This is a genomic window from Acinetobacter sp. AKBS16, from assembly GCF_002899995.1.
Taxonomy (GTDB): Bacteria; Pseudomonadota; Gammaproteobacteria; order Pseudomonadales; family Moraxellaceae; genus Acinetobacter; species Acinetobacter baumannii.
On the sequence record NZ_POYH01000018.1, the window covers coordinates 1 to 57671 of the forward strand.

General features: G+C 37.5%; 52 protein-coding genes and 2 pseudogenes. 13 read left to right on the forward strand and 41 right to left on the reverse strand.

The window, feature by feature from the left end; genetic code table 11:
* Positions 1 to 589: phage late control D family protein (locus tag C1642_RS02560; RefSeq protein ID WP_228153823.1), on the reverse strand; the 589-nt coding region annotated here is incomplete at its 3' end.
* Between the two features lie 260 nt (positions 590 to 849).
* Between C1642_RS02560 and C1642_RS02565 the strand changes: the two genes are divergently transcribed.
* Complete coding sequence (locus tag C1642_RS02565; protein WP_103235863.1) at positions 850 to 1542, forward strand: tetratricopeptide repeat protein; 693 nt, start codon at positions 850 to 852, stop codon at positions 1540 to 1542.
* 11 nt (positions 1543 to 1553) lie between these two features.
* Here the strand turns inward: C1642_RS02565 and C1642_RS02570 are convergent, their stop codons facing one another.
* Complete coding sequence (locus tag C1642_RS02570; RefSeq protein WP_000735642.1) at positions 1554 to 2027, reverse strand: DUF4844 domain-containing protein; 474 nt, start codon at positions 2025 to 2027, stop codon at positions 1554 to 1556.
* 670 nt (positions 2028 to 2697) lie between these two features.
* On the opposite strand from C1642_RS02570, the gene C1642_RS02575 reads away from it, so the two are divergent.
* Together C1642_RS02575 and C1642_RS02580 are read left to right on the forward strand one after the other, a co-directional pair.
* Positions 2698 to 2982 (forward strand): hypothetical protein, encoded by a 285-nt coding sequence (locus C1642_RS02575; protein WP_103235864.1) that lies wholly within the window; start codon positions 2698 to 2700, stop codon positions 2980 to 2982.
* Positions 2983 to 3174: 192 nt separating this feature from the next.
* A complete protein-coding gene (locus C1642_RS02580) occupies positions 3175 to 3519 on the forward strand; it encodes a hypothetical protein (protein WP_103235865.1) in 345 nt (114 codons plus the stop codon).
* Positions 3520 to 3759: 240 nt separating this feature from the next.
* Here the strand turns inward: C1642_RS02580 and C1642_RS02585 are convergent, their stop codons facing one another.
* The 10 genes and pseudogenes from C1642_RS02585 to C1642_RS02625 all read right to left on the reverse strand — a co-directional run bounded on the left by C1642_RS02585 (position 3760) and on the right by C1642_RS02625 (position 13489).
* Complete coding sequence (locus C1642_RS02585; RefSeq protein WP_000447804.1) at positions 3760 to 4335, reverse strand: DUF4126 domain-containing protein; 576 nt, start codon at positions 4333 to 4335, stop codon at positions 3760 to 3762.
* Positions 4336 to 4458: 123 nt separating this feature from the next.
* Positions 4459 to 4593, reverse strand: a complete 135-nt coding sequence (locus tag C1642_RS19025) for a zinc ribbon-containing protein (RefSeq protein ID WP_001983336.1) — start codon at positions 4591 to 4593, stop codon at positions 4459 to 4461.
* 348 nt (positions 4594 to 4941) lie between these two features.
* A complete protein-coding gene (locus C1642_RS02595) occupies positions 4942 to 6735 on the reverse strand; it encodes a hypothetical protein (RefSeq protein WP_103235866.1) in 1794 nt (597 codons plus the stop codon).
* Between the two features lie 92 nt (positions 6736 to 6827).
* Positions 6828 to 6905: pseudogene (locus tag C1642_RS20165) on the reverse strand (hypothetical protein); the annotation flags it as partial.
* A 122-nt stretch (positions 6906 to 7027) separates the two neighbouring features.
* On the reverse strand, positions 7028 to 7504 hold the full coding sequence (locus C1642_RS02600) for a hypothetical protein (RefSeq protein ID WP_103235867.1): 477 nt from the start codon (positions 7502 to 7504) through the stop codon (positions 7028 to 7030).
* A 79-nt stretch (positions 7505 to 7583) separates the two neighbouring features.
* Positions 7584 to 7802, reverse strand: a complete 219-nt coding sequence (locus tag C1642_RS02605) for a hypothetical protein (RefSeq protein ID WP_103235868.1) — start codon at positions 7800 to 7802, stop codon at positions 7584 to 7586.
* A gap of 76 nt (positions 7803 to 7878) precedes the next feature.
* On the reverse strand, positions 7879 to 10485 hold the full coding sequence (acnD, locus tag C1642_RS02610) for a Fe/S-dependent 2-methylisocitrate dehydratase AcnD (RefSeq protein ID WP_103235869.1): 2607 nt from the start codon (positions 10483 to 10485) through the stop codon (positions 7879 to 7881).
* Positions 10485 to 11642: a 2-methylcitrate synthase gene (gene prpC / locus C1642_RS02615; RefSeq protein WP_000097514.1), complete on the reverse strand. Its 1158-nt coding sequence runs from the start codon at positions 11640 to 11642 to the stop codon at positions 10485 to 10487. Before prpC ends, acnD begins: the two co-directional genes overlap by 1 nt.
* Positions 11643 to 11901: 259 nt before the next feature.
* Entirely contained in the window at positions 11902 to 12786 is an 885-nt protein-coding gene (gene prpB / locus C1642_RS02620; RefSeq protein ID WP_001118924.1) for a methylisocitrate lyase, read from the reverse strand.
* The gene (locus tag C1642_RS02625; RefSeq protein WP_001153627.1) at positions 12779 to 13489 is read right to left on the reverse strand and encodes a GntR family transcriptional regulator; all 711 of its coding nucleotides are present in this window, start codon (positions 13487 to 13489) and stop codon (positions 12779 to 12781) included. The genes prpB and C1642_RS02625 overlap by 8 nt, the downstream gene beginning before the upstream one ends.
* 45 nt (positions 13490 to 13534) lie before the next feature.
* On the opposite strand from C1642_RS02625, the gene C1642_RS02630 reads away from it, so the two are divergent.
* Positions 13535 to 13669 carry a hypothetical protein gene (locus tag C1642_RS02630; RefSeq protein ID WP_081405538.1) on the forward strand — a complete coding sequence of 45 codons (135 nt, stop codon included), beginning with the start codon at positions 13535 to 13537 and terminating at the stop codon, positions 13667 to 13669.
* Between the two features lie 335 nt (positions 13670 to 14004).
* The gene (locus C1642_RS02635) at positions 14005 to 15219 is read left to right on the forward strand and encodes an aromatic amino acid transaminase (protein WP_103235870.1); all 1215 of its coding nucleotides are present in this window, start codon (positions 14005 to 14007) and stop codon (positions 15217 to 15219) included.
* A gap of 48 nt (positions 15220 to 15267) precedes the next feature.
* Here the strand turns inward: C1642_RS02635 and dld are convergent, their stop codons facing one another.
* The 4 genes and pseudogenes from dld to lldP all read right to left on the reverse strand — a co-directional run bounded on the left by dld (position 15268) and on the right by lldP (position 20887).
* On the reverse strand, positions 15268 to 16974 hold the full coding sequence (gene dld / locus C1642_RS02640; RefSeq protein ID WP_213064245.1) for a D-lactate dehydrogenase: 1707 nt from the start codon (positions 16972 to 16974) through the stop codon (positions 15268 to 15270).
* A gap of 326 nt (positions 16975 to 17300) precedes the next feature.
* Positions 17301 to 18451, reverse strand: a pseudogene (lldD, locus tag C1642_RS02645) (FMN-dependent L-lactate dehydrogenase LldD).
* Complete coding sequence (gene lldR / locus C1642_RS02650) at positions 18448 to 19200, reverse strand: transcriptional regulator LldR (RefSeq protein ID WP_103235872.1); 753 nt, start codon at positions 19198 to 19200, stop codon at positions 18448 to 18450. The pseudogene lldD and the gene lldR overlap by 4 nt, the downstream one beginning before the upstream one ends.
* A 19-nt stretch (positions 19201 to 19219) precedes the next feature.
* Positions 19220 to 20887 carry an L-lactate permease gene (lldP, locus tag C1642_RS02655; RefSeq protein ID WP_011857993.1) on the reverse strand — a complete coding sequence of 556 codons (1668 nt, stop codon included), beginning with the start codon at positions 20885 to 20887 and terminating at the stop codon, positions 19220 to 19222.
* Positions 20888 to 21253: 366 nt separating this feature from the next.
* Between lldP and C1642_RS02660 the strand changes: the two genes are divergently transcribed.
* A complete protein-coding gene (locus C1642_RS02660) occupies positions 21254 to 22624 on the forward strand; it encodes a phosphomannomutase CpsG (RefSeq protein ID WP_103235873.1) in 1371 nt (456 codons plus the stop codon).
* 26 nt (positions 22625 to 22650) lie between these two features.
* Here the strand turns inward: C1642_RS02660 and C1642_RS02665 are convergent, their stop codons facing one another.
* The 18 genes from C1642_RS02665 to tviB form a co-directional block, all read right to left on the reverse strand.
* The gene (locus C1642_RS02665; RefSeq protein WP_103235881.1) at positions 22651 to 24312 is read right to left on the reverse strand and encodes an LTA synthase family protein; all 1662 of its coding nucleotides are present in this window, start codon (positions 24310 to 24312) and stop codon (positions 22651 to 22653) included.
* Between the two features lie 315 nt (positions 24313 to 24627).
* The gene (gene galE / locus C1642_RS02670) at positions 24628 to 25647 is read right to left on the reverse strand and encodes a UDP-glucose 4-epimerase GalE (protein ID WP_001062909.1); all 1020 of its coding nucleotides are present in this window, start codon (positions 25645 to 25647) and stop codon (positions 24628 to 24630) included.
* A complete protein-coding gene (gene pgi, locus C1642_RS02675) occupies positions 25640 to 27310 on the reverse strand; it encodes a glucose-6-phosphate isomerase (protein WP_103235874.1) in 1671 nt (556 codons plus the stop codon). Before pgi ends, galE begins: the two co-directional genes overlap by 8 nt.
* Entirely contained in the window at positions 27307 to 28569 is a 1263-nt protein-coding gene (locus tag C1642_RS02680; RefSeq protein ID WP_000686132.1) for a nucleotide sugar dehydrogenase, read from the reverse strand. Before C1642_RS02680 ends, pgi begins: the two co-directional genes overlap by 4 nt.
* A gap of 115 nt (positions 28570 to 28684) precedes the next feature.
* Complete coding sequence (galU, locus tag C1642_RS02685) at positions 28685 to 29560, reverse strand: UTP--glucose-1-phosphate uridylyltransferase GalU (protein ID WP_046879570.1); 876 nt, start codon at positions 29558 to 29560, stop codon at positions 28685 to 28687.
* A 24-nt stretch (positions 29561 to 29584) separates the two neighbouring features.
* On the reverse strand, positions 29585 to 30205 hold the full coding sequence (locus C1642_RS02690; RefSeq protein ID WP_015011143.1) for a sugar transferase: 621 nt from the start codon (positions 30203 to 30205) through the stop codon (positions 29585 to 29587).
* Between the two features lie 12 nt (positions 30206 to 30217).
* Complete coding sequence (locus C1642_RS02695) at positions 30218 to 31045, reverse strand: glycosyltransferase (RefSeq protein WP_046879569.1); 828 nt, start codon at positions 31043 to 31045, stop codon at positions 30218 to 30220.
* 6 nt (positions 31046 to 31051) lie between these two features.
* On the reverse strand, positions 31052 to 32086 hold the full coding sequence (locus tag C1642_RS02700) for a glycosyltransferase family 4 protein (protein WP_046879568.1): 1035 nt from the start codon (positions 32084 to 32086) through the stop codon (positions 31052 to 31054).
* Positions 32087 to 32089: 3 nt separating this feature from the next.
* Entirely contained in the window at positions 32090 to 33031 is a 942-nt protein-coding gene (locus C1642_RS02705) for a glycosyltransferase family 2 protein (RefSeq protein WP_046879567.1), read from the reverse strand.
* A gap of 45 nt (positions 33032 to 33076) precedes the next feature.
* Positions 33077 to 33898, reverse strand: coding sequence for a hypothetical protein (locus C1642_RS02710; RefSeq protein ID WP_146035311.1), 822 nt, complete (start codon positions 33896 to 33898; stop codon positions 33077 to 33079).
* A 335-nt stretch (positions 33899 to 34233) separates the two neighbouring features.
* Positions 34234 to 35328: a glycosyltransferase gene (locus tag C1642_RS02715; RefSeq protein WP_046879565.1), complete on the reverse strand. Its 1095-nt coding sequence runs from the start codon at positions 35326 to 35328 to the stop codon at positions 34234 to 34236.
* Positions 35328 to 36170, reverse strand: a complete 843-nt coding sequence (locus C1642_RS02720; protein ID WP_046879564.1) for a glycosyltransferase family 2 protein — start codon at positions 36168 to 36170, stop codon at positions 35328 to 35330. The genes C1642_RS02715 and C1642_RS02720 overlap by 1 nt, the downstream gene beginning before the upstream one ends.
* On the reverse strand, positions 36167 to 37426 hold the full coding sequence (locus C1642_RS02725; RefSeq protein ID WP_046879563.1) for an O-antigen translocase: 1260 nt from the start codon (positions 37424 to 37426) through the stop codon (positions 36167 to 36169). The genes C1642_RS02720 and C1642_RS02725 overlap by 4 nt, the downstream gene beginning before the upstream one ends.
* A gap of 1 nt (position 37427) precedes the next feature.
* Positions 37428 to 38543 (reverse strand): DegT/DnrJ/EryC1/StrS family aminotransferase, encoded by a 1116-nt coding sequence (locus C1642_RS02730; RefSeq protein WP_046879562.1) that lies wholly within the window; start codon positions 38541 to 38543, stop codon positions 37428 to 37430.
* Complete coding sequence (locus C1642_RS02735) at positions 38543 to 39397, reverse strand: WxcM-like domain-containing protein (RefSeq protein ID WP_079400927.1); 855 nt, start codon at positions 39395 to 39397, stop codon at positions 38543 to 38545. The genes C1642_RS02730 and C1642_RS02735 overlap by 1 nt, the downstream gene beginning before the upstream one ends.
* A 1-nt stretch (position 39398) precedes the next feature.
* Positions 39399 to 40271, reverse strand: a complete 873-nt coding sequence (rfbA, locus tag C1642_RS02740; RefSeq protein ID WP_039249217.1) for a glucose-1-phosphate thymidylyltransferase RfbA — start codon at positions 40269 to 40271, stop codon at positions 39399 to 39401.
* Positions 40271 to 41329, reverse strand: a complete 1059-nt coding sequence (gene rfbB / locus C1642_RS02745; protein WP_038808683.1) for a dTDP-glucose 4,6-dehydratase — start codon at positions 41327 to 41329, stop codon at positions 40271 to 40273. The genes rfbA and rfbB overlap by 1 nt, the downstream gene beginning before the upstream one ends.
* A 29-nt stretch (positions 41330 to 41358) precedes the next feature.
* Positions 41359 to 42636 carry a Vi polysaccharide biosynthesis UDP-N-acetylglucosamine C-6 dehydrogenase TviB gene (tviB, locus tag C1642_RS02750; RefSeq protein ID WP_032061779.1) on the reverse strand — a complete coding sequence of 426 codons (1278 nt, stop codon included), beginning with the start codon at positions 42634 to 42636 and terminating at the stop codon, positions 41359 to 41361.
* Positions 42637 to 42798: 162 nt separating this feature from the next.
* On the opposite strand from tviB, the gene C1642_RS02755 reads away from it, so the two are divergent.
* From C1642_RS02755 to C1642_RS02775, 5 genes are all read left to right on the forward strand, one after another.
* Positions 42799 to 43941: a polysaccharide biosynthesis/export family protein gene (locus tag C1642_RS02755; RefSeq protein WP_001190670.1), complete on the forward strand. Its 1143-nt coding sequence runs from the start codon at positions 42799 to 42801 to the stop codon at positions 43939 to 43941.
* 1 nt (position 43942) lies between these two features.
* A complete protein-coding gene (locus C1642_RS02760) occupies positions 43943 to 44371 on the forward strand; it encodes a low molecular weight protein-tyrosine-phosphatase (protein ID WP_001176901.1) in 429 nt (142 codons plus the stop codon).
* A gap of 21 nt (positions 44372 to 44392) precedes the next feature.
* Positions 44393 to 46588 (forward strand): polysaccharide biosynthesis tyrosine autokinase, encoded by a 2196-nt coding sequence (locus tag C1642_RS02765; RefSeq protein WP_046879561.1) that lies wholly within the window; start codon positions 44393 to 44395, stop codon positions 46586 to 46588.
* A gap of 192 nt (positions 46589 to 46780) precedes the next feature.
* The gene (locus C1642_RS02770) at positions 46781 to 47503 is read left to right on the forward strand and encodes an FKBP-type peptidyl-prolyl cis-trans isomerase (RefSeq protein WP_000030404.1); all 723 of its coding nucleotides are present in this window, start codon (positions 46781 to 46783) and stop codon (positions 47501 to 47503) included.
* Positions 47504 to 47553: 50 nt separating this feature from the next.
* Complete coding sequence (locus tag C1642_RS02775) at positions 47554 to 48249, forward strand: FKBP-type peptidyl-prolyl cis-trans isomerase (RefSeq protein WP_000724220.1); 696 nt, start codon at positions 47554 to 47556, stop codon at positions 48247 to 48249.
* A 45-nt stretch (positions 48250 to 48294) separates the two neighbouring features.
* Here C1642_RS02775 and murJ read toward each other — a convergent pair whose 3' ends face one another.
* Both murJ and ampD read right to left on the reverse strand, forming a co-directional pair.
* On the reverse strand, positions 48295 to 49845 hold the full coding sequence (gene murJ / locus C1642_RS02780) for a murein biosynthesis integral membrane protein MurJ (RefSeq protein ID WP_014465999.1): 1551 nt from the start codon (positions 49843 to 49845) through the stop codon (positions 48295 to 48297).
* Between the two features lie 72 nt (positions 49846 to 49917).
* Positions 49918 to 50487: a 1,6-anhydro-N-acetylmuramyl-L-alanine amidase AmpD gene (ampD, locus tag C1642_RS02785; RefSeq protein ID WP_000810013.1), complete on the reverse strand. Its 570-nt coding sequence runs from the start codon at positions 50485 to 50487 to the stop codon at positions 49918 to 49920.
* Positions 50488 to 50658: 171 nt separating this feature from the next.
* Between ampD and nadC the strand changes: the two genes are divergently transcribed.
* Positions 50659 to 51504, forward strand: a complete 846-nt coding sequence (nadC, locus tag C1642_RS02790) for a carboxylating nicotinate-nucleotide diphosphorylase (protein WP_032009685.1) — start codon at positions 50659 to 50661, stop codon at positions 51502 to 51504.
* Here the strand turns inward: nadC and C1642_RS02795 are convergent.
* Together C1642_RS02795 and C1642_RS02800 are read right to left on the reverse strand one after the other, a co-directional pair.
* Positions 51501 to 51668 (reverse strand): hypothetical protein, encoded by a 168-nt coding sequence (locus C1642_RS02795; protein ID WP_000938939.1) that lies wholly within the window; start codon positions 51666 to 51668, stop codon positions 51501 to 51503. The genes nadC and C1642_RS02795 overlap by 4 nt on opposite strands.
* Positions 51669 to 52112: 444 nt before the next feature.
* Positions 52113 to 54281 (reverse strand): phosphocholine-specific phospholipase C, encoded by a 2169-nt coding sequence (locus C1642_RS02800; protein WP_103235876.1) that lies wholly within the window; start codon positions 54279 to 54281, stop codon positions 52113 to 52115.
* Between the two features lie 40 nt (positions 54282 to 54321).
* Between C1642_RS02800 and C1642_RS18935 the strand changes: the two genes are divergently transcribed.
* Positions 54322 to 54459: a hypothetical protein gene (locus tag C1642_RS18935; RefSeq protein WP_001176439.1), complete on the forward strand. Its 138-nt coding sequence runs from the start codon at positions 54322 to 54324 to the stop codon at positions 54457 to 54459.
* Positions 54460 to 54570: 111 nt separating this feature from the next.
* Here C1642_RS18935 and rph read toward each other — a convergent pair whose 3' ends face one another.
* From rph to C1642_RS02820, 3 genes are all read right to left on the reverse strand, one after another.
* On the reverse strand, positions 54571 to 55287 hold the full coding sequence (gene rph / locus C1642_RS02810; RefSeq protein WP_001217232.1) for a ribonuclease PH: 717 nt from the start codon (positions 55285 to 55287) through the stop codon (positions 54571 to 54573).
* A 158-nt stretch (positions 55288 to 55445) separates the two neighbouring features.
* A complete protein-coding gene (locus tag C1642_RS02815; RefSeq protein WP_103235882.1) occupies positions 55446 to 56588 on the reverse strand; it encodes a fatty acid desaturase family protein in 1143 nt (380 codons plus the stop codon).
* A gap of 30 nt (positions 56589 to 56618) precedes the next feature.
* Entirely contained in the window at positions 56619 to 57644 is a 1026-nt protein-coding gene (locus C1642_RS02820) for a ferredoxin reductase (protein ID WP_000994532.1), read from the reverse strand.
* Between the last annotated feature and the right edge of the window lie 27 nt (positions 57645 to 57671).

The window sequence follows — 57671 nt, forward strand, 5'->3', positions numbered from 1 at the left end:
GTGACTCATCGACCAGCCAGTTAATACCTTCACTACGCCACAAACGGGTTAAAAAGTCATAATCGCTTTCGTTTGACTGCATCACAAATGGACGCACATCGTAGTCTTTAGTTAAGCCAGATGTATCGAGCGTTATACTTGAGGCAAATAACGGGCTTTTCCCCTGCCATTCCTTAAATAGAATTTCACTAATATCGCGCACGCTTTTATTCATAAACACGCGGCTATTACGGCGCTTATGCCAGAGTGCAGTTGGGTCTTTTAAAGTTAAATTATAAATAGTGAGTGAGCCGTCGCTTTGCCCTTGGCTGGCTTCGGTAATAATACCTGTCGTTCTAAAAAACTGGCCTGTATCGGTGACCTGATCGACGGCAACCTGACAGCCAATAAACTGTTTTAATGCAATATGGGCGTTTGTCGACAGACACAATAACTCAGCAACGCTGCCCTGATTAAGCGTATGTTCGCCTTCAATACGTTGTAAGAAGACTTGCTGATTTAAAGACTGATTTGAGAATTGGATATGAACAGCACGATTTTGTGAAACAAGGCCTAAACGTTCCAATATACTCGACACACTCATCTGCATTTTTATTATCAATCAAACTTATATTTAAGCCGTATTTTAATTAAAAAAAGACTAATCTGTCTATCTATACTCATTTTCAAAATGTAACTAGTCTAAATATGCAGTTTTACGTTAATTTCTTATTAAATAGGTATTTAAACCGTAAAATTCGATCATTTTAAAGTAATATAAATCATGGAGATATTATTAAATTTTTCAAATAAAAATCAAACATATAGCAAGAAATTAAATTTTAAGATTAATAAAATTCAGGATGAGATATGAAAATAAAAAAGTCTGCTTTTTATATATTTACCATGATTTTTTCGCTTCATTCTTCAGCATTTGCTGAGCCGAGTGTTGCTGATGTTCAATATCGTGCACAGCAAGGACAACCGATTGCGCAATATCATCTTGGCATCATGCTTTTAACTGGTGAACAAGGTGTCGTTAAAAACTATGAACAAGCTTTTAAATGGTTAACTGCTGCTGACCAAAATGGAAGCGTGGGGGCAAAATATAGTTTAGGAATGATGTATTTCACGGGTACAGGCGTGGAAAAAGACATGAAACGCGCTTTTGAATATTTTGCTAAAGCTGCGGATAAGGGCCATGCCAAAGCGCAATATAACTTAGGGGTGTTATATGACAGAGGTGAAGGAACTGCGCAAAATTATGAGCAGGCTTTTGAATGGTATAGTCGTGCTGCAGAGCAAGGCTATCCGCCCGCAGAATATAATTTAGCTCATCTATATAAAAAAGGTCACGGCGTCGCTCAAAGCGATGAGCAAGCCCTTAAGTGGTACACCAAAGCGGCTGAGCACAATGAAAGCGATGCCCAGTACAACTTGGCCCAGATGTATTTAAATGGTGAAGGCACGCCGAAAAACCTACAACTGGCAAAGAAATGGTTCCAGCAAGCTGCCGATGCAGGCGATGTTGATGCGAAAGAAATGCTTAAAAGTTTAGATTGAAAAATCAAAACTTAATGTTTGTCTTGCTCCAATAACTTACTAATTTCTTCACCGTATACCCATTTATTTAAAATACCTTCTGAACTTTCTAAACCTACAATATCTAGAAAACTTTCAAATGTAGTTGCCACTTGTTCTCGATCTTCTGTATCCAACTTGTCAGGATCGATTTGACTAATTCCATTAGCAAGAACTTGTAAAAGTTCTGCCTTGGTTGGCTCATTCTTTTGTTGATAAAGTGCAATAAAAGCTTGTGCAGTATCAGCCACTTTTTGATTCAAACTCATACGTAATGCAGAATTTTGAACACCTGTATATAGCTGACCATCTCCCGCAAAATGATCTTGAGCTTTAAACTTTTCTAATTGTTGAATAACAATAGAGTTAGAATTTTGAATACTCATTTCTGTTTTATTCTCAGTTTTTTGGGCACAACCAACTTGTGAACTTAAGACAGCCATGACTAGAACCAAAAGCTTTTTCATAGTTTTATTACTTTTATATTTATCTGCTTCAAATATAAACCAAATTAATTATAATTTTCTATATCTATGAAGTTTTATTTTTATTCTTTATTTTTTCTAATTAAATATAAATATTAACTCTATTATTTTAAAAACATATTTAGTTTTATTATTAAATCAAAAATATTTTAAATATTAAATTGACGTATTTAAAATCACCTATTATTCCGTTGCTGGCCTACATTGCCAGACGGTTTTGACAGACCGTAACTCGTAGCGAATTGTAGTTCTACTATAATTCGTTAGACCCTTGCGTCCCCTTTCTTTGCGGTAGGACGGGAGGGGGACGCCCCGCGCGTGCTGGTTCTACGAGTCCAGTCTGTCAACCCCCTTTCGTTCTACCACCCTAAATTAATTCGCGGTAATTCGGTGGTAGAACTCCATTTTTTAAGGAGTTGACTATGCCATTTTTCAAACTCATTTTCTCTCTTATTTAACTATTTTATTAATTTAAAATTTGGGTTTTTACGCCCTATTTTTTAAATTTATAGATTATTTTTATTTTAAAATTTTAATTATTTTATTTTTCTGTATGTGTAGGAGGATTAATTATTACCTGAAAAATTATTTTAATTTTTAAACTGATTATATTTTTATTCTACTCATAGATATAAATCATTATGAGAATAATATGACAATTTATAAACCTTTTTTGGCTTTAAGTTTTGTTCTAGTGAGCTTGGGTATTTCAGGCTGTAACCTCCACACTCAGCAAGAGTTTGAAAAAATTTGCCTATCGGGTGGGCATAGCAAGACCAGTTGCGAATGTATTTACCAGCGACTTGAACAAACCTACTCTCCAAAGCTCATGCAGCGTCTAGAACATGTCAGTTTGCAAAGTCCTGTTCTCCCACGGGACTTTGCCCCTACTTTTTTCAGCGTCATACAGCGGTGTGACAAAAGTAGTCTGGGCTAAGCGTTGGCTTAGCGCTTTATCTCTGTGTTGCAATGGTTTATTACTTTAAATCAGCGCAAAAAATTAAAGTCTGTTGTGGCACAGAGGCCTAAGTTTTTTGATTTGCCGATCTAGCATTTTGAAAAATCAGATCAATTTTATAACCAATCAAGTTATGCTGTGCTTACATTCAACTTTTGAACATTTATTAGAATGAATTACACATGGGATGAATTTGAGCAAAGACTTATCACATATAGAGATGCATGGATTGATCTGGCAAGAATTTTAGATGCGTATGAACATCAAATAAAAGAACTTCTTCAACAAATTCAATTATTAACTTATGAAGATTCTTTGCCTGTATTTAATCAGTTATATGAAATACAAGATCATTTAGCTACTGCCAAGTTTCGCTATGACCTCGACTTAAATGAAGCTTTAGATATATTCGTTTATCATTTCGATAGAGATGACAAAGCGCTGATAAGCCAATATTGGTACAAAAAATTCAAGCAAAACAAAGATATTCTTTGGCCTTTACCCCCAGATGAATAGTAGCTTGTACGTTTTAACCTACAAACTTTTAAGGTTTTTGCGGATTGGCGATGCCCTACTTTTTTCCTAATATGAAGTCATACAGGAACAGGATGTTCCGGAACATAAAACAACAATAATACGTTCAAGCACCAGGAGCGTGAGATACGACAGGAGTCATATCTAATCACCAAATACAAGAAAGCCCGACAGGATGTCGGGCTTTTTTTATAGCTATTTAAAAATAATATTTACACTCACCTATAGCGGGGTATGCGCCTGTTCTTGCTTTTTATGGCGAATCCAACGCACCACCCAAATAACCGCAATCAGCACCACTATTGCAACAAGCGCAGGCACCAGCATAGCTGAAACCGAAAGTAAGATTGCACCAATCCATTCACCTGTCGCAACGACAAAATTACCCAAACCACCTGTGGTTGCAGTTGAAACACCACGTGCAGCGACGGTACTCATTTGCACCACACCTGCCGTGCCACCACCGACAATAATGGCTGCTGCCCAACTGGCAAACTGAGACATTTCTCCACTACTGACCGCCATTGTCGCTAACGTACCCGCGATCATCGCCGCAGGGGTTGCGACTGTGTCTAAGGCATTATCGACCCACGGGATATAGTAAGCTGCGACTTCACACACCGTTGCCACACCTAAAGCCAAACACACCGATGGCAGAGCTAACCACTCAAAGCCTTTTGATGGCTCAAACCAGCCCATCATGGTGGCGATGCTCATGACCAATAGCGGTACAAACACGCGAAAACCGCAGGCAGCGCTCAGGCCCACACCAATACATAAACCCAATATTGTTTCCATAACGGTTTCCTTCTTTATGCCCATCACGGGTCTTGTTATGTAAGTCTTATTTTTAAATTAACAAAAAGCCCCATCGGGTGACAGGGCTTTTTGTTAAATGCGAACGCAAATATTATTTCATTCTTAACGTTTAAATTGCGTGCAGTAGCATTTCGTGCAAGGTGGTAAAGGGTCGGTATTAATTTCTAAAAACACTCTATGTCCGCACTGAGCACAGAAATAGAAGCCTGTTCCGGGTTTTTCGCCAGCTGTTACCATGATTACATTCCTATAATCGTATATATATTAAACAGGAATATAACCCACTTAAAGTGAATGTCAATTGTCCATTTCGCCCAATGATGATGGCATAAATGCAAAAAATGTTATTTGTACGATTTATCTTACACAGATTTAGGGATTTAGCGGATTGGCTGTCCCCTGCTTTTTTTCTAATATGAACTCATACAGGAACAGGATGTTCCGGAACATAAAACAACAATAATAGGTTCATGCATCAGGATCGTGAGATACGACAGGAGTCATATCTAGCAACCAAATACGAAAAAGCCCGACAGGATGTCGGGCTTTTTTATGGTTTATTGATTATCAGTAATTAGTTAATATTTATGCAGCACAATAGATCATTGGAATAACATTAGCTTCTTTTGCGGCATGAGAAAATGAAGACAAAATCCATATTAATTGGATTATATGTCCCTTAACTTTTACTCCTTTCTTTAATTGGTTAAATTCTTTTTCTATATCGCCTTTTGAAAGAAAGCTACAACTTAAAATACACTTTCTATGTAATTTATGATTTTTTAATAAAATTTCTAAATCATTCTCAAAAGTAGGAGTAATTTTCCGAATTCTATCAATTTTTGTTTGAACGCCGCCCCCTAAGTATTGTTTACTTAAAGAAGTTTGAACTTTTTTTAATAATTGATCTTTTAAAAAAAACATATTACCTAAGTTTTTTATACCTTGCCCCACCACATCATGTAAGTTACTAGCAGATGTAGATACTTTTCCATGTTTTGAGTGGATAAAAGTTATACTTGAATCAACCAAATTAAATGTTATGTGATCAGCCCATTCATCACCCAAATCATCACAAAAAATGCACTCGTCATTTGAATGTAGGTCTTCTACAAATCCAAACATTGAATCAATATCAAAATTCGTATGGGTATCTTTAAAGCTCCCTTTTTCTGAAATAATTGTTTCGATATTTTTTTGAGGATACAGGAGTTCAAGTATACTATCTAATTCAGAAATCCCAGATCTATCTTCAAAGCAATTATTCATAAAATACATATGCTTTGGATCATCAAACGTTACACTAAATAAACCTTTTCTGTTTATATAAGTTATAAGATTTTCTAACTTATTATTTTCTTCAACTTTTATTTTTCTTAATAAACTTTTAGAGTTAAGTGATAATGTATTTTTATTAACTTTTAATTTTGAGGTATTTTCAAAACCAACAATTTCTAAAGAAGAGTTTATTTCAAAAACTTTCTCAAGTTCACTAAATACTTTAGATTGAAAACTATTTGGTAAATCTATAATTTTTTTAGTACGTTTTTTCTTATTAGCATTTACCTCTATTTTCACTAACTCATATTTAAGTTTTAAACTACCATTTAAAAAATTATCAACAATCTGGCATATATCAATTAGTAATGCAGAGGGTTGTGAATTAGTCAGTACCTCTTTCAGTTGAACCTTTTTGGCAAATAAAGATAAAAAATCATTTTGGCTTGCTGTTTTTAAAAGAAGTATTTGTTGATTAGCCCACTCTACAATTTCATCAACACTTTGCCTAGCTGATGATTCAACTATTCTACCTGTACTTGAAATAGATTTTATATTTCCACCATCTCTCACTTTTATTTGAGAAGGAATTGAACGACCTGCTGCATATGTTGATAAAGTTCCCTTGAGGTTTGCTGCTTCAAAAGAGCGATTACGTACTGCTTTATCAGATACGGTCATATTTCTGAGAGACATTTTTTGAAATTCAACATTATTTCCTAATAATTTACTTAAATCCTGAGTCTCTATTAATTCAAATTTATCTTTTAATATATGTGTGAAATTCGCACAACTTTTACTCATCACAACTAAATAATCATCTAATTCTATTAAAATGATAAAAGCAAATATTCTATCTTCAATATTATCATCATCAAAAAAATAGACTGGTTTAGCCGTTGGAAAAACCTTAACTGTTAACTTATATTCAATATTTTCAGTTGTAATTTTTATATCTCGAAAAACCTCAAGTATAAAATCTGAACCTTGCTCTTGGTTTGATGTAGCTTCATTCAAAACATCAGAAATAACACTTTCATCCAGACAATTATTTATCTTATAAAATTGTACATTCTTAGTTAATTCTAATCTTTCAGGCATATTTATTCCTTAATTTTATAATAAAACCCTATCATTAAAATAGAGGTTTTTTTAAACAATATCAATATTGTTTAACTAAAGTATTAAGTTCCTTAGCCTTCTAAAAAGTCTTGCGAAAAACGCTGTAATACACCACCTGCTTTATATCCAGAGACTTCTTCTGTATCTAAATACATTCAAGTATTAGGATCTTGAGACATGACAGGAGTCATATCTAGTATCCAAATATAAAAAGCCCGACGGGATATCGGGCTTTTTGTATTTCTCATAAATACTTATTATATTAATAGTTTTACCATACTTTAAGTCCACTATATTGATTAAAAAGCACTAGAATAAAAAAAATCATCGTAAAAAAGAAACAATAATTATTACAGATAATCTTAAATCCATTTTTTCTGAAATTGAAATACCTATTTTCAATTTCCACTAACTTATTCAAGGCATTATTTTTATCATCCGCTGACAAATTACTTCGCTCAACCTCATTTTTATAATATGAAAACAAATCCTTAAATGTTTTACCTCCGCCCTCTTCTGATAATTCGGCTGCCTCTTTCCATAACTTAGAAGTTGAAATATAGTAAAAAAAGAAAAGAACTATTCCTATTAATGCTAATATCTTTATAGAATTTTGCTCATTAGGTATACCTATCCAACCCATTATTGAAAGAAACAACCATATACTATGTTCATTTAACTTTACAAAATAATCTCTTACAGCCTTATTTAATAACTCAATTTTTTCAAAAATATTTTCAACAGACATATTTGTACTTAGCCCAAAAATTAAACTTAATATTAAAAACTCTTAACCTGAATATTTTTATCGAATTCTAATAATTAAATTATTCATATAAAGTTTTAGCGTATCTCATAATATAAGAATTTAGACCATCTCCATTTCTAGCCAGTTGTTTCATATCTTCAACTCGGCTAGCGCCTGCACTTCGATAACTATAAGTATAAATTTTAAAGGTTCTATCAAACTGCACTCTTATATATGTATCACCAATTTCATATGCATGAATTCCAGAATCACCGTCTAAATCTAAATATCTTTCCACTATTATTCTCAATAAAAAACCCCATCATTAAGATAGGGCTTTTTTTGAACAATATCAATAATGTTTAACTAAAGTATCAAGCTATTTGGCCTTCTAAAAAGTCTTGCGCAAAACGCTGTAATACACCACCCGCTTCATATACAGAAACTTCTTCTTCTGTATCTAAACGGCAAGTCACAGGCACTTCAAGAATCTCTTCTTTACCATCCGCTGTGGCACGTTCAATCACTAAAGTTAAAGTCGAACGCGGCGCAATATTACCAATCACGCTATAAAGCTCTGTACCATCTAGCTTTAGAGTCTTGCGGTTTACGCCCGGTTTAAATTCAAGCGGTAACACGCCCATACCCACCAAGTTGGTACGGTGAATACGCTCAAAACCTTCTGCTACAATCGCTTCAACACCTGCAAGGCGTACCCCTTTTGCAGCCCAGTCACGGCTTGAACCCTGACCGTAGTCAGCACCCGCGATAATAATTAACGGTTGCTTACGGTTCATGTAGGTTTCAATTGCTTCCCACATGCGCATCACTTCGCCTTCTGGCTCTACACGCGCTTTTGAACCTTGCTTAATGGTACCGTCTGAACGGCGAACCATTTCGTTATACAGTTTCGGGTTTGCAAATGTTGCACGTTGTGCAGTCAAATGGTCACCGCGGTGCGTTGCGTATGAGTTGAAGTCTTCTTCTGGTACGCCCATTTTGTGAAGGTATTCACCCGCAGCCGAGTCCATCAAAATCGCGTTTGAAGGCGACAAGTGGTCGGTCGTGATGTTGTCACCCAAAATCGCAAGCGGACGCATATTCGCCAAAGTACGTGGTGCAGCCAACGCCCCTTCCCAATATGGTGGACGGCGGATGTAAGTACTTTGCGGACGCCAGTCGTAAAGTGGGCTCTTCGCTTGTTCAACTTCGCCCAAGTCAAACATTGGAATGTAGACTTTACGGAACTGTTCAGGCTTCACGGCTTGCTTAACTAACGCATCAATTTCAGCGTCAGATGGCCAGATGTCTTTGAGGTAAATCGGGTTACCTTCTTTGTCATAACCTAACGCATCTTTTTCGATATCAAAACGAATCGTACCTGCAATTGCATATGCCACAACAAGCGGTGGAGATGCCAAGAATGCTTGTTTTGCATATGGATGGATACGGCCATCGAAGTTACGGTTACCAGAGAGTACTGCGGTTGCGTACAAGTCACGGTCAATAATTTCTTGCTGAATGGCTGGATCTAACGCACCAGACATACCGTTACACGTTGTACAAGCGTAAGCCACAATACCAAAACCAAGTTTCTCTAAGTCTTTTAGAACACCTGCTTCTTCAAGGTAAAGTGCAGCCGCTTTTGAACCCGGTGCAAATGATGATTTCACCCAAGGTTTACGAACCAAACCAAGTTCATTCGCTTTACGTGCCAACAAACCTGCCGCCACGGTGTTACGTGGGTTAGAGGTGTTGGTACATGAAGTAATTGCAGCAATAATGATTGCGCCATCTGGCATTAAGCCATCAGAACGGTTTTCAACAACACCCGCAATACCTTTTTCTTTTAAGTCCGCAGTTGAAACACGTGCATGTGGATTTGATGGACCAGCAATGTTACGTGTGACTGTTGACAGATCAAAACGTAGTACACGTGGGTACTCTGCTTTGGTCATTTCAGATGCCCAAAGGCCAATTTCTTTTGCGTACTGTTCAACCAATGCCACTTGAGCATCTTCACGGCCTGTTAGGCGTAAGTAGTCGATTGTGTTTTGGTCGATGTAGAACATCGCAGCCGTAGCGCCATATTCTGGTGTCATGTTCGAAATGGTTGCACGGTCGCCCACAGACATGCTGTCAGCACCTTCACCAAAGAACTCAAGGTAAGCACCAACCACGCGTTCTTTACGTAAGAATTCAGTTAGAGCCAACACGATATCTGTTGCAGTAATGCCTGCCTGACGCTGACCAACCAACTCAACACCAATAATGTCTGGCAGACGCATCCAAGATGCACGGCCCAACATTACGTTTTCAGCTTCTAAACCACCTACACCCACAGAAATTACGCCCAAAGCGTCTGTATGTGGTGTGTGTGAGTCTGTACCGACACATGTGTCTGGGAATGCTACGCCATCACGCGCCTGAATCACCGGAGACATTTTCTCTAGGTTAATCTGGTGCATAATACCGTTCCCCGCAGGGATCACATCGACATTTTTAAATGCAGTTTTGGTCCACTCAATAAAGTGGAAACGGTCTTCGTTACGGCGGTCTTCAACAGCACGGTTTTTTGCAAAAGCGTCTGGGTCAGCACCACCATATTCCACTGCTAAAGAGTGGTCAACAATGAGCTGTGTTGGTACAACTGGGTTAACCTTAGATGGGTCGCCGCCCTTCTCAGCAATCGCATCACGCAAACCTGCAAGGTCAACCAATGCAGTTTGTCCCAAGATGTCATGACACACCACGCGTGCAGGATACCAAGGAAAGTCCAAGTCCTGACGGCGTTCAATCAACTGCGTTAAATAAGCAGTTAAGTTCTCGGCATCGGCACGGCGTACCAATTGCTCAGCGAGTACTTTAGAGGTGTAAGGCAGTTTTTCGTATGCGCCTGGCTGAATATCTTCAACGGCTTGACGCACGTCGTAGTATTCAAGCTGGGTACCTGCCAGCGGTTTACGGTATTTTGTGTTCATTAACCACGCTCCGCCAATGGTTTAAATTCGAGGTTTTCAGGGCCTGTGTAGTTCGCGCTTGGACGAATGATTTTGCCGTCTTGGCGTTGTTCAATCACGTGTGCTGACCAACCTGCTGTACGTGCAATTACGAATAACGGTGTGAACATTGCAGTTGGAACACCCATTAAGTGATAGCTTACTGCACTGAACCAATCGAGGTTCGGGAACATGTTTTTCACTTCTTTCATCACTGCTTCTAAACGCTCAGCGATGAGGTACATTTTGGTGTTCTCTTGCGCTTCTGCTAAGTCATGCGCCACTTTCTTGATCACTTCGTTACGTGGGTCAGAAACTGTATATACAGGGTGACCAAATCCGATTACGACTTCTTTATTTTCAACACGTTTACGGATGTCAGCTTCTGCTTCGTCTGGATTGTCGTAACGTTGTTGAATCACGAATGCAACTTCGTTTGCACCACCGTGCTTAGGTCCGCGAAGTGCACCAATACCGCCTGTAATTGCCGAGTACATGTCAGAACCTGTACCTGCAACCACGCGTGAGGTAAATGTAGATGCGTTGAACTCATGCTCAGCATACAAAATAAGTGATGTATGCATCGCTTGAATCCACTCTTCACATGGTTTTTCGCCATGAAGTAAATGTAAGAAATGCGCTGCAATTGAGTCGTCATCTGTTTCAACTTCAATGCGACGACCGTTGTTGCTGAAGTGGTACCAATAAAGCAGCATTGAACCTAAGCTTGCCATTAATTTGTCAGCAATGTCTTTTGCGCCAGCTTCGTTGTGGTCTTCATGTTCTGGCGTTAAACAACCTAGAACTGAAACACCAGTACGCATCACATCCATTGGATGTGCAGATGGTGGTAATTGCTCAAGTGCAGTTTTAAGTGCTGCTGGTAAGCCACGAAGTGCTTTTAATTTTGCTTTATATGCTTTGAGTTCAGCTTTGTTTGGTAATTTGCCATGTACGAGCAAGTGAGCAACTTCTTCAAACTCGCTACCTGCCGCAAGGTCAAGAATGTCATAGCCACGATAGTGCAAGTCGTTACCGCTACGTCCTACGGTACATAGTGCTGTGTTGCCTGCAACTTGTCCGCTAAGTGCAACTGATTTTTTTGGTTTGAAGCCTGTTGTTGTTTCATTTGAGCTCATAGAATCATCCTTTATATCAACCAGAATTTGTTGTTTGTTCAATTTTTACTTTGGTGAAAACGCGACAGCGTCTTGCCGAGTTCTCATCCAATTTTTGGATTAACCTGCCGTTCGCCTTACTTTTCACGGATGAAAAGTAAGCAAAAATCCTTGTTGGTCTGACGATATATCCCTATATCGCAGTCCAACGTAGCGGCATCCATGCCGCCCTCACGATAGCCAAGACCATCGCTTCCCCTTCTTTTAAAAGAGGGCTTATTTATTTCTTTTTAGCAAATGCGTTGTCTAAGTAGTCTTCAAACGCGTAGTAGTTAATGCGTTCATATAACTCTTTACGCGTTTGCATAATATCAACCACGTTCTTTTGTGTACCTTCTTTACGTAAGGTTTCATACACAGTTTCGGCTGCCTTGTTCATGGCACGGAAAGCAGAAAGCGGATAAAGCGCAAGGCTTACATCGGCAGATGCTAACTCTTCAGTGGTAAACAATGGTGTAGAACCAAACTCGGTAATATTTGCCAAAATTGGTACACCTGTCTTCTGAGCAAATTGCTTGTACATATCAAGCTCGGTAATTGCTTCAGGGAACAACATATCTGCACCTGCCTCAATGTAGGCACCCGCACGGTCAATTGCAGCTTGTAAGCCTTCAACCGCTAACGCATCGGTACGCGCCATAATCACGAAGCTGTCATCACCACGCGCATCAACCGCAGCTTTAATACGGTCAACCATTTCTTCTTGAGTCACAATGGCTTTGTTCGGACGGTGACCGCAACGTTTTGCGCCCACTTGGTCTTCAATGTGCATTGCCGCAGCACCAAACTTGATCAGTGATTTTGTAGTACGTGCAATGTTAAATGCAGAAGCACCAAAGCCTGTGTCCGCATCGACCAATAATGGAAGATCACATACATCAGTAATACGGCGTACGTCGGTCAACACATCATCAAGGTTACTGATTCCCAAATCAGGTAAGCCTAAAGAACCAGCTGCTACACCACCACCTGATAAGTAAATCGCTTTATAACCTGCACGTTTTGCCAAAAGTGCATGATTGGCATTGATGGTTCCAACCACTTGTAATGGCTTTTCTTGGGCTACTGCATCGCGAAATAGCTGACCTGCGGATTGTTTAGCCATTGTTATGTTCTCCTTGTGCTTGTAGCAGTGTTTGCTCAATAATTTTGTAAGAAGCATTGATATGTCGATGCATGAGCAGCTCGGCAAGTTCACCATCGCCTTCTGCAATTGCATCTAAAATACGGATATGTTCGTCCCAAGCTTTGCTCGGTCGATCGGGTGTGTTTGAAAACTGAATTCGGTACATACGGATGAGATGATAAAGCTCATCACATAGCATTTTTTCTAGGGTTTTATTGCCACTACTTTTGATAATGCAGTAGTGAAAATCGTCCTGCCCTTCTTGCAAGTAATATCCTTTACCTGCTTTAAAGTTTTCATCTTCGGCATGCATACGTAAGACATCACGCAGCGCCAAAATTTGCTTTTTATCAATATGCTGTGCAGCAAGTTTGCAGGCCAAACCTTCTAATGACGCACGAATCTGGTAAAGCTCTTTAAACTGTTGCAGTGAGAGCGAAACCACGCGCGCGCCCACATGTGCAGTACGCTCAACTAAACGTTGCCCTTCAAGGCGATGAATTGCTTCACGCAAAGGCCCACGGCTAATGCCGTAAGTGCGCGCCAGTTCAGGCTCAGAAATTTTGCTACCTGCCGGAATTTGACCTAAAACAATCGCCGTCTGTATTTGCTTAAATACATTCTCGGTCAGTGTTCTTCCCTGACTTTGTAGTGGCTCTGGTGCGAAGGTCAAATCTTGCATATTGTCGACAATTTTTAATCAATTATGAGTTTTATAGCGGGATGAATGAAAAAAATCAAGGTGATTGTTGACACTTTTCAGAACGCATCAGGTCAATTTTTATCGTTCGGCCTGTTACCTCACCTTATATTTAAACCATTAAACCACTTACAAATTAGTCTTTATAAAACATATATTTAATATTATTTTACCTATAGATTTATGATACTTTTTTAGTTGCTTTTCGACCGCTAATCTTTTGTTTCAAACTTTAGTCTACAACCAATGTATTACAGTAAGATTGTAGACAATCTGCTTGAATGAAAGCATGAGTTAGAAATTAGTTTCTATTTACCGTAATTTCTTTTAAATCTTTTTATCATTTTCATCCAGAAAATATCGATATTAGTGAAATTATCAGGTGCTTCACGGTAGCTTTATTGATACATTATTGAGCATCGACATAGTTGTGGCGTATTTTTCGAGACAGAAAAAACCCAGCACTATGCATATTGTTGAATGAAAGGACTTTTTTGATGTTTCAACATATCCCCCCATACGCAGGCGATCCAATTCTCTCTTTAATGGAACAGTTCAATGCTGATACTCGTTCTGAAAAAGTAAACTTGAGTATTGGTCTTTACTATAACGAAGATAGCATTGTTCCTCAGTTAGAGACCATTATCGAGGCGCAAAAGCGTATTGAGCCTAAGAACGGTAAAACCAAACTTTATTTGCCAATGGAAGGCTTCAAACCTTACCGTGAAGCAATTCAAGCACTTTTATTTGGTGTAAACAGCCCAGCAGTTAAAGCTGGCCGTGCTGTGACCATCCAAACGCTTGGTGGTTCAGGTGCATTGAAAGTTGGTGCAGATTTCTTAAAAACTTATTTCCCAAATTCTGACGTTTGGGTAAGCCAACCAACTTGGGACAACCACGTTGCCATTTTCAATGGCGCTGGCATTAAGACTCATTTCTACCCATATTTCGATGCAGAAACGCGTGGTGTAGATTTTGACGGTATGCTTTCTACACTTAAAACTTTGCCTGAGCAAAGCATTGTGTTATTGCACCCATGCTGCCATAACCCAACGGGTGCTGACTTAAACCCAGCGCAATGGGATCAAGTGATTACAGTATTAAAAGATCGTAACCTTATTCCATTCCTAGATATCGCTTACCAAGGTTTTGGTGACGGTATGGAAGAAGATGCGTATGCAATCCGTGCTTTAGACCAAGCGGGTCTAAACTTCATTGTGAGCAACTCGTTCTCTAAAATCTTCTCTTTATATGGCGAGCGCGTTGGCGGTTTAACTTTCGTTTGTGATGATGCAGAAGCTGCTCAGTGCACATTCGGTCAGTTAAAAGCGACTGTACGCCGTATTTACTCTAGCCCTCCTACAACAGGTGCTTGGTTAGTTGATGAAGTGTTAAATGACGCTGAACTTAACCAACAATGGCAAGGTGAAGTGAAAGAGATGCGTGAGCGTATTATCAAAATGCGTAGCATCTTGAAAGATGAACTCACTAAAGCGTTACCAGACCGTGATTTTAGCTACCTTGTAAACCAAAAAGGTATGTTTAGCTACACAGGTCTAACTGCTGAGCAAGTAGATATCTTGCGTGAAGAATATGCAATCTACTTAGTACGTAGTGGCCGTATTTGTGTAGCAGGTTTAAACATGAACAATGTTTACACTGTTGCAAAAGCGATGGCTGAAGTGCTTGCTAAATCAGTAGAAGCAGCATAAATCATCTATTAAAAAAGGCGCTTCGGCGCCTTTTTTTATGTCTCGATATTAAGATTTAGCCTTGCCCCAATATTTCAGTTTTGAGGTATGGCCAATACCCACATTAAAGCTATTGGTTGGGTCGAGTTTTTGATAGAAATTGGCTAATGCAGGTTTGGCAATGTAAAGGTGCCCAACATTATGCTCTGCCGGATATTCAGCACGGCGCGCATCAAGTAATTTCCACATTTGATGTTCCATTTCTAACGGATCATTACCCTTTTTAAGAATATAGTCCTGATGGAAAACATGACAAAAGAAATGCCCATAATAGAGTTTATGGATGATTTTCTTTTCCATCTCGGCTGGTAGTTGCTCTACCCATTCGCGGTCATTACGACGTAGCGCAATATCAAGCGCTACAATATCTTCAACTTCACTACGGTGCGTATCACGATAACGAATTGCCGCCCCTGCAATCGCAAAACGGTGCAAGAACGCCTTTCGACCTTCTTCTTCGCTACATACGAAATAACTACCTGACTGATGCACAGTAAAATATTCTTTTAAAAATTGCTCGGTCTGTGCTTTCGAATTATTTTCGACACGTAAAACCAAATGGTGCTCATAACGGTCTCGATACTCGGTCATACGCTTAGGCAAATGACTCGGTAAAAAGAAGGTAATCGCCTGTAAAATCTGGTCTGTTAAGCCTTTAATTTTAAATTTTTCTAAAAAGCCATCGACTTTGTCTTTCATCGCGAAAGCTTTTGGAACATTGGCTGTACCAAACTTTTCAATAAATAAGAACGTGTCTTTTCCGTACTTTTCACCAATCAAATAAGCATCACGGTGAATATATTCGCCCGCAATTGGCAAGCTTGGCAGTGAGGTCAGTAAGTAGCGACGAATAGCCGTTAAATCATCGGCATCATTACTACCAATATAAAAAACACTGCTCTCTACTTTTTCATAGGTATCAAGGCGTACAGCAAACACACAGACCTTACCTGCCGAACCCGAGGCTTCAAACAAACGTGACGGGTCTGCATTAAAACGAGCAGGCGTATCCTCATCCACTTGCGTCACATCGTGGGCATAGCGATGATCTGATGCCTGCTTTTCACTATCATCTAAAATATCTACGGCTTGGTATTGCTGCTTCTCTAAACGCGTCAAAATTTCTTCGGGTGTCGAGCCTAAATTCACCCCTAAATGATTCACCAGCTCTAATTGACCAGCAGCATTCACTTGAGCATATAATGCCAGTTCCGTATACGCAGGACCACGGCGTACCAGTGCACCACCAGAGTTATTACACACACCACCCAGTACCGAAGCACCAATACAAGATGAACCAATCACCGAATGTGGTTCACGATTATAGCCTTTTAGAATTTGTTCTAAATTATCTAAGGTCGCACCCGGTAAGCAGATCACTTGCTTGCCGTCATGGATGACTTGAATTCCCTTTAATCGGCGTGTGCTCATGACCAAAACAGGACGATCATAATCATCGCCATACGGAGTTGAACCACCGGTCAATCCCGTATTGGCCGCCTGCATAATCACAATACAGTCTGCCTCAATTGCAGCCTGCAACACTTGCCATTGCTCTAGCAAGGTCCCTGGTACAACCACTGCAAGCACTTTCCCCTCACCAAAACGACGACCTTGACGGTACTGACGCGTACTTTGATCATCGGTCAAAACATAAGAACGCCCTACAATATTCTGTAAATGTTCGATCACTGCTTGAGGGGAAAATGTTTGCATGATGGTTTCCTTTTGGTCATCCATACCACATAGTTTTTTTAAATTTAGAGCAACACGACGTAGTCTTACAGGGAAAACTTCGATGTAAGCAGCTCATTGACGCTTAGCACCAGCAGCTAATCTCTAGGTATTAGATTTAATGCAAATTGGCGACGCATTGGCGGCAGGGATGCCGCCTGTTGAGCAACCGTACAAGGAAGTACGGTTTGCTCAACAAAAGGTTTTTTGGTTACTTTTGACCTTTCAAAAGTGACAAATGCCTATACGTAAAACATCAGCAAATCACCAAATTTTGAGGCTGTGCTTACTGCTTCACTTACTATGTTTTAAAGTCCTTGTTTAATCGCCTGTACTAAACAATCCGTATTAATATCCGAAATCGACTTAGCACCCGTTAAGGTCATCGCAACACGCATTTCCTTATCAATTAAATCAAGTAAGTTCGACACACCTTGTCCACCTGCTGCTGCCAAGGCATAAACAAACGCACGGCCAAGTAAAACCGTATCGGCACCGAGCGCCAACATACGCACCACATCTAAACCATTACGAATGCCTGAGTCAGCCAAAATCGCCAAATCACCTTTAACTGCGTCGGCAATTGCAGGTAATGCACGAGCAGATGACATCACGCCATCTAACTGACGACCGCCGTGATTCGACACTACAATCCCATCTGCACCAAAACGCACACATCTTTGGCATCTTCAGGATCTAAAATACCTTTAATCACCATTGGGCCATCCCAAAACTCACGAATCCACTCAAGGTCCTTCCATGAAATGGATGGGTCAAAGTTCGAGCCTAACCAGCCAATATAGTCTTCAAGCCCAGTCGGCTTACCTAAATATTTAGAGATATTTCCCAAGTCGTGCGGACGGCCCATTAAACCCACATTCCATGACCAATGCGGATGAAATACTGATTGCATATAACGACGCATCGCAGCATTTGGCCCACTCATACCTGAATGGGCATCACGGTAACGTGCACCCGGCACAGGCATATCTACGGTAAACACCAGTGTTGAACAACCCGCTGCTTTTGCACGCTCCAAAGCATTACGCATAAAACCGCGGTCACGTAACACATAAAGCTGGAACCACATCGGACGGTTAATTGCAGGTGCAACTTCTTCAATCGGACAAACAGAAACCGTTGAAAGTGTAAATGGAATGCCCTTTTTATCGGCTGCCATTGCGGCTTGCACTTCACCACGGCGTGCATACATACCTGTTAAACCTACAGGTGCCAAGGCAACTGGCATCGACAGCGTTTCATTAAACAGTTTTGTCTCTAAACTCAACGCGGACATGTCATTCAGCACACGCTGACGCAAGGCTATTTCTGACAAATCTTGTACGTTACGCTTTAAGGTATATTCCGCATACGCTCCACCATCAATATAGTGAAATAAAAATGGGGGTAAGCGACGTTGTGCCGCAGCACGATAATCATTGCCAGAAGAAATAATCATTTTAAATCAACTCTATTTAAACGGTTTGCACGTTTCTGGCGAGCTTCGTCTTCATCCAGAGAACGCACATGATTAATCACAAATTCAATATGACCGCAGACAGCTTGGCGTGCGGCCTCGGGATCTTTACGATCAATAGCATCCATCACCTGAAAATGCTGCTCGCTGAGCAAGTCACCATTTACGGGGTCGTTATAAACTTTCTTACGCCCTAACAAGACGTTGTATTGCAGCAAATCAAATAGACTTCGCATCATTTGAATCAGCACCACATTGTGGGAGGCTTCTGCAATCGCTAAGTGGAATTCAGCATCCGCGACCGCAGCCTGTGCTGAGTCACCTGCATTTTGGTGGCGGCTAATTTCATTAAAATAATGATGAATTTTGGCGCGATCTTCTGGGGTCGAACGTAACGCGGCATACCATGCAGTCCCCCCTTCGAGCACCAAACGCGCCTCTTGCACATCAAAACGGTATAACGGATCTTCTTCAATCAGGTTACTAATCGGGTTCACAATCAGTTGCTGTGGCCATTGTTCAGGTAATTGCTGAATATAAGTTCCATCGCCACGGCGGCTAATCAGTACACCTTGACTATTGAGCTGTTGAATTGCTTCACGCAAAGACGGACGAGAAACCCCTAAGCTAGTTGCAAGCTGGCGCTCGGCAGGCAAACGATCACCTTTTTTCATGTGACGCTCTTCAATTAATGCCTGCAATTTCATGACCACTTGATCGGAGATTCTCATCGCGTTTCCTTCACTGGAGTTATGGAATCATCCACGGAACCAGATAAGCCTGAACCGTGATAATGATGCCAACAAAGACAGTGAATATGATGCTATGTTTTACCGTGAAACGGAACAAGTCAGACTCTTTTCCAACTAAGCCTACTGCGGCACACGCAATCGCAATCGACTGCGGAGAAATCATCTTACCGGTCACACCACCGCTGGTATTCGCAGCGACCAATAACACTTCCGGAATACCAATTTGCTGAGCTGTAGTTGCCTGTAGTGCCGAGAACAAAGCATTTGAAGAAGTGTCTGAACCAGTAAGGAACACACCAAGCCAACCCAAAAATGGCGAGAAGAAAGTAAACGCATGACCGGTATGCGATAGAGCCAGAGCCAAAGTTGCAGATAAACCTGAATAGTTCGCAATAAAAGCAAACGCCAACACCATACCAATTGAGTAAATCGGTGTTTTCAACTCATTGAGTGTTTCACCGAAGGTTGTTACTGCCTCACTTGCTTTCATTTTTAAGAAAATAACTGTGATGATTGCAGCAATAAAAATTGCAGTACCTGTTGCAGAGAACCAGTCAAACTTATAAATCGCTTCGTATGGTTTCATCTCGGACACAATCGGTGGCATTTTCTCGACCAATTTGTGTAAATACGGCACTTCAAGTTTAAAAATCCAGTGTTCAAGAGCGCCATCTTTTGCAAATAATGCTTTAAATGGCTTAACGCTCCAGATGGTGACCATTACCGTTAAAATAGCAAATGGAGACCATGCCTTTGCAATTTTCCCAATGCTATAACGTTGAACTGTTGTAGGTTGCTGAGTCAAAGTCTGACCCGCTTCAGGTTCAAAACGGAAAATATGTTTTGGTTTCCAAACACGGAATAACAACGTCAGGCTGACCAATGAAGCAATTGCTGCGGTAATGTCTGGTAACTCAGGGCCAATAAAGTTAGAGGTGAGATACTGAGCAATCGCAAAAGCACCACCACCGACCAATACCGCAGGCCAAGTTTCCTTAACACCACGCCAGCCATCCATAATCGCCATAATCCAGAACAGCACAATAATGGTTAAAAATGGCAACTGACGACCCACCATCTGGCTAATTTCCATAGTGTCTACACCGGAAACCTGCCCCGCCACAATAATTGGAATACCCATTGCACCGAATGCAACTGGTGCTGTATTTACGATCAAACATAAACCAGCAGCGTAAAGTGGCTTAAACCCTAAGCCGACAAGTAGTGCTGCGGTAATTGCGACAGGAGCACCAAAGCCTGCAGCTCCTTCAAGGAAAGTACCAAATGCGAAACCAACGAGTAACATTTGCAGACGTTGGTCTTCGGTAATAGATAGAATGCTTGAGCGGATAACTTCAAACTGGCCTGTTTTTACCGAAATCTTGTATAGAAAAACTGCCCCGATAATGATCCATGAAATTGGCCATAGACCGTAGAAGAAACCGTAAATGATTGACGCAAAGGCCATTTGACCAGGCATTTGATAGAAAAATAGCGCAATCAGTAATGCAATAATAACTGTGCCCGTACCCGCGATACTGCCTTTTAAACGAAAAACAGCCAAGGCCAAAAAGAAGAAAATAATCGGGATTAATGCAACCGCACTAGACAGCCAAATATTATTTAAAGGGTCATAAAGTTGTTGCCACATATTGAGCATTGTCATCTCCTTGAAATGCCGGGGCGAATTTTTGTACCTTAAAATTTCAACATTTAACACAAATTGGTATGACCAATTAAAATTTAAGTGCAAATGCTTTTCCTTAAACCACAATGCGCATCATAAACACAGTTATTGGTAAGATCAATGATTAAATAATTACCACAATTGGTATGACCAATAGAGACAAGAAAAATCAAGCTATTTCTAATTTATTTATTCGACTAAAGTCGTAAAAAAGCTTCCTTATAAACTTAAATATGACCTACAGAAATGAAGTGCAAAATTTGAATATAAAAACTATAAACGTACCAATTTGATGATCTATGTATAATGTGCACACAACTCAAACCACATGTATTGAATTGAATAATGACTACTTTAACGTGTTTTAAAGCTTATGATATCCGAGGCAAACTCGGCACCGAATTGAATGAAGAAATCGCCTATAAAATTGGCCGCGCTTACGGACAAATCTATAAACCAAAGACTGTGGTTGTAGGTTGTGATATTCGTCTAAGCAGTGAGGCTTTAAAACAAGCGACCATCCGCGGTTTAAATGATGCGGGTGTGAATGTGCTTGATTTAGGCATGACGGGCACTGAAGAAGTGTACTTTGCCGCTTTTCATTTAGACGTACAAGGTGGTATAGAAGTAACTGCGAGTCATAACCCAATGGACTATAACGGTATGAAATTGGTTCGAGAAAATGCTCGTCCAATTAGTGCCGATACTGGTTTAAAAGAAATTCAGGCTTTAGCAGAGACCAATAACTTTGAAGAAGTTAGCCAAAAAGGTACAACTCAAAGCTATAATATTTTGCCTGAGTTCGTTGACCATCTACTGACTTATATTGAACCTGCAAAAATCCGTCCATTAAAGTTAGTGGTAAATGCGGGTAATGGTGCAGCTGGACACGTGATTGACGCTATTGAAGAAAAATTTAAGGCGCTTAATGTACCAGTTGAATTTATTAAAATTCACCATGAAGCAGATGGTACTTTCCCAAATGGGATTCCTAACCCAATTTTAATTGAAAACCGTGACAGTACCCGAAATGCTGTTCTTGAGCATAAAGCAGATATGGGTATTGCATGGGACGGCGACTTTGACCGCTGTTTCTTGTTCGATGAAAAAGGACAATTCATTGAGGGCTACTATATTGTTGGCCTATTGGCTCAAGCTTTCTTAATCAAACAGTCAGGCGAAAAAATTGTGCATGACCCACGTTTAGTGTGGAACACATTTGATATCGTCGACGAATACAAAGGTGTTGCTGTACAGTCAAAATCGGGGCATGCATTTATTAAAGATGTTATGCGTGAACACAATGCCGTATATGGCGGTGAAATGAGTGCTCACCACTATTTCCGTGATTTTGCTTACTGTGACAGTGGTATGATTCCCTGGTTACTCACCATTGCTCTACTCTCTGAAACAGGACAATCTCTCTCAACACTCGTTGAAAATATGATTGCCAAGTTCCCTTGTAGTGGTGAAATCAACTTTAAAGTAGCCGATACGCAAACTACGATTCAAAAGATTTTCGACTTCTATGCGAATCAAAATCCACAAATTGACCGTACCGATGGGATAAGCCTCGACTTTGGCACATGGCGCTTTAACGTCCGTGCTTCAAATACTGAACCGTTATTACGCCTCAACATTGAAAGCCGTGCAGACCGTCAAGCTCAGCCAATGCAACATTATGTAGATGAATTGACTGGATTAATTCAGTCTTAATAATTCCTATATAATAGAGATGGAAATTACTTTTCCATCTCTATTTGAGTATTTTGCATAATCTTATAAGTATGATTATTCCCATCTAATACATCTCTATTTAAATTTTCATAATCCTTTAACAAAGCTTTATTGTTAAAGTTACAAGTTGGAGCTTCTTTTACAAATTTTTGATGTATGGCACTATAACAACTCGAAACATTATCAATAAATTGATAATAGTCTGACAAAGGTAGCCCTGCCAGCTTTAATAGCTTTGGAGCCACAAAACTTGCAGCAATATATGGTTGCTTTAAAGGCTTCTTATCTAATTTATAATTACTCCACACTACAAACGGAGTCTGGTAATTTTTTAGGTTAGTTCTCTCAGTATCTTCTTTAAAAAATCCATATCTATCATAGACTTCTTGCAAATTAGGCAAATGATCACCGAAAGCCACTAAAATTGTTGGCCGTTCTACAGTCTTTAAATATTCAGCAAGCTCCTGCAACTTTTGATCAGCACGTGCAATTCCAGCCGTGTAAGTACTTAATTTTTGTTTTTGGGTTTCAGTTAGTTCTCTACTAAATTTATAATTCTGTCTCCCAAATCGATCATCATTATACATTGGATGATTTTCGACGGTAATCGCATAAATAAACTTTGGCTTTTGCTCATTTTGTTTTAGAGTAGACTTAATCGAATCAAAAATAAGGTCATCTGTGGCCCAGCCCCCTTGATTAAATATATTACTCCGATCTTTTTGAGCAATCATATTTTCAAGTGATATAAATTTCTCAAACCCTAAGTCTGGATATACCTTATTACGATTATAATAATAACTATAGTTATTATGCATTGCAACCGTTTGATAACCCATTGAATTTAAATAATAAGGAAGAGCATAAATTGGTTTTTTTAGCTTAGAAACATATAACAGCTCATTAGGAAAAAAAGTCGTATTCAGGCTTGTAAGGGCTTCAAATTCTACATTCGCAGTACCTCCGCCAAAAGTAGGCGACAATAAATTAGATACTTGATTTTGTTGAACAAAAGACAATAAATCTTTCGGAAGCTCATTATCTAATTTGTGTGAATCCCAAAAAGACTCCTCCATTACTACAATAATATTTGGATATTGAGGAGTTTTATTCTCTAACGGATGTAAAATATGATGTTGGTGCAAAATTTGTTGTATCGCTGATTCAGATACTTTGCGACTAGGTAACAATACGCTGGTTACATTATCCAATACTTTAGAAACGTAAAAAGTCACAAATCCATAATCTTGTATCTTCCGGTAGTCACCAACCCAATCATTTCTGGTATTTGGAAATTCCTGCAAGCTAGCACAAATCATAGGTTTTCTTTCAGAAAAACAAGCGCCTGTAGGGTTCCTAATAAAATTTAAGTAAATTAAACCACTACTGATTAGTCCAAAGATAATGATATTAGGGACATAGGTATGAAAAGTGGCTTTACTTTCTTTACGTAGAGCAATTAAAAGTATGATAAGAAAGAAAATAATAAGAGTAAAAAAGATAAGTTGTAAGTGCCAAGGAGTGGCTTTCATTGCTTCTGGAAGTAAAAAAATATCTTCAGGACTTAAATTGCTAAATAAATACTGTTGCTTCTTTTTATTAATAAAATTTAAAAATATAACGAATAATTGGCTTAAAAAAATTGCAGCATATTTACGACCAACCACAATAAAAAATAGTTGAATTACCGCGTAGTTAAAAAGAATTGAAAAAATAGCCTTTTCTGAAATCAAATAGGTATAAAACTTATGCCCAGTTAAATTCATGTCCCATGCAACATATATACCTACACAGGTAGATAAAAAGGCAATAAAGATGAATAACAGTTGTTGACGTAGAAAAACCATGACTGCAAAAAGAGGCTAACGGAATTGTGGCGAATACTAGCATGAAAATAACCGCTACAACTGCTGTCTCTTTAGAAAACACGAGTTCTATTGACCAACAACTGCTATATATTTGAATTTAGAAAATTTAAATAATTAGCTCTTATAACCCGCCGGATTCTGCTTTTGCCAATTCCAGCTATCCTTAAGCATATCTTCTAAACCGTATTGAGGTTTCCAGTCCAACTCAGCAACTGCACGAGCATTGTCAGCAAAAGAAGTCGCAACATCCCCTGCTCTACGTGGAGCGAACTCAAAAGCAACAGGTACGCCATTTACTTGTTCAAAGGTATTTTTTACTTGTAAAACAGATGAACCATTACCTGTACCAATATTCCATGCACGGCAACCTTGCGCCTGTAGACGGTTATTTAAAGCGCATAAATGTGCATTCGCCAAGTCAACAACATGGATATAATCTCGCACACCTGTACCATCTACTGTATCGTAATCATTACCATAAATGGATAATTTTTCACGACGACCAACAGCAACTTGAGTCACATAAGGCATTAAATTATTTGGGATACCTTGCGGGTCTTCACCAATACGCCCACTCTTATGTGCACCTACTGGGTTAAAATAACGTAGTAAAGCAATAGACCATTTAGAGTCAGCTACTGAAAGTTTTTGTAATAATTGCTCAACAATTAGTTTTGTATATCCATAGTTATTACTTGGCATACCTGTTGGCATTTCTTCATTTAAAGGAGAGGTATTTGCTTCATCATATACTGTCGCAGAAGAGCTAAATACTAATGTATAAACACCAGCTTTCTCCATTGACTTCACCAGTTGAATACTCCCTGCAATATTATTATCAAAATAAATAAGCGGTTTTTCCTGGCTTTCACCCACTGCTTTTAAACCTGCAAAATGAATAACCGCATCAATTGTATGCTCTTGAAACACTCGATCAAGCTCGTCAAAATTCCGAATATCACCCTCCACAAAAGTTAAACTTTTTTGAGTAATCTCTTGAACTCTATTTAAAGATTCTTTTGAGCTATTTGAAAGATTATCAAATACAATAACTTCATGACCTGCTTCTAAAAGCTCTACACAAGTGTGTGAACCAATATAACCTGCACCACCTGTAACTAAAATTTTAGCCATCGACTTTTCCTAATAAAATTTTAATCAAACCACGTGTTGAAGCATCAAGTGTTGAAAGATCATTTTGAGCACCATTTAAAATTGGAAGTAACTGATCAGCAATCTGCTTACCTTTTTCAACACCCCATTGATCAAACGGATTAATATTCCAAATTACCGACTGAACAAATACCTTATGTTCATATAAAGCAATTAACATCCCTAAACTATATGGATTTAGTTCTTTTAAAAGTAATGTCGAACTCGGCTGATTACCTTCATATTGTTTATAAATTGGTAAATTCTTTAGTTCAGCTGAATCCAAAGCTTCATTACCAAAAGCCAATAAACGTGATTGCGCCAAACAGTTTGAAAGTGCAAGATGATGTTGCTCAACTAATGCTTCAGCATTTTCTACATAAGTAAAATGATCTGCATTATAACGTTTTATAGGAGCAATAAAATCACAAGTTACTGCCTGAGTTCCTTGATGGAGTAACTGGTAAAATGCATGCTGAGCATTTGGGCCAACCTCACCCCATACAATTGGGCAAGTGTCTAATTCAACTTTTTGTCCATCACGTTGTACTGACTTACCATTAGATTCCATTTCAAGCTGCTGCAAATAGGCTGCAAAATATTTTAAACGGCCATCATAAGGTAATACAGCATGGGTCTGTATATTTAAAAAATTATTATTCCAGACCCCTAATAATGCCATGAGAACCGGTATATTTTGCTCAAAGCTTGTATTTTGAAAGTGTTCATCGACAACATGTGCACCAGCTAAAAGCTGCTGAAACCCATCAATCCCAACTGACAATGCAATAGGTAAACCAATACACGACCAAAGAGAATAACGTCCACCTACCCACTCCCAAAGCAGCAACTGGTTTTCAGGAGCAATTCCCCATTCGGTCATTTTATCAGCTTTTGTAGAAACACCAATAAAATGACTTTTTACAACGCGTTCATGTTTTCCTAACGCTTTTTCAAGCCACTGACGAACTGTTTGTGCATTGGATAAAGTATCAATAGTGCCAAATGACTTTGAAGAAATAATAAATAAAGTCGTTTCCGGACGCAGTTGATGGAGCAAGTCTGATAACTGGCTACCATCCATAGTCGAAACAAAGTGTACATTAAGTGGTTTGGCAGTTTTTACTTTAAAATCGCATAGTGCATGGGTCACCATTTGAGGTCCTAAATCGGAACCACCTACACCAATATTAACTACATCCTGAATCACTTCACCCGTAGCACCGCGGTATTGCCCAGCATGGATTTTTTCAACCAAAGCGTACATACGCTGTAATTGAGTATGAACCTGTTTTGTGAGTTCGGGAAATTTAGAATATTCCAATGGTAAACGTAAGGCCCAGTGCATAGCTGCACGCTGCTCAGTACAGTTGACTTTGTCTTGGGAAAATAAGCGCTCAATCCAGTGAGTTAATTGTTTCGTCTTTGCTAAAGCAAACAATTGTTCTAAAACACTTTTAGTTATACGGTGTTTACTATAATCAAAAACCAATTGATCGAACTTTACCGAATAGTTTTGAAAGCGGTCTTGCTCGGCTGTAAATAATTCTTTGATATGTAATTTTGAATTCTTCTCAACCAAGGAATGAAGCTGTGCTATAGGCGAGACTAACTCTTTAGGAAACTTCTCGATAGATTTATTCATAATCGACCTACTCCTTCATAAGCGAAACCTTTTGCTTTCACATATGCCGGATCGTAAATATTACGCCCATCCAAAATAAGAGGATGCTGCATTAATTGTTGCAACTGTTTAAAATCAGGGCTCCAATATTGTTTCCATGCCGTCACTAAGCATAAAGCATGGGCACCCTGTACGGCTTCATATTGATCAGCACATAAAACTAGATCTTCGCGATCTCCATAAGTTGTTGCAATCTCATCTAAGGCTTGCGGGTCATGCAAACGCACTTTTACCCCTTGTGCCCATAATGCAGCTAACAAAATATGAATAGGTGAGTTATGAGTACTAGAGGTGTTTTCCTTAAATGAAGCCCCCCAGATCGCAACAGTTTTACCGCTCAAATCACAGTGATAATAATTCCATAATTTACGGAATAAAATTTCTTTTTGTTGCTCATTAATCGCCCACACTTGCTCTAGCAATTGACTTTTAGCTCCTGTTCCAGATACAGTACTCGAAAGCGTTAAAATATCATGTGAAAAGTTTTCACCACCAAATCCAACACCTGCCGACAAATAGGCTGCACCAATACGTGTATCTGCAGCAATACCATGTTTTACATTAGCAATATCAATACCGAGTTTTTCGGCCACCATCGCCAAATCATTCATGTAGCTAATACGGGTTGCCAACATTCCCGAAATGCTGAGCTTTGTAAATTCAGCATCTAAAATTGGCATAAATAAATATTGATAGCTAAAACGGAAAAAAGGACGTAACAGCTCTTGCATAGTGTCCTGAGCATAACTCGATTCAACACCAACAATTACATGTTTTACGTTCAGCACGCTATTAATCGCATTTCCTTCTTGAATCACATCAGGAAAATAAACCCACTCATCTTTTGGCAAATGTTGTTTTAATTGATTCGTACCATGTAGACCAAAAGTAGAGCCATTGATCATTAAACGTGGATGAACTATCGGGCGCTCACTCAACTTTTCAACTGTTTTTAAAGCAAGCTCGATTTGTGTTGGGCTAAAACAAAATAAATAAACTTCAATATCTAAAGGAATTTCAGAAAAAGGACTTTCTTTTAAAAAACCTGCTTTTCTCTGTTTATTTAAATAATGATTAACTTCTTGATCTTGATAAGAAAGTATAGAAATGTTTTCTTCACAGGTGACACTTGTACACCAATAGATCTGATTGCCATATTCAGCTAATAATGCTGCCATTACACCAGCATGTAAGGTGGTTCCAAATACCGCGATTTTCATTGTACACCTGATTTTAATATTCTATAAAATTCTCTTCCCTCTCCAAGAAGAGAATATATTGCTCTGTTCATATATTTATTCGTTTTTACAAATAGTTAAGCAAAGCTACAAAATTTTATAATTTAAGTTCCTGAATTAACTGTTTAAAATCATTTCCTAACTTAGGGTGTTCAACTCCATAGTGTAGTACAGCTTTTAAATAGCCAATCTTACTACCACAATCAAACGTTTGACCTTGCATACGATAAGCTTCAACAGTATCTGTTTCTTGAAGCATTGCAATTGCATCAGTTAACTGAATTTCATTACCCGCACCTTTCGGCGTGTTCTCAAGTAATTGCATAATCTTGGCAGGTAACACATAGCGGCCAACCACCGATAAGTTTGATGGTGCAGAGCCTACTGCGGGCTTTTCAACAATACCCTGCATAGCAATACTTTCACCTTCATTTGGGCTATGTTTTACATCCACAATCCCATATTGATCTACTAAATGGTCTGGTACTGCTTCAACCATGATTTGAGCAGCTTGGCTTGAGTTATAGCGAGAAATCATACGAGATAGATCATTTTGTCCAGAGCTATCTTTCACTAATACATCTGGTAATAGCACAGCAAAATCATCTTGACCGACAACACTCTTTGCACATAAAACAGCATGCCCTAAGCCTAAAGGCCGAGGTTGTCTTATACTTACTACACTCACATGCTCAGGCACAATTTGAGTAATCTCTGCAAGTAAATCGAATTTTTTCTTTTGTTCTAGGGTGGTTTCCAACTCAAAGTTACGATCAAAATAATTTTCAATTGATGCTTTCGATGAATGAGTCACTAAAATAATTTGTTCAATTCCAGCCTCTACCGCCTCGCGTACTACATATTCAATTGCAGGACGATCAACGACCGTTACCATTTCCTTTGGAATAGACTTACTTGCCGGTAGAAAACGTGTACCTAAACCGGCTACTGGTAAAACTGCTTTTTTGATCATAAGAAATATTTCAAGATATAAAATTTACTTTACAGATGAGTCGACATTTTCTTGGACGTTATTCCCTTTAAATAAAGATGGTCCTACATGTCCTGGTGCATTAATACCTTCGCGTTTTAACATCACTTTAACTGTTTTAAACATGATTTTAAAATCAACCCAAACACTATGATTGTCTACATACCAAACGTCACATTTAAACCGTTCTTCATAATCCAGTTCATTACGGCCACTGACCTGAGCTAAACCAGTCATTCCTGGACGGACTTCTAAACGACGTGCTTGTTCTGGTGAATATAAAGCGACAAAGTCTTTTAACATTGGACGAGGACCTACCACACTCATATCACCTTTTAAAACATTAATAAGCTGTGGCATTTCATCTAAGCTAGTAGAACGCAACTTCTGCCCAAATGGAGTAATACGAGCCTCATCTGGCAATGGATTCCCCTGCGCATCAAAGGCATCCTTCATCGAACGGAACTTAATCATTTTAAATAATTTTCCGTCCTTTCCAGGTCTTTCTTGATAAAAGAATATTGGTGAACCTAAATTTTTACGGACCTTATAAGCAACTATCAGAAATATTGGCGACAGTACGGTTAGAGCTATTAAAGAAATGACTATGTCTACTAAGCGTTTCATATTTTCATTCACTCATTTTTTAATATCTTTACGAAGAAAGGTATTATAAATTTTACCTAGCATATTTGCTGGCAACAGTCTAAAGGCAGACCGTATCAGAAACAGCATATTAGCATATACAGGATTTTGTAACTTTAGTTGTTTTTTTAAATCTAGTAACTGTTTTTCACTTTTAATATATTGGAAACCTTTACGTCGTGCGTGCATACCATTACCAACACGAGCATATAGAAGGACGTCAGGTAAGTTCGCAACTTTATAATTATTACCAATTACACGTAACCATAAGTTGTAGTCTTCCATAAATAAATGATGCTGATAACCTCCGAGAGACAAAATAACATCACGCTTGTACACGACGGTCATATGGTTAAAGGGACAACGTTTTTGTGCAAATTTTTTAATCTCGTCATGTGTTAAAGGCACAGACTTGATTACATCGGCATCAGTAATATCTTGATTAAATTCCATTACTTGAGAACTAAACAAAACAACATCCGGATTTTGTTCTATGAAAGCAAGTTGTTTTTCAAACCGATCAGATGTACAAATATCATCAGTATCCATACGAAAAACCCAATCAGCACTACACTGTTTTAGCCCTTCATTTAATGCCTTACCAAGCCCTACGTTTTGCGGTAACGCAACTACTTTTAGTTTTTCACCGATTTTAACTTGCCACTCCTGTACAGAAGTTGTGAGTTGCTCACCAATAGGCCCATCTAAAACTAAAACTATTTCACTTGGCTTCAAGCTCTGATTATCCCAAATGCTTTCAAAACACTTTTCTAGATATTCAGGTTTTTCTTTATGATATAGGGATAATAGAACCGAGAACATACAATTTTAACCTTCCAAAACCTTTTCAATCCAAACTTTTAAGATCTGTTCAGGCTGATATTTTTTAGCATTGATCAATGAATTTTGTGAGAATTGCGCCAACATATCTGGAGAGGAAGCAAGTTGTAAAATCGCATCTGCCAATGCCTCAATATTTTGGTTCTCAACCAACAAGCCATTTTTATGATTTTGAATAACATCACTTGGTCCAAAAGGACAATCATAAGAAACAATAGGTAACCCGAAACTCTGCGCCTCTACTAAAACCATAGGTAAACCTTCATACTTAGACGACATTACAAAAAAGTCTGATTGTCTATATACCTCTTGCACATTTGATGTACTGCCTTTCAAAATAACGCGCTGTAGAGAGTTCTCCTCAATATAATCTTGTAGCATTTTTTTGTGTTCACCTTCACCATAAATATTAAGGTGCCACTCTGGTATCATTTGATATATTTTTTTCCAAGCTTTCAATAAATGAAGGTAATTTTTCTGATCGGTTAAACGACCTATCGTTACAATTTGTTTACTATTCAGCGGAGATTCTGAGACAATAGGGAAGGGTGAAAAATTGGGAATAACAATAACTTTAGAATGAAATTTATCAAATTGCTCTTTATCCTTTTGAGTTAAGGTAACAACCTGATCAACCCACTTGTAAAAGAATTTACTTAAGACTTGAACTTTTTTAGGACGACTAACAAAAGAGACATGCTCTAATGTAACCAATTTTTTGATTTTAGGTAAAAGAGCACATAATAAAGATAACTTACCCATATTATGTACAATCACCATATCATAAGGATGACGAGAAAGATGTATCTTTAATTTTTTATAAAATTCAAAGAAGTTACCCGAAATTGCCACTACATTTACATTATCAGAAACTGGATAGGCTGTATTACTTTTAATTGATTCTCTATTTAAGAGAGTAACATCATAATTAGCCATGAGTGATAATTTGTTTGCCAGTTCAATAGCAACACGCTCAGTTCCAGATTTGTTCTTTAAGGAATTAATTGCAAAAAGAATTTTCATAGCTTAGCCTATCGTAATTATTTTAAAAACCAATCGTTTTAAAAGATATTGCAATTGAAATCTGGATTTCATGACGCATAAGCCTATAAAAAATAACATTTTCAAAAACTTTTTATCAGCCTTTGCCATAAATGCAGATTTTAAAAAAATATTTGACTGATCAAAATCCGCTTTATATTTAGAATATTTTTCTAAATATTGTGAAACATTCAATTCATTAAAATCATCTTTTCCAGTTTTCAGCCTCATCTCATATAGATCAAGCACATAATTTGACATCAATCTCTGATTAAAACCTATTGTAGAGGTAGTATTCCCTTCACGAATACGAACTGAATATTCATGACTATTTAGATTAGTAAAGAGTAAACCTAGTGAATGCATTCTTAATAAAAAATCATAGTCTTCAGCACCAGGAATTTCTCTATATCCGTTAAGTTTAGTATAAACTTCTCGCTTAGCTAACCAAATATGTAGAACTGGCGAAGTATACTTTATTGTTTTATTAATAATATTATCATTGATTGGCATTTCTTGCTTACCAATTATTCTATTATTAGGGTCTATAGTATTAACATGACAACCAACTAAATAATATTGAGGATTTTTTAACAAAAATTCTAACTGTTTTTCTAGTCTTTCTGGCGTACTTATGTCATCGCCATCCATTCTTGCAATAAATTCTCCTTTCGCCTGTTCTAATGCGAAATTTAAAGTTTTTACTATTTTTGAGTTTTTATCATTTTTATAAAGTCTAATTCTTGGATCAATAATAGCTAATTCAGCAACTATATTATATGTATTATCAGTAGAACAGTCATCAACTACTATTATTTCAATATTTTTATATGTTTGATTACAAATTGAAAGGACTGCTTCTTTAACAAAAGCCTCAACATTGTAAACTGGAATAAGAATACTTATTAAAGGTTTTGATACTAACATTTAAATTATCCTATCTATGTTTGAGCTTCTAAACATCATTAATATTTAAACTCTTTGTTTAAGATATCTTGTTTCAATGTACATACAAGCTATTAATACAAATAAAAATGGTACATAAGCTGAAAATAAAGAGAATCCCGCGACTAACAAAGGAATATAAATATAAGCAACATCCTTTCCTATTTTATAATATGAATAACATAAAAAGAATATAAACATTATAGTACCCAGTACTCCAAACTCATAAAGCAATGTAATAAATATATTATGAGCAAAAATACCATCAGAATAATATAAAAAGTTATTTAAACCGATTCCAAACAATTTATTTATTACCGGAATAGAATTATAATTATCAATAGCAACAGAAATTAAATAAAATTTACTATTAAAACTTCCATCAACATCTACATAACTAACACCAGATGTATATTTACCGATTAGCTCAGATGCGATATAAAAATAACCTATCAAAAATAGAATAAAAATCGGAGTTTTATACTTATTTCCAGATTTAACAAATAAGTAGGTAACTATAAATGAAACTATACTAGCTCTAGAAAAAGTAAGAATCAGTAAAATTATTAAAAGAGAAAATCGAATTTTACCAATATTAAAAATATTTTTTTCCTTCAAGAAAACAGCAAACATTAAAAAAAATAAAATAATAAATGAAACAAAATTTGAATCGAAATACAATAAACTCCACTTATAGTCATAAAATGAACCTGTATGACTCGAATTAACTACTCTTAAAAAAAACTCAAGAATCATAAAAATAATTAAAAGATTAAAAATAAATTTATAAATATAAACTCGACGATTAATCCCAATATTCACGCCCGTTGCAACTGTTTGAGCACCCATAAGGATACAATACAAGTAAAGAATAGTAGATAAATAATTTATCTTCGAATCAATATTAGAAAAATAATAACTACCAATCGCAAAAAACATACATGAAATTAAGAAATAGCAATAAAAACCTAATTGAAATTTATCAATAGTTGACTTAAAAAATAAAAAAGAAAACAGTATTAAAGGAAAACCTAAGCAATAAACTGGGTTTACAGGCAAGGAATTTACACTAAAAAAAGAACAAAATAATATTAATAAGAAGCATAATGAACTACTAAACCCCTTCATTTTACTTTCAGGATGTTTTTTATACATCATAAAAATATACCTCATTTTCTAGAGCCCTACAATTCATTGTAAATTCTCCACCAATTTTGGCACATAGCTTCATTTGAGAAATACATTTCCAATCTTTTAAAACAACTTTCTTTAATTTGATTTAATATTAAAGGATCTAATTTCAAAATGTTATTAATAATTAAAGAAAGTTCTTCAGGACAATTGGGTTTCGCTAAAAATTCATAATTTTCTGGTAATATTTCTCTTACACCACCACAGTCTGTTGACACAACAAGACAGTTTGATGAAATAGCCTCAAGAATAACAGTAGGTAAACCCTCTGTATTACTTGAAAGAACTAGCATATCAAATGCAGAATAATATTCATTTGCATTGGACAAAGCACCGAGAAAAGAAACTTTATCATTTAAGTGCTTTTCAGATACCAATCTTTCTAAATTCTCACGTTCCGGCCCATCACCAATAATAATTAATTTAAAATCAATTAAATGAATCCGCGATATTGCCTCAATCAAATTTGTGACATTCTTTTCTGCAGATAATCGACCAACATATCCAATGACCTTAATTTTCTCATCAATATTGAGATTTTTTCTAATTTTATTTCTAACACTTTGAGAAAAATAATATTTTTCAGTATCAATACCATTATAAATTGGTTTTATTTTCTCTCTTTTTACTATATGTGAATTAATATAACTCTCACAACTAGCTACACTTACATTTGTAACCAGTTCAGCTTGAGGGTTGAGTATTCTAAAAAAATTCATTCTTTTATAGAATTTTAATGTAGAGTTATATGTACCATGCTCGCTATTAATAAGCTTATAATTTTTTTTATAAAATAGGCTCAGAAAATCTACAAACAAGTGTGGATATAAGGTATGACTATGAACGACATCTGGTTCATACTCTTTTATGATATTCTTCAGCAAAAGCAACCCTTTTAAAATATCACTAATAGAAGAAATATTTAAATGGATGACATCTATATCATTTATATTTATTTCATTTTTAGGAAATAATGTAACAATACGAATTTCTGCTTTAAACTTTTCTTTTAAGTTCCTAACCAAATTACTTACAACGCTGGTTACTCCACCAAATGATAGATCAGGCACTATAATTAAAATCTTCATTACTTACCCACTACAGATACAATAAAGAATTTAAATAGAGTATTGAACGCTTTAATATAATCTTTCTTATTTTTAAAATAATTAAATTCTTGCTTATATATAATTTTTAAAGCCTCTTTATAAAAAATATTATCTTTATATTCTGCTATAATTTTTTTCATTTCATTACCCATAATTTCCATATTTTTCGAAAAATTATTTTCATGAAATCGATAAGAACAAAAAACTTCTTTCATATAAACTATATCAAATTCTTTTTTTGCCATTTTTAGTAACATGTACCAGTCTTCAATTTTGTAATCTGTGTTGTATCCCCCAATATCCTTAATCAACTTTAATCTAGCCATTTGTGTAGAAGCAGGAAGGTCATGCTTATTTAAAATTATTTCTTTAAAAGTATATGTTCGGTCAGGATGAACTCTTATATCTACAATTTCATTTTTATCATTTATTAATTCTACACCACCAAAAACTGCTGCAACATGAAGATTTTCCTGTAAAAAATATACCTGTTTTTCTGTCTTTTTTTCTTTCATTAAATCATCTGAAGCAATCGCTGAATAATACTCACCTTGACACCATTCTAAAGCCTCATTTAATGTTGCACTTAAGCCTTTATTTTTCCTATGTCTAAACTCAAAACGAACAAATCGTTTTTCACACTTTTCAGTCATTTCTTCAATTTTTGAAATAGAATTATCTTTTGAACCATCATCAATAATAATTAACTCTATATTTTGATAGGTCTGGTCTAATACACTTTGAATACAGTCTTGTACGAAATTTTCATGGTTATAACAAGGTATAACAACTGATACTAAAGGTTGTTCTAGACTACTCATATCTTACCCTTTTCTTTTAAACTTTTAAAAATGCAAATACTCATTACAAGCCAGTAAACTCCATAGTTAATCAGATGAGCAATGGATACACCTTCAAAACCAAAAATTTGCGTACATATATAAGTTAATAATATTGAAGTAATTGCAAATATCACTTCAGTGGTTATAAATAATTTTGTCATAGCTTTACTTAACATTAAATAGGCAAGTATCCAGCTACCAATTTTTAAAGAATCACCTATCATTTGCCAAAGAAACAAATCACGCATAGGTAAAAATGTTTTGGTAAATAAAATCGCTATAATCCAGTCTCTCAGGATATACACAGTCAGACCACCTAAGGCAGCTAATGGAAATATAAACTTATAACCAGTGTAAACTTCTGCCTTTATCTCCTTAATTTCTGACAATTCAGAAAGTCGAGGTAAATAATATACCCCTAAGGTTGTTGTGACTAACATAAGATATGCTGCACTTAAACGGATCATGGCTTCCCAGTATCCTGCATATGTTAGACCATATTCATAGGTTAAGTAACTTCGAATAGCCATTTGAGAAAGCGGAACACATATTGCACTAACCAATGCCATTAAAGCAAAAGCAGCAAAATTTTTGGCTACGGTTTTATCTATTTTTCCAAACAGATAAGTGAACTTAAACCATTCTGATTTGTAACATAAAAAAAGAGTTACTAAAAAAGCTAATGATTGATAAATTGAAAGAGCAACCAGAGCGCCATATAAATTATATTTTATTGCTAAAAGGCTTGTGACAGCTAAAGAAAAAATACTGCCTACAATATTTGCAATAACTAATCTTAAAACTTCTTTTTTCCCATTTAAAATGGCTAAAAAAAGTGCATTAAAAGTAAAAAATGTCAGAAATACAGCAAACCAAACAAAAACCGTTTTATAAAGATCAGTATGAAAAATATAGAGTGAAAGTTGTTTTTGAAAAATTAGAATAATTAATGAAAAAATTAAGCTAAAAAGTAAGACAATACTTCCCGCTGTTTTCCATATATTTCGTTGTTTGGTTTCATCTTCATAATACTCTGCCGTATATTTAATAACTGCAGTATTAATTGCACTACCAGCAAAGGTTGTCACCATTTGTATAAAATTTTGGAACTGGCCAATAGCCGCATAACCAGCTGGACCAACATAAATAGCTAAAATCTTGTTTAAAATAAACATTGTGGCCGTTTTAATTAAAACAGCCACGCCATTTAGTACACTTGTTTTAAGTAAATTCATTTTAGACTTTAAAATTATTACAAATCTGAATTACTTTCTCAGCCTCTTCCACGCTTAGTGTAGGACCAATAGGTAAACTCATCACTTCAGCATGAATTTGCTCAGATACAGGATAACTTAAATCATTCCATTCTTTATAAGCCTGTTGCTTGTGAGGGGGGATAGGATAATGAATTAAAGTTTGAACGCCTTGTTCAGCCAAATACTTTTGTAAAGCTTCACGATGCTCAGTACGGATCACAAATAAATGCCAAACATGTTGCTGATACTCTTCAGCATTTTTCTCAGCTAATGGTAATGTAATTAAAGGATTTACTATATGCTGCAAATATAATTGCGCAATTTTACGGCGATGAGTTATTTCTTGATCTAAATATTTTAATTTAATATCTAGCATGGCAGCTTGAATTTCATCAAGACGACTATTTACACCAGGTACTAAATTTTTATATTTTTCATGAGAACCATAATTACGAAGAGCACGTAACATTTGTGCAAGTTCTTCATTATTAGTGGTTACAGCACCAGCATCCCCTAATGCGCCTAAATTTTTACCAGGATAGAAACTGAAACCCGAAGCATCTCCCCAGTTTCCAGCTTTTATTCCATTAATTTCAGCACTATGAGATTGAGCTGAGTCTTCCAAAACAAGTAAATTATATTTATTAGCAATTGCCATGATTACAGGCATTTCTGCCAATTGTCCATATAGATGAACAGGTAAGATTACTTTCGTTTTTGGAGTAATTACAGCTTCAATCTTGCTTGGATCGATATTATAAGTATTAATATCCGGTTCAACTAAAACTGGAGTTAGGTTATTTGCAGTGATTGCTAAAATACTCGCAATGTATGTATTTGATGGGACGATTACTTCATCACCATCATTTAGTTTCCCCAACTCTTTCCATGCTCGAAGCGTAAGAATCAAGGCATCTAAGCCATTTGCAACTCCAATTGCAAATTTTACTCCACAATATTCCGCAAAGTTTTGTTCAAATTGAGCTAGCTCATTTCCGCCTATGTACCAGCCAGAGTCTATAACACGAGTGCAAGCCTCAATGAGTTCTGCACGATATTGACTATTTATACTTTTTAAATCTAAGAAAGGAATCATTATTTCACATAGCCTTTAATAATTGCAGGATTTCCTACTACAATTGCATTTTCTGGAACATCTTTAGTTACTACTGCGCCTGCACCAACCAATGCATTTCGACCAATTCTTATGCCAGGTAAAATAGTAGCATTACCACCAATACTTGCACCTTGTTCAACTATAGTTTTTAGAAACTCATCGGGATATTGCTTTGAACGGGGAGCCTTATCATTTGTAAAAGTAACGCTAGGACCAACAAAAACGTTATCTTCTAATGTAATCCCATCCCATACATATACACCTGATTTAATTGTGACGTTATTACCAATTTGTACATCATTTTCAATCATAGTATGGGCACAAATATTACAATTTTCTCCAATAACCGCTTGTGGGAAAATCACACTATATTGCCAAACTTTTGTTTTTTGACCAATATTTTTAGATTTAACATCGGATAATGGATGAATATAAGGCTGATTTACTACACGCAGAAACTCATCATAATTTCGAATATAATCTTGCTCTGTAAAGTGTTCACTTGCTAAAACTAGTAATACACAATCTTCTGAAAAGTCATGCATTTCACGCCAGATCAATCCTTCAATAACCAAACCCTGGATTGGGTTATCTAAAACAACTTCTTCTTTAGTAGAACCATTATCCAGAATAAATCTACAGCTACCTTTCAAACATATTGCAACTTGTTTTAAATCAATATGAGCATGAAAGCCTCGCGGTTTTTGCGACGTATTAAAGATGTAATACAAACGTTTCACATCAAAAGGAATTGACTGATTAGATTCAATCGCAACTAAACCACCTCGTTCATCACCAAAATTCGGCAAGTCAATTAATTTTACAAGGCTCATTTTATTCAGTTACCAAAGAAATCAAATATTGACCATAATCATTCTTACTCATGCTTTGGCCGATTTCTAACACTTGAGCTTTCGTCAACCAACCATTATGAAGTGCAATTTCTTCAAGACAAGCTACTTTATAACCTTGACGTTTTTCAATAGTTTCAACAAACTGTGCTGCTTCAAGTAAGCTTGCATGTGTTCCTGTATCTAACCAAGCAAAACCACGTCCAAGTAGCTCAACATTGAGATCACCACGGTCTAGATACATCTGGTTCACTGTCGTAATTTCAAGTTCACCACGATCTGATGGTTTTACTTGTTTTGCAATTTTCACTACATCATTATCGTAAAAATAAAGTCCCGTAACCGCAAAATTCGATTTTGGATGTTTTGGCTTTTCTTCTAATGAAACAGCTCGTTTTTCCTCATCAAACTCAACAACACCAAAACGTTCAGGGTCTTTGACTTGATAACCAAATACGGTTGCACCCTTTTGACGGGCCACGGCTTGGCGTAGCATTGGTGTAAAACCTTGACCATAGAAAATGTTGTCGCCAAGTACTAAACAGACATTACTTTCACCAATAAACTCTTCGCCAATAATAAATGCTTGAGCTAAACCATCCGGACTTGGTTGAATCGCATAACTTAATTCAACACCGAATTGTGAGCCATCACCCAATAATCGCTTAAAGCCATCTATATCGTCTGGCGTACTAATAATAAGAACTTCACGAATACCAGCCAACATCAACACTGACAATGGATAGTAAACCATTGGCTTATCGTAAATTGGTAACAGTTGTTTTGAAACGCCTTTTGTGATCGGATACAAACGTGTCCCAGAACCACCTGCTAAAATTATACCTTTTGTACTCATTATGCACTTACACCTAATCTTTCTCTTTGGTAACTGCCATCTTGTACCCGGCGGCACCACTCTAAATTATTTAAATACCACTCAACGGTCTTTCTAATACCTGTTTCAAATGTTTCCTCAGGCTTCCAGCCCAAATCTTTTGCAATTTTTGAGGCATCAATTGCATAACGTAAATCATGTCCTGGACGATCTTTTACGAAAGTGATTAATGTCTCATAAGGTTGATGATTATTTTGTGGTTTTAATTCATCTAAAATTTTACAAATTGTTTTCACAACTTCTATATTTTGTTTTTCATTATGACCACCGATATTATAAGTTTCTCCAACTTTACCTTCAGTCACGACCTTATATAAAGCTTTGGCATGATCTTCGACATACAACCAATCACGAATTTGGTCACCTTTACCATAAATCGGTAAAGCCTTACCATCCAGCGCATTTAAGATCACCAATGGAATGAGCTTTTCTGGAAAGTGGTATGGACCGTAATTGTTTGAACAATTCGTTACTACAGTTGGTAAACCATATGTTCTATGCCAAGCACGTACTAAATGATCAGAACTTGCTTTACTTGCTGAATACGGCGAACTTGGCGCATAAGATGTCGTTTCAGTGAATAAATCTGTTGTACCTTCTAAATCGCCATAAACCTCATCTGTTGAAATATGATGAAATTTAAAAGAGGCTTTCTTTTCTTCATTTAATTGTAGCCAGTACTTACGTGCAACCTCTAACAATGTATAAGTACCCACAATATTTGTTGTAATAAACTCAGCGGGACCATCAATAGAACGATCAACATGTGACTCGGCTGCTAGATGCATCACAGCATCCGGTTGGAAAATTTTAAAAAATTCTGTTAAACGCTCACTATCACAGATATCAACTTGTGCAAATTGATATCGTGGATCCGTATCAATTTCAGACAATGATTCTAAATTACCGGCATATGTTAATTTATCTATATTTAATACTTCATCTTGAGTATTTTTTATAATATTTCTAATGACAGCAGAACCAATAAAACCTGCACCGCCAGTGACTAAAATTTTCATAAAATTCCTATGCTAGTAACTAGTAATTTTTACAGTCGAATATCACTTTGTTCTTTATCCAAAACATATTTTAAATCATATAAAACATGTTTCTCTTTACCTAAAGCAATGAGCTCTTGGCTCGACATTGCTTTAAACTGATCATGAGCGACAGCAATAACTATTGCATCATAGTGATCTTGCTTTAATTCCGTAACTGGAGCTAAACCATACTCGCCCTCAACTTCGGCACTATCCACCCAAGGATCGTAAATATCAAGATCTAAATCGTATTCCTTTAGTGCTTTCACCATATCTACGATTTTGGTGTTACGGATATCAGGGCAGTTTTCTTTAAAGCTCAAACCTAAAATTAATATGCGAGCACCAACTACTTGTATGCGTTGCTTTACCATTTCTTTGATCAATTGGGTTGCAACATATTCACCCATACGATCATTTAAACGACGAGCTGCCAAAATAATTTCTGGATGTAAACCAATTGACTCTGCTTTATGCGTTAAATAATACGGATCAACACCAATACAGTGACCACCTACCAAACCTGGTCTAAAGTTTAAAAAATTCCATTTTGTACCTGCGGCCTTGAGTACATCTTCTGTATCGATACCCATTTTATTAAAAATCAGAGCCAATTCATTGATTAATGCAATATTCACATCTCTTTGTGTATTTTCAATGACTTTAGCAGCCTCAGCAACTTTGATAGTTGGTGCTTTATGCGTCCCTACTTCAATAATTAAATTATAAACCTGATCAATATAATCAGCGACATCAGGAGTGGAACCCGATGTAATTTTTAAAATATTGGTTACACGTCGCTGTTTATCACCAGGATTAATACGTTCCGGACTATAACCAACAAAGAAATCTTTATTAAAATTTAAACCCGAATGTTTTTCTAATTCAGGTATACATACCTCTTCTGTAGCACCAGGGTAAACCGTTGACTCATAAACAACGATATCGCCCTTTTTTAGAACTTTAGCAATACTTTGAGATGCTTTTACAAGGGGAGTAAGATCAGGCTGCTTAAAATCATCTATTGGTGTTGGCACGGTAACAATAAAGAAGTTTGCTGTTTTTAAGTCTTCAATATCTGCCGTATATGAAAGCTGATGTACGTGTTTTAGTTCGTCAGAAGTTACTTCTAAGGTATGGTCATGACCACTTTTTAGTTCTTGTATACGATCTGTATTTATATCAAATCCAATTGTAGGTTTATGTTTACCAAATTCAACTGCCAAAGGTAATCCAACATACCCTAAACCGATGATTGCTATTTTTAGTTGCTCGAGTTGAAACATATATAAAACCTAACCATTTAATTTTAAATGGGGAAACATCATGGATACGACCTACTACGTTAATATAGCAGACTTTAAACAAAATTTTCTCGAAATATACAATCACTGCTCAGCAAATAAAGTATGATTTGGGTTAATTATAGACTACAATCCAATATCTTCATGCAAAGTATCATTGGATTACAAACAATAAAGGGTTTGAATGTGAAGCATCAGAGCACATTATTATTTTTAGCCATTTCACTTTCGTTTACAGGATGTGCAGTCACCTCAGGCTTACAAACTTATGACTTACCTGAACAGGGAACTTTTAAAACAGCTCAAGGAGCAGAAGTTTCTGTTGTTCAACTCACCCAAAACAATATTCCAAAAATCAGTTCTGAATCTTTGCGACCGCAAGGAAATATTAGTGCTTTATTTCACACCCCTTTTTATCAATATCGCTTAAGCCCTGGAGATGTCTTATCTATTCAACTTTGGGCTTATCCTGAAATTACCCCTCCTGTTCAAGGTTCTTCTAGTGATATTAAAGCATTTGGATATCCAATTGACTCTACAGGAAATGTTCAATTACCACTTGTAGGCCAAGTTCATATTGCCGGAAAAACACTTGCTGAGACCAATAAATATTTACGTAATCAATTTGCTAAATATTTAAAAACACCTGACGTTGTAGTTCGAGTGCTATCTTATCAAGCAAAACGTTATTTTGTTAACGGTCAGGTCATGAAGAGTGGTCAATATACTTTAGATGATCAACCTATCAGTATTTATACAGCCTTAAGTATGGCGGGCGGTGTAAATCAAGAGTCTGGTGACAATACTGACATTCAGCTTATTCGTAATGGTGAAGTTTATAATTTAAATGTAGTTGCTCTTGAAAAGCAAGGTTACTCATTACACAAGTTACTAGTACAACCCAATGATACAATTTACGTAAATACCAAACAAAACCAAAAACTCTATGTTATGGGTGAGTCTAATAAAAGCTCAGCAATTCCATTACGAGATCAAGGTATGACTTTAAGTGATGTATTGGGTGAAAGTGAAGGAGTTAACCCATACTCAGCAAGTGCAGCCCGTATTTATGTCATGCGCACAGATTTACAAACAAAAAAATCAACTATTTATCAGCTTAATTTAAGTAGTATTGGCAACCTTGCATTATCAAATCAATTCCAAATGCAAAAAAATGATATTGTGTATATTGATGCAACTGGCTTGACACGCTGGCAGCGTATCATGAACCAGATTGTACCATTCTCAAGTGCACTCTATACATTTGATCAATTGGGTAAAAACTAGAATGCAGTTACAAAATATTTTAGTAGTCTGTGTGGGGAATATTTGCCGCAGTCCTATGGCAGAGTACTTTTTAAAGGCTCAACATCCTACATTAAATATCTCATCTGCTGGTATTTCGGCTCTAGTAGGCCATGCTGCAGATGATAAGGCTATTTATTGCATGGATCAGCTGAGTATTGATATACGTCCCCATATTGCTCGTCAGCTCAGTGCCGAATTAATCAAACAAAATGATTTAATTTTGGTCATGAGCAATAATCAACAAAAGCATATTGAACAAACTTGGCCATTTGCTAAGGGTAAAATTTTTAGACTTGGCCATTGGCAAGGGCAAAATGTACCTGATCCTTATCAGCATGACCAAGCTTTTTTTGATCAGACTTGCCGTAATATTCAAAGCTATGTGCAAGATTGGCGCACTCAATTATAATTGTATATTAGTTGTAAACTTATGAACCAAAACTCTAAAACCAGCGAAGATAGCATCGATTTAAAAGAGTTATTCTTTTCTTTGATTGCACAGTGGAAAATCATAGCATGCTGTGTGATTTTAAGTTTAATTTGTGCCTTATTATATTTACGGATAACACCAGATATTTATGCTGTAGATGCAATGGTACAAGTGGAAGATAGTAAAGGTGCTGCATCTGCAGCTTTGCTTGGTGACCTATCGAAAGTAACAGGTGGATTAGGACAGAAATCTCCTACAGATGCAGAAATCGAAATTTTGAAGTCTCGTATGGTTTTAGGGCAAGTCATCCAGAATCTTAATCTTGATATTAATATCAAAGATAACTTATCGAGATTGACTAATAAGCTCATTACTGAAAACAAAAGTAAGATTGAATATCTTCATGATTCTGTAGTGTACTCTAACAAAAACAAAAGTTTAACTATTAAACAGTTCAGTATACCTGAATACTATTTAGATAAGCCTTTAAAATTAGAGTTTAAAGATACAAATCGATTTAATCTAATTCATAAAGATCAAGTTGTGTTTAGCGGTGCATTAAATCAAAAAAATGTATTAAGTACGAATAAAGGTTTATGGCAAATTCAAATCAATGCTCAAGGTGAGTTCAAAGAACAAAGTTATACTGTAACTAAATTAGCTCTTCTAACAGCTGTAAATCAATTCAACTCCATTTACAACGTTGCTGAAAAAGGTAAGCTGACTGGCGTTATTGGTCTAAGCTATTTAGGCCAAGACCCACAACATATTACCCAAGTACTCAATAATGTTCTATCTGTCTATCATGAACAAAATATTGAGCGAAAATCTCTAGAGTCTAAACAAACTTTAACTTTCCTTGAAAAGCAGTTGCCAGAACTTAGAAAACAGTTGGAAGATTCTGAGATAAAATTTAATCAGTTTCGTGAAAAGTATAAAACAGTTGATGTGAATGCCGAGTCTGAACTATTACTCAAGCAAAATATTGATTTAGAAAAGCTTAAAATCGAGTTACAACAAAAACAAGCTGAACTTTCCGCTAAATATACCAATGATCATCCATTAATCCTGCAAATTGATGCTCAAATTGCAGAGATTAATAAAAAGATTGCTGATCTCAACAACCGTTTAACACAGCTTCCTGAAACACAACGTTTATACCTACAGCTTTATCGTGATGTGAAAGTTAACACGGAGCTGTACACCTCATTACTTAATTCTTATCAACAACTTAAGATTGCCAATGCAGGTGAAATTGGTAATGTGCGTATTATTGATACTGCTGTAGAACCAGTTAAACCAGTTAAACCTAAGAAACTGATTATCTTAATTCTTTCAATATTTATCGGCGGATTTATTGGTGTATTGATTGCATTACTCCGCGATATGATGCGTAGTGGGGTTAATGATTCTGCTCAAATTGAAAATGAATTAGATCTTCCAGTTTATGCAACGGTGCCTCGTTCTCCTATTCAAGAAACTCGTATGAGTATTTTGAAAAAGAAAAAGAGTATTCCTATTCTTGCGGTTAAAAATAGTGATGATATTGCAATTGAGAGTTTACGTAGTATTCGTACAACTATTCACTTTGCATTAGCAAATGCAAAAAATAATATCATTATGATTGCCGGCCCAGCCCCAGAAGTGGGTAAATCATTTATTTCGACGAATCTTGCAACAATTTTTGCGCAAGGCAACAAGCGTGTATTACTGATTGATGCCGATATGCGCCGTGGTTATATGCATAAATATTTTGATATTGATGTGAAGCCTGGTCTTTCTGAATTGCTAAGTGGGCAGGCTGATTTGTCACAAGTATTACATAAAACACAAGTTACAAATCTTGATGTGATTACCCGTGGTAAGAGCCCAACCAATCCGTCAGAAATGTTGAGCTCTATGCAGTTCAAAGACTTACTAGAAAAGTTCCAGACTCAATATGACCATATCATTATTGATACTCCACCAGTGCTTGCGGTAACCGATGGTATTATTATTTCTCAGTACACTGGTGTAAACTTGATCGTTGCACGCTACGCCAAGTCACATATGAAAGAGCTTGAATTAACCGTTAACCGTTTTGAACAAGCAGGTGTTAAGGTGAATGGCTTTATCCTTAACGATATTCAACGCTCTAGTGGGGGTGGGTATGGTTATAACTATGCTTATGCCTATAAGGCACAAAAAGAAGACTAATTAAAACTCTCCATAAAACCGGATCATATGATCCGGTTTTTTTATTTGCTTTTTAAGTTTTGCCATATTAAAACTAACTAAAATATATAAAAAAACCACTCGTTTTTTTTCTTAAACATTCTATGCTTAAGTCGAAGCATGCTAAGATCGAAGCAGCCTTTTAGACTCAAATGATTATTTTTGGAACCTTTTATGAGTAAAGCCTTACCCATTGCTGTCGCTGTAGTTTTAGGCGGTGCTGCACTTGTACCTGTATATTATGCAACTCAACATCCGACCACAGAAGTCGGACGTAAAGCAGACAAAAATGCTTCTCCAATTCAAAAAATCAGTTACGTTCTTGGGTATGAAGTTGCTCAGCAAACTCCTCCTGAACTGGATACCAAAGCATTTGTTCAAGGGATCCATGATGCGCGTAATAAGCAGCCTAGTGCTTATACTCAAGAAGATTTAAAAGCTGCCGTTGCTGCTTATGAAAAAGAGTTACAACAAAAAATGCAGCATCAAGATAAGCCTGAGCAAGCGGGTACAGCTACTGACTCTGCAGATGCACAGTTCCTTGCAGAAAACAAAACGAAAGCTGGCGTAAAAACCACTGCATCAGGTTTGCAATATATCATTACTAAAGAAGGTACTGGTAAACAGCCAACTGCTCAGTCTGTTGTCAAAGTACATTATGAAGGTCGCTTAATTAATGGACAGGTTTTCGATAGTTCTTATAAGCGTGGTCAACCAGTAGAATTCCCGCTTAATCAGGTCATTCCGGGTTGGACTGAAGGTCTTCAACTCATGAAAGAAGGTGGAAAAGCGACTTTCTTCATACCATCAAATCTTGCATATGGCCCACAAGAGCTTCCTGGAATTCCAGCAAACAGTACACTGATTTTTGATGTAGAACTCATTTCAGTGAAATAATAACAATCCAGGAGAGTCGTTATACTCTCCTGTTTTTTTTGGAAAATGACATGAAAAAAATCAGTTTGGTTATTGCAGCGTCAACAATGAGTTTATCTGTTTTTGCTGCTGCACCGATAACAAATAAAAGTCCGGCAAAAGATCAGTTTAGTTATAGTTATGGTTATTTAATGGGCCGTAATAATACTGATGCGTTAACAGATTTAAATCTTGATATTTTTTACCAAGGTTTACAAGAAGGTGCTCAAAATAAGACAGCACGCCTAACTGATGAAGAAATGGCGAAAGCAATTAATGATTATAAAAAAACATTAGAAGCTAAACAGCTAGTCGAATTTCAAAAACAAGGTCAACAAAACGCTCAGGCTGGTGCAGCTTTTCTGGCAGAAAATGCTAAAAAATCTGGTGTGATTACGACTAAATCAGGTCTGCAATATCAGGTATTAAAAGAAGGCACTGGTAAAACACCTAAAGCCACCTCTCGTGTAAAAGTAAACTATGAAGGACGTTTACTCGACGGAACTGTATTTGATAGCTCAATTGCACGTAATCACCCTGTTGATTTTCAGTTAAATCAAGTGATTGCCGGATGGACCGAAGGCTTACAAACTATGAAAGAAGGCGGTAAAACCCGTTTCTTCATTCCAGCAAAACTTGCTTATGGTGAAGTTGGTGCTGGGGATAGTATCGGTCCAAATAGTACTTTAATTTTTGATATTGAGTTGCTACAAGTTTTGCCAAAATAATTTTCGAAGATAAAAAAAGCGATCTAAATTGATCGCTTTTTTATTTTAGTGTTTTAAATCTCTCGGTCTAAAGCCTGTCAGTAATAAGCCAATTAAGTAAGCGATCACACCTATAACGCATAAACCTACTACCTCTGCAACACGAATCCATTGAGAGAGTTCACCGTTATACCAATTTAACCCGAACCAAAGCGCTGCAATCATCGCCAGGTTAGCCAAACCATATTGAAGTGCCAGTTTTTTCCAATGTGCACCAAATCGGAAAATATTACGCTTATGCAGATAAAAATAGAGCAAACCTGCATTTACTAAAGCTGAACCAGAAGAGGCTAATGCAAGCGCCATATGCTCTGCATGCCAATTGATTAGTTTAAAGAACCCAATAAATACAACGTTTAAAATCGCATTAGCTGCAACCGACATTAAACCCACACGGACCGGTGTTTTGGTATCTTGCTGCGCATAGAAACCTGGTGCAAATACTTTAATTAACATGAAGGAAATTACACCGGCACTCATACATTGCAATGCGAGTGCTGTCATTTGTGTATCGCGTAAATCAAACTCACCGCGTTGGAACAATGCCTGAATAATCGGTGTAGAAAGCATAAATAAAGCAATACTTGCTGGTAACCCCACCAATACAATCACTTTCGCTGCCCAATCAATCATGCTACGAAACTTCGCTTGGTCTTGTTCAGCATGACGTGCTGACAGTGAAGGTAAAATCACTGTACCAATCGCAACACCGATTAAACCTAAAGGTAACTCGGTCATACGTTCGGCACTGTAGAGCCAAGACACTGAACCATCTTGCATGAAAGATGCCCAAATCGTATTTAGCAATAGGTTAATCTGAGTCACAGATACACCAAATAATGCTGGAAGCATTAATTTTAAAATACGTTCTACACCTTCATGTTTAAAATCAACTTTCGGTGGGATCAGTAAGTTTTTACGCCATAACTCAGGAATTTGTATCGCTAACTGTAAAATACCAGCTGCAACAACTGACCAACCTAAAGCTTTGATTGGCTCAGCCATATACGGTGTAAGCCACCAAGCCCCTGCAATCATTGCTACGTTCAGTAAAACAGGTGAAAAAGCTGGCGAGGCAAACGAGCCATAACTGTTTAAGATGCTGCTGGCAAAAGCCGTAAGCGACATAAACATTAAATAGGGAATGGTCAGACGGAACATACTGACCGCTAAATCAAACTTTTCAGGGTCATTATGGAAACCCGGCGCATACATATAGATAATTGCTGGAGCTAAAACCATAGCCACGAAAGTCAGTAAAGTCATGACTGTCAGCAAACAGCCAAATACTCGACTAATTAAGATCTGCACTTCTGCATGCGCACGACCTGTTTTATATTCGGTCAATACCGGAATAAAAGCCTGTGAAAAAGCCCCTTCGGCAAACAACCGTCGAAAGAAGTTGGGAATACGAAAAGCCACAACGAAGGTATCGAAATCTTTACCCGCACCAAACACGTTGAGCAATACGACATCTCGTACTAAGCCCAATACCCGTGACAACATCGTCATCGCACTGACAATAAAAGTCGATCGCCATAATGCCATCGTACTCACCTACAGCTATATTCGAAAGTCGCTATTGTAATGAAACTAGAAAATCTTTTCGTTGTGAAATGATGAATGAACTCAAGTTTTTTTCTGTGCTAACAACTGCCTAAAGTGCTGCCATTTAAAATAAGGTCCCGGATCGGTTTTTCGGCCCGGTGCAATGTCTGAATGCCCTGCAATATGGCTTTTAATTTCAGGATAGGCCTGACGGATAGCAGTAACTACATCGGTTAGTACGGTGTACTGTACTTCTTCGAAAGGCAGGTCATCACTTCCTTCAAGCTCAATACCAATTGAATAATCATTGCATTCAACTTTGGCTAAGTAGCTTGAACGCCCTGCATGCCAAGCACGATCATTAAAGTTAACAAACTGTAGGACTTCACCTGTTCGTAAAATTAACAGGTGTGTAGAGACTTGCATACCTTCAATAGTCTGAAAATAGGGATGAACGGACCAATCTAATTTATTCTGGAAAAACTGTTCAATATAGCCTCCCCCAAACTGAGAAGGCGGCAAGCTTATATTATGAACCACAATCATTTGTATTTCGGTACCAGCGGGACGCTGGTTAAAATTTGGAGAAGGTACTTGTCTCGCCCCTTTTAATTGTCCATCTATAACTTCATACGGTGTGATTTGCTTCATTGAGATGCCAATAAATTGCTTGCCAATTGTTTTAGTTTAAAACAGTTAATTGCTTTTCAGAGTAGTCAGTATGATTGTTTATCGCGATTAATCTGATAAAACAGCTTATTTTTAAAGTCGACGGTGCTAATATATCGCAAGTTTTAGGGTCATCGACAAAATGGAAACCGTATGAGCATACCTCAGTCTTTGCTTGAACAGTCAATTCAAATCAATATTCAACAAGCATTACAAGAAGATATTGGGGACGGTGACATTACCGCCATGCTCACACCTGAAGATGAACAGGCTACCGCAACTATTATTAGCCGTGAAGATATGGTTTTAGCTGGACAGCCTTGGGTGAATGCGCTCATCTCAGCTTATGACAACACTGTACAGGTGACTTGGTTAAAACAAGAAGGTGACCGTGTTGCTGCAAATGAAGCCTTTTTAAAGCTTGCTGGTTCTGCACGTAGCTTACTGACTGTAGAGCGCCCTGCTTTAAACTTTATTCAAACATTATCAGCTGTTGCAACAAAAACTGCTGAATATGTTCAGCATCTTGAAGGTTTAAATACCAAACTTCTCGATACACGTAAAACTTTACCGGGCTTACGTATTGCACAAAAATATGCCGTAACCATCGGCGGCGGAAAAAATCACCGCCTCGGTTTATTTGATGCATTCTTAATTAAAGAAAATCATATTATGGCAGCGGGCGGTATTGCCCAAGCGATTGCAAAAGCACATCAAATTGCGCCGGGTAAACCTGTTGAAGTCGAAGTTGAAACTTGGGATGAGCTAAACCAAGCGCTTGAAGCAGGTGCGGACATTGTCATGCTCGACAACTTTAGCCAACAACAAATGATTGATGCTGTAAAACACGTGGCGGGTCGCTGTAAACTCGAAGCTTCGGGCAATATCACTATTGAAAACTTACGCGAAGTAGCGACTACTGGTGTCGACTATATTTCTATGGGCGTGTTGACTAAAGATGTCAAAGCCGTTGATTTATCAATGCGTTTTAATGCCTAAATAAAATCAGCATCATTATTGGTATTTTTTTGCGACTTGGTCATGTCTGCCGCTTGTGTTTTTTGCCATGCTGACTGAGTCGCTTGTGCCCCACTATCCCGTGGATCGGCAGCCATTAAAACAAAAGTAACTACTGCTAATAATACAATAAAACCTTGTAGCATAAGTTTTCCCCATTCTTTTAAAAAATTTAGGGTTTCAAGGTAAAAGATAAATATGACCAGGCTTAGGAGATTCTGTTACAAAAGGTAAGCCTTTATTTTTATTATTCATCTATACGACAGCATCTTCCCCCATAGTATTTTATATAAACATCCTATTCCCTTTATTTACTATCGTGATGTGGATATCTCGTTTCTCTATTCGGCCTACGCGGCAGAGTCTTACCGCTTAGAATTTTTTTGCCAACAGCTCATTCTGTTACTTTGGTTTTGCCCAAAGTAACCAAAGGCATTGTCATCTGCAAAACCTGTCCACGTTCATCCTCTATCCTATTTTGTTGCAAAAATAAGATCCGTATAGATTATAGACAGGTTGCAGATGACTTTTAGCACCAATTAATGAGGAATAAATTTCAATACCTTCATTAAGGAAAATAACCTACCAACCTAAGACTCTAAATACCCCATATATGGATCAGAAATTGAATCTTCTTGAGTTTCTATACGTCCTGCAAAACGGCGACTAAACGTCGCATCGTCCGCTAATGTCACTGTAAAATCATACCAACCACCAAATTCAGACATATCCCAAACCAGTTCTTTTTCAGAACTATTGGTTTCTATCGCCCATGTCTTGTTTGGTAGATAAGCATTAGCTTTGACGTTGAGCTTGACTGACTTATTACCATCATGACGCACTTTTAAATATAAATTCGCATCACATTCTTCTACACATACTCTAATTTCCGGTAATGCTTGAGTCTGATTAGCTTGACTTAAATTACCTTTAAACGCACGGTGAAAACCATTTGGTCCAAGTACCCATAAATCATACTGTCCATTGATAGTATTCCACACGTCATCAAGCTGTTTGCCCGCCTCAACCATATAACGGCGTGGAATTGCCGTAAGATCTAATCGGTTATAGACATGGAAAACGGCTGCCTGTTTACCCGTATTGGAGAACATCAGCTTAACCGTTTTTTGAGTGACATCGACTTTGGCACTGGTGTGCAAAATATAAGGTAAAGCACGCGATGGTCGAATTCCCATGTCCTGCTGAGGAAATTGTTGCTGGCTCGGAACAGGAACTTGGGGCAATAAAGCTTGAGCGACACGAATCGCATCGGCTTCGGCTTTTGTTTTCTTCCCATCTAGTTCAGCAACAGGCAAAAGATTCGGTGTTTTAAAATTAAATGCCGTTGTTAAATCACCACATACAGCACGGCGGTATGGGCTAATGTTAGGTTCTTGCACACCAAAACGTTTTTCTAAGAATTGTAAAATAGAAGTATGATCAAAGACTTGAGAATTTACCCATCCTCCACGGCTCCACGGCGAAATCACATACATTGGAACGCGTACACCCGGACCATACACTCGACCATCTGGCTTAGGTTGAGATTTTGAAGTCGCTACTGCTGGATGGTTAAAGTACTCATAAGATACTTGTTGGTCCGTTAATGTGGTTTTTCCATATACAACACCGTTTATATCTTTCGAAGGTGCACTTGGTGAAGGGACATGATCAAAGAAACCGTCATTTTCATCGAAGTTCACCAATAAAACGGTTTGGCTCCACACTTGAGGGTTTTCAGTTAATGCATTTAATACTTCCTGAATATACCAAGCGCCTTGTACAGGACTAGATGGCCCTGGATGTTCACTGTAAGTTGCGGGAGCAACTAACCAACTCACTTGCGGTAATTTACCCTGCGCAATATCAGCTTTAAAAGTTCCTAAAAAACCACCGTCCGGCATGGTATTGGCAATACCTTTGTAAAGTGGTTGAGTCGCATCAATCTTTTCATCATAGGCTGGACACGTTAGTGTGTCGTTACTGACAGGCTGACCAGATTGCTCATTTGCACGGCGATATTGCTTGAAACCAGCTAAAGGGTTATCAGTAAAGTTATCCGGCATGTTTTGATAAACTTTCCATGTCACGCCAGCCTGCTGTAAACGCTCAGGATATGTCGTCCATTCATAACCTTCTGTCGATGGTCCAATTCCATCAAATTCGTTGACCACACTGGCAACACCTGCGCCTGTAGGTCCATTGGTTCCCGTCCAGATAAATTTACGGTTCGGGTTAGTTCCTGCATGCATGGCACAGTGGTAGGCATCACAAATCGTAAAAGCATTCGCTAAGGCAAATTGATATTCAACTTCTTGCTTTTTGTAATAGCCCATCGACTGCGGTTTTTTATATGCCACCCAATCACTCATACGACCGTTGTCCCAAGCTGCTTGTCCATCAGACCATGAGTGAGGTGTACCTGAAACACGCTGAGCATTTCCTAAGCGACTATCTAAATGGTATGGCAATACTTTCTTCTTATTCGCATCATATTGTTCCCAAACCTTTCGGCCTTCTGTCATAGGAATGGTAAAACGGTCACCGAAGCCACGTACACCTTTTAGTGTTCCAAAATAATTATCAAATGAACGGTTTTCCTGAGTCAAAATCACAATGTGTTTAACATCTTGAATTGTTCCACTTTCAACTTTGGCGTCAATTGCTAACGCTTTTTGAATACTCAGCGGGAAACTCGCTAGAGCAGCTGTCCCAAACATTGTTTTTGTAGAATTTAAAAGAAATTCGCGACGATTCATTAGTTCTATCCTGAGTTCTTATTATGGTGCGCAGTGCATTTTGCAATTACTGGTAGGCGGTGTTGTTGGCGATGAATTATCTGAGTCATTATCATCGTTACAAGCACTGAGCATGAGTGCTAAAGATGCAATTAATAAAATTGAAAGTTTTCGCATTGGTTTTTCCCAAACGGTTTAAATGCGAACTACTAATAAAGCGAAAAGGTGACAGGCAAGTGATGTTTTTATGTCGATTTGATGAAGGTATAAAAAAACGCATCCGAAGATGCGTTTTTTAGAAAACTTAAACTTACCAGCCTAAAGCTTCTTGTTGCTTTTTAATAAGCTCGGCAATTCCTTTTTCAGCCATTTCTAACATGGCATTGCTTTGAGCACGGGTAAACGGTTTGTCTTCCGCTGTACCTTGAATTTCAATAAACTCGCCTGCTTGTGTCATCACGACATTTAAGTCAGTTTGACAGTTCGAGTCTTCTTCATAGCAAAGATCAAGTAATACTTCATCTTGATACATACCTACAGAAATTGCAGCAACTAAGCCTTTAAGCGGATCTTGCTTAATTTTTTTCTGTGCAAGTAGAACATTCATCGCATCAACCAATGCTACAGCAGCACCAGTGATTGAAGCAGTACGTGTACCGCCATCTGCCTGAATGACATCACAGTCGATGGTAATGGTATTTTCACCAAGCTTTTTCAAATCAACCATCGCACGTAAGCTACGACCAATCAGGCGTTGGATTTCTTGAGTACGACCAGTTTGTTTACCACGAGCAGCTTCACGGTCACAACGTGAGTGTGTTGAGCGCGGTAACATGCCATATTCTGCTGTTACCCAGCCTTGACCTTGGCCTTTTAGAAAGCGCGGCACTGAGTTATCAATGCTTGCAGTACAAAGGACTTTGGTGTGACCAAATTCGACCAGCACAGAACCTTCAGCATAACGGGTGTAGTTTCGTGTAATTTTCACTTCACGTAATTGGTCTAATGCACGTTGGTCAATACGCATAATCCTTCCTAAATTCTCTTAAATACAAACTTGGGCATAGTATAGCAAAGGATTTTGACAGGTTGAGTTTATTCCCTACTTTCAAATGTAAGTCTGCACTTTTCATGACTTAAAAATAAAAATAGCCCCTTTTTAGGAGCTATTTATTGGTCTATCTATTAGGCAAATTTGAATTTTGCTTTTAATTTTTCTAATGTCTGCATCACTTTTGCAGTGGTGTGGTTTGGTAATGAGCATTTTGCTAAACGCACCCATACACTCCAGAACTGACGCATGAAATTAGCTTCATTGTAGTTAATGCCGTATTCTGCACAGAGTGCCTTAATTTTCGGTGCTACTTCTTTATAGCGGTTGGCAGGCATATCGGGGAATAAATGGTGTTCGATTTGATGGCTTAAATTACCACTCATAAAATGAAGCCATTCTGTACCAATAAAATTACTTGAACCACGAATCTGACGTAAATACCACTCTGCCTTAGTTTCAGTATCGGTATTATCCGGCTCAAACGTTTCTGCATCTTCAGTAAAGTGACCATTAAAAATCACAGCAGATGACCACAAGTTACGAATAATATTAGCAACTACATTGCCTGCAAAAACCGGTAAAAACATAGGACCAGAGATCACAGGGAAAAATACATAATCTTTTAAAACTTGGCGCGTTGCTTTTTTACGGACCTTAGCCGCATCTTTCCACACCTGTTTCCAGCTTTTGGTTTTATAAACTAATGCATCTTCAAGATGTAGATTTTGTACACCTACATACCATTCAAAGAAAAACATTAACTGTAGAGCCAGAGGAATATTAAATAGGTGACGAGGTTCCCACTTCTGTTGATCACTTACTCGCAAAATACCATATCCGACATCATGGTCTTTACCGACAATATTGGTATAGGTGTGATGTACATAGTTGTGTGTTTCACGCCAGTCATCACCAGAGGCAATGGTATCCCAATCATAGGTATTACCATTCAAACTTGGTTCATTTAACCAGTCAAACTGACCGTGCATAACGTTATGACCAAGTTCCATGTTTTCTACAATTTTAGAAATACCCAGTAAACCTGTACCCAATAACCAGACAGGAGGAATCCAGCCACCAAACATCAACATGCCACGTGATGCGATTTCGGTATAGCGAACAAAGTTACGGACTTTATAGATATATTTTGCATCTTGCTCACCAAGACTTTGCATAACATCTTGACGAATCTGTTCAACACGGCGGCCAAATTCTTCAATTTGCTCAGGGGTTAAATGAGCAGATTTAGAAGCTATAGAAACTTTTAATGCCATATTCATAGGGTTAATCCTCTGTAATTCTTTTTATAGATCAATAGTGACTGGGCTTAATGCCTGGCTCACGCATAGTTTAATTGGACGGTTAGGTTGGTCTTCAATTTCACCGGTTAACAGGTTTTGAGTAACTCCACTTACCTTGGTACAGCTGCATTTATTGCAAACACCCATACGGCAACCATGTTGTGGGCGTAAACCGGCTTGCTCTGCACTGCTCAGTAAATTTGTTTCAGCTAAAAACTCCTGTTGAGCACGGCGGAAAATAACAGGCTGTGCTGCATGTGTACCAGTCACTTGAAGTGGTTGGAAATACTCTTGATGAAGCTGCGACTGAGCACCTTTTTGGGTATAAATTTCATTTGCCTGCTGCATCATGCCGTGATGACCACACACATAGGTTGCAGTCTGCTCAAAGTCAGGAACAAGCTTTTGTAGCAGGCTTTCAGTTAAATGCTGCTTTTGCTCGGTAGTATTAAAAAAATGATATTGAAGCTGTGGGTACTGCTCTGCCAAAGCTTTTAATTCAGCATGAAAAATTTCCGCACGATTAAAATAAATGACATGGATTTGTTCAAGCTGCTGTTTCAAAGCTTGCTGCAAGAGTGAATAAATTGCAGTAATACCACTTCCTGAGGCAATTAAAATTGCAGGCTGCTGGCCTTGATGCAAAGTGAAATCACCTTGTGGCTGTGAAATTTCAACACACTCGCCTACATGTAATAGTTGAGCTGCACGAGACACCAAGCCTTGTATTTTAATACCTAAAGCGATTTCACCTTGAGTGGTTACCTCAATAATCGAATAGCTACGTTGTTGGTAAACGCCATCGATAAGCAACGTCAGTAGAATGCTTTGTCCCGCTCGAACTTGATCGAAATTAAAATTACGATTTGGTTTAAGCTTGATCAGTACCATATCGGTATGAAGCGGCTGAACAGCGGTAACTTCTGCAAGTACCCTTTTCCAAGCCCAAGTCGCGTTAATTTTCTGCAAAACAAAATCAACGAAATCTTCTCGAACCCAATGTGGTTGATAGTTAAGTGTTGCGTTCATACGTTCCTCTTTTGTTTCTGGCTATTT

Coding starts and splice junctions, on each gene's coding strand:
- C1642_RS02565 (WP_103235863.1), top strand. CDS start 850: ATGAAAATAAAAAAGTCTGCTTTTTATATATTTACCATGATTTTTTCG.
- C1642_RS02570 (WP_000735642.1), bottom strand. CDS start 2,027: ATGAAAAAGCTTTTGGTTCTAGTCATGGCTGTCTTAAGTTCACAAGTT.
- C1642_RS02575 (WP_103235864.1), top strand. CDS start 2,698: ATGACAATTTATAAACCTTTTTTGGCTTTAAGTTTTGTTCTAGTGAGC.
- C1642_RS02580 (WP_103235865.1), top strand. CDS start 3,175: ATGAATTACACATGGGATGAATTTGAGCAAAGACTTATCACATATAGA.
- C1642_RS02585 (WP_000447804.1), bottom strand. CDS start 4,335: ATGGAAACAATATTGGGTTTATGTATTGGTGTGGGCCTGAGCGCTGCC.
- C1642_RS19025 (WP_001983336.1), bottom strand. CDS start 4,593: ATGGTAACAGCTGGCGAAAAACCCGGAACAGGCTTCTATTTCTGTGCT.
- C1642_RS02595 (WP_103235866.1), bottom strand. CDS start 6,735: ATGCCTGAAAGATTAGAATTAACTAAGAATGTACAATTTTATAAGATA.
- C1642_RS02600 (WP_103235867.1), bottom strand. CDS start 7,504: ATGTCTGTTGAAAATATTTTTGAAAAAATTGAGTTATTAAATAAGGCT.
- acnD (WP_103235869.1), bottom strand. CDS start 10,485: ATGAACACAAAATACCGTAAACCGCTGGCAGGTACCCAGCTTGAATAC.
- prpC (WP_000097514.1), bottom strand. CDS start 11,642: ATGAGCTCAAATGAAACAACAACAGGCTTCAAACCAAAAAAATCAGTT.
- prpB (WP_001118924.1), bottom strand. CDS start 12,786: ATGGCTAAACAATCCGCAGGTCAGCTATTTCGCGATGCAGTAGCCCAA.
- C1642_RS02625 (WP_001153627.1), bottom strand. CDS start 13,489: ATGCAAGATTTGACCTTCGCACCAGAGCCACTACAAAGTCAGGGAAGA.
- C1642_RS02630 (WP_081405538.1), top strand. CDS start 13,535: ATGAAAAAAATCAAGGTGATTGTTGACACTTTTCAGAACGCATCAGGT.
- C1642_RS02635 (WP_103235870.1), top strand. CDS start 14,005: ATGTTTCAACATATCCCCCCATACGCAGGCGATCCAATTCTCTCTTTA.
- dld (WP_213064245.1), bottom strand. CDS start 16,974: ATGCAAACATTTTCCCCTCAAGCAGTGATCGAACATTTACAGAATATT.
- lldR (WP_103235872.1), bottom strand. CDS start 19,200: ATGAGAATCTCCGATCAAGTGGTCATGAAATTGCAGGCATTAATTGAA.
- lldP (WP_011857993.1), bottom strand. CDS start 20,887: ATGACAATGCTCAATATGTGGCAACAACTTTATGACCCTTTAAATAAT.
- C1642_RS02660 (WP_103235873.1), top strand. CDS start 21,254: ATGACTACTTTAACGTGTTTTAAAGCTTATGATATCCGAGGCAAACTC.
- galE (WP_001062909.1), bottom strand. CDS start 25,647: ATGGCTAAAATTTTAGTTACAGGTGGTGCAGGTTATATTGGTTCACAC.
- pgi (WP_103235874.1), bottom strand. CDS start 27,310: ATGAATAAATCTATCGAGAAGTTTCCTAAAGAGTTAGTCTCGCCTATA.
- C1642_RS02680 (WP_000686132.1), bottom strand. CDS start 28,569: ATGAAAATCGCGGTATTTGGAACCACCTTACATGCTGGTGTAATGGCA.
- galU (WP_046879570.1), bottom strand. CDS start 29,560: ATGATCAAAAAAGCAGTTTTACCAGTAGCCGGTTTAGGTACACGTTTT.
- C1642_RS02690 (WP_015011143.1), bottom strand. CDS start 30,205: ATGAAACGCTTAGTAGACATAGTCATTTCTTTAATAGCTCTAACCGTA.
- C1642_RS02695 (WP_046879569.1), bottom strand. CDS start 31,045: ATGTTCTCGGTTCTATTATCCCTATATCATAAAGAAAAACCTGAATAT.
- C1642_RS02700 (WP_046879568.1), bottom strand. CDS start 32,086: ATGAAAATTCTTTTTGCAATTAATTCCTTAAAGAACAAATCTGGAACT.
- C1642_RS02705 (WP_046879567.1), bottom strand. CDS start 33,031: ATGTTAGTATCAAAACCTTTAATAAGTATTCTTATTCCAGTTTACAAT.
- C1642_RS02710 (WP_146035311.1), bottom strand. CDS start 33,898: ATGGGTGCTCAAACAGTTGCAACGGGCGTGAATATTGGGATTAATCGT.
- C1642_RS02715 (WP_046879565.1), bottom strand. CDS start 35,328: ATGAAGATTTTAATTATAGTGCCTGATCTATCATTTGGTGGAGTAACC.
- C1642_RS02720 (WP_046879564.1), bottom strand. CDS start 36,170: ATGAGTAGTCTAGAACAACCTTTAGTATCAGTTGTTATACCTTGTTAT.
- C1642_RS02725 (WP_046879563.1), bottom strand. CDS start 37,426: ATGAATTTACTTAAAACAAGTGTACTAAATGGCGTGGCTGTTTTAATT.
- C1642_RS02730 (WP_046879562.1), bottom strand. CDS start 38,543: ATGATTCCTTTCTTAGATTTAAAAAGTATAAATAGTCAATATCGTGCA.
- C1642_RS02735 (WP_079400927.1), bottom strand. CDS start 39,397: ATGAGCCTTGTAAAATTAATTGACTTGCCGAATTTTGGTGATGAACGA.
- rfbA (WP_039249217.1), bottom strand. CDS start 40,271: ATGAGTACAAAAGGTATAATTTTAGCAGGTGGTTCTGGGACACGTTTG.
- rfbB (WP_038808683.1), bottom strand. CDS start 41,329: ATGAAAATTTTAGTCACTGGCGGTGCAGGTTTTATTGGTTCTGCTGTC.
- tviB (WP_032061779.1), bottom strand. CDS start 42,636: ATGTTTCAACTCGAGCAACTAAAAATAGCAATCATCGGTTTAGGGTAT.
- C1642_RS02755 (WP_001190670.1), top strand. CDS start 42,799: ATGCAAAGTATCATTGGATTACAAACAATAAAGGGTTTGAATGTGAAG.
- C1642_RS02760 (WP_001176901.1), top strand. CDS start 43,943: ATGCAGTTACAAAATATTTTAGTAGTCTGTGTGGGGAATATTTGCCGC.
- C1642_RS02765 (WP_046879561.1), top strand. CDS start 44,393: ATGAACCAAAACTCTAAAACCAGCGAAGATAGCATCGATTTAAAAGAG.
- C1642_RS02770 (WP_000030404.1), top strand. CDS start 46,781: ATGAGTAAAGCCTTACCCATTGCTGTCGCTGTAGTTTTAGGCGGTGCT.
- C1642_RS02775 (WP_000724220.1), top strand. CDS start 47,554: ATGAAAAAAATCAGTTTGGTTATTGCAGCGTCAACAATGAGTTTATCT.
- ampD (WP_000810013.1), bottom strand. CDS start 50,487: ATGAAGCAAATCACACCGTATGAAGTTATAGATGGACAATTAAAAGGG.
- nadC (WP_032009685.1), top strand. CDS start 50,659: ATGAGCATACCTCAGTCTTTGCTTGAACAGTCAATTCAAATCAATATT.
- C1642_RS02795 (WP_000938939.1), bottom strand. CDS start 51,668: ATGCTACAAGGTTTTATTGTATTATTAGCAGTAGTTACTTTTGTTTTA.
- C1642_RS02800 (WP_103235876.1), bottom strand. CDS start 54,281: ATGAATCGTCGCGAATTTCTTTTAAATTCTACAAAAACAATGTTTGGG.
- rph (WP_001217232.1), bottom strand. CDS start 55,287: ATGCGTATTGACCAACGTGCATTAGACCAATTACGTGAAGTGAAAATT.
- C1642_RS02815 (WP_103235882.1), bottom strand. CDS start 56,588: ATGGCATTAAAAGTTTCTATAGCTTCTAAATCTGCTCATTTAACCCCT.
- C1642_RS02820 (WP_000994532.1), bottom strand. CDS start 57,644: ATGAACGCAACACTTAACTATCAACCACATTGGGTTCGAGAAGATTTC.